The sequence below is a fragment of the Paenibacillus cellulosilyticus genome (genome assembly GCF_003182255.1).
Classification (GTDB): domain Bacteria; phylum Bacillota; class Bacilli; order Paenibacillales; family Paenibacillaceae; genus Paenibacillus_T; species Paenibacillus_T cellulosilyticus.
This window is the reverse complement of record NZ_QGTQ01000010.1, coordinates 57,672-114,239: the sequence shown is the minus strand read 5'-3', so window position 1 is coordinate 114,239 and position 56,568 is coordinate 57,672. Positions and strand designations below refer to the sequence as shown.

General features: G+C 47.2%; 66 protein-coding genes and 1 pseudogene (2 of these 67 running past the window's edge). 9 read left to right on the top strand and 58 right to left on the bottom strand.

Translation table 11 applies throughout. The features are described from left to right. The 20 genes from DFQ01_RS15005 to DFQ01_RS14915 all read right to left on the bottom strand — a co-directional run. A protein-coding gene (locus DFQ01_RS15005; RefSeq protein ID WP_146216879.1) for a hypothetical protein crosses the window boundary here: on the bottom strand, positions 1-851 show its 5' portion. It extends 25 nt beyond the left edge of the window; only the first 851 of its 876 coding nucleotides appear in the window; it begins with the start codon at positions 849-851; its stop codon lies off the left edge, out of view. Between the two features lie 9 nt (positions 852-860). Then, entirely contained in the window at positions 861-1,829 is a 969-nt protein-coding gene (locus tag DFQ01_RS15000) for a hypothetical protein (protein WP_110044711.1), read from the bottom strand. 5 nt (positions 1,830-1,834) lie between these two features. Next, the gene (locus DFQ01_RS14995) at positions 1,835-3,316 is read right to left on the bottom strand and encodes an ATPase, T2SS/T4P/T4SS family (RefSeq protein WP_110044710.1); all 1,482 of its coding nucleotides are present in this window, start codon (positions 3,314-3,316) and stop codon (positions 1,835-1,837) included. Next, positions 3,301-4,458, bottom strand: coding sequence for a CpaE/TadZ family protein (locus tag DFQ01_RS14990; protein WP_110044709.1), 1,158 nt, complete (start codon positions 4,456-4,458; stop codon positions 3,301-3,303). Before DFQ01_RS14990 ends, DFQ01_RS14995 begins: the two co-directional genes overlap by 16 nt. After that, on the bottom strand, positions 4,455-5,162 hold the full coding sequence (locus tag DFQ01_RS14985) for an SAF domain-containing protein (RefSeq protein WP_174812780.1): 708 nt from the start codon (positions 5,160-5,162) through the stop codon (positions 4,455-4,457). Before DFQ01_RS14985 ends, DFQ01_RS14990 begins: the two co-directional genes overlap by 4 nt. Then, a complete protein-coding gene (locus tag DFQ01_RS14980; RefSeq protein WP_146216878.1) occupies positions 5,159-5,566 on the bottom strand; it encodes a MerR family transcriptional regulator in 408 nt (135 codons plus the stop codon). Before DFQ01_RS14980 ends, DFQ01_RS14985 begins: the two co-directional genes overlap by 4 nt. 279 nt (positions 5,567-5,845) lie before the next feature. Beyond that, the gene (locus DFQ01_RS31110) at positions 5,846-6,010 is read right to left on the bottom strand and encodes a hypothetical protein (protein WP_174812781.1); all 165 of its coding nucleotides are present in this window, start codon (positions 6,008-6,010) and stop codon (positions 5,846-5,848) included. A 4-nt stretch (positions 6,011-6,014) separates the two neighbouring features. Then, positions 6,015-6,488, bottom strand: a complete 474-nt coding sequence (locus DFQ01_RS14975; RefSeq protein WP_110044706.1) for a hypothetical protein — start codon at positions 6,486-6,488, stop codon at positions 6,015-6,017. Between the two features lie 162 nt (positions 6,489-6,650). Beyond that, positions 6,651-8,753, bottom strand: a complete 2,103-nt coding sequence (locus DFQ01_RS14970) for an FtsK/SpoIIIE domain-containing protein (RefSeq protein ID WP_110044705.1) — start codon at positions 8,751-8,753, stop codon at positions 6,651-6,653. A gap of 13 nt (positions 8,754-8,766) precedes the next feature. Further along, complete coding sequence (locus tag DFQ01_RS14965; RefSeq protein WP_146216877.1) at positions 8,767-9,126, bottom strand: hypothetical protein; 360 nt, start codon at positions 9,124-9,126, stop codon at positions 8,767-8,769. A gap of 43 nt (positions 9,127-9,169) precedes the next feature. Next, a complete protein-coding gene (locus DFQ01_RS14960; protein WP_110044703.1) occupies positions 9,170-9,421 on the bottom strand; it encodes a hypothetical protein in 252 nt (83 codons plus the stop codon). A gap of 7 nt (positions 9,422-9,428) precedes the next feature. Then, positions 9,429-10,562, bottom strand: coding sequence for a M23 family metallopeptidase (locus DFQ01_RS14955; protein WP_110044702.1), 1,134 nt, complete (start codon positions 10,560-10,562; stop codon positions 9,429-9,431). After that, positions 10,563-12,419, bottom strand: coding sequence for a TraG/VirB4 family ATPase (locus tag DFQ01_RS14950; protein WP_110044701.1), 1,857 nt, complete (start codon positions 12,417-12,419; stop codon positions 10,563-10,565). After that, positions 12,416-14,284, bottom strand: a complete 1,869-nt coding sequence (locus DFQ01_RS14945; RefSeq protein WP_110044700.1) for a hypothetical protein — start codon at positions 14,282-14,284, stop codon at positions 12,416-12,418. Before DFQ01_RS14945 ends, DFQ01_RS14950 begins: the two co-directional genes overlap by 4 nt. A gap of 4 nt (positions 14,285-14,288) precedes the next feature. Continuing rightward, positions 14,289-16,592, bottom strand: coding sequence for a hypothetical protein (locus DFQ01_RS14940; RefSeq protein ID WP_110044699.1), 2,304 nt, complete (start codon positions 16,590-16,592; stop codon positions 14,289-14,291). Positions 16,593-16,594: 2 nt separating this feature from the next. Further along, the gene (locus DFQ01_RS14935; protein WP_110044698.1) at positions 16,595-16,930 is read right to left on the bottom strand and encodes a hypothetical protein; all 336 of its coding nucleotides are present in this window, start codon (positions 16,928-16,930) and stop codon (positions 16,595-16,597) included. Positions 16,931-16,963: 33 nt separating this feature from the next. Then, entirely contained in the window at positions 16,964-17,383 is a 420-nt protein-coding gene (locus tag DFQ01_RS14930) for a hypothetical protein (RefSeq protein WP_110044697.1), read from the bottom strand. Positions 17,384-17,476: 93 nt separating this feature from the next. Next, on the bottom strand, positions 17,477-18,316 hold the full coding sequence (locus DFQ01_RS14925) for a metal-dependent hydrolase (RefSeq protein ID WP_110044696.1): 840 nt from the start codon (positions 18,314-18,316) through the stop codon (positions 17,477-17,479). Positions 18,317-18,330: 14 nt separating this feature from the next. Beyond that, positions 18,331-19,044, bottom strand: a complete 714-nt coding sequence (locus tag DFQ01_RS14920; protein ID WP_110044695.1) for an EAL domain-containing protein — start codon at positions 19,042-19,044, stop codon at positions 18,331-18,333. Next, positions 19,041-20,039: an NAD(P)/FAD-dependent oxidoreductase gene (locus DFQ01_RS14915; protein ID WP_110044694.1), complete on the bottom strand. Its 999-nt coding sequence runs from the start codon at positions 20,037-20,039 to the stop codon at positions 19,041-19,043. Before DFQ01_RS14915 ends, DFQ01_RS14920 begins: the two co-directional genes overlap by 4 nt. A gap of 371 nt (positions 20,040-20,410) precedes the next feature. Here DFQ01_RS14915 and DFQ01_RS14910 point away from each other — a divergent pair, with 371 nt between their 5' ends. Both DFQ01_RS14910 and DFQ01_RS14905 read left to right on the top strand, forming a co-directional pair. Then, positions 20,411-20,971, top strand: coding sequence for a hypothetical protein (locus DFQ01_RS14910; RefSeq protein WP_110044693.1), 561 nt, complete (start codon positions 20,411-20,413; stop codon positions 20,969-20,971). A gap of 69 nt (positions 20,972-21,040) precedes the next feature. Next, positions 21,041-22,081 carry a hypothetical protein gene (locus tag DFQ01_RS14905; protein ID WP_110044692.1) on the top strand — a complete coding sequence of 347 codons (1,041 nt, stop codon included), beginning with the start codon at positions 21,041-21,043 and terminating at the stop codon, positions 22,079-22,081. Between the two features lie 43 nt (positions 22,082-22,124). Here DFQ01_RS14905 and DFQ01_RS14900 read toward each other — a convergent pair whose 3' ends face one another. From DFQ01_RS14900 to DFQ01_RS14790, 22 genes are all read right to left on the bottom strand, one after another. Further along, entirely contained in the window at positions 22,125-22,376 is a 252-nt protein-coding gene (locus tag DFQ01_RS14900) for a hypothetical protein (protein ID WP_110044691.1), read from the bottom strand. A 288-nt stretch (positions 22,377-22,664) separates the two neighbouring features. Further along, positions 22,665-23,084 (bottom strand): peptidase M56 BlaR1, encoded by a 420-nt coding sequence (locus DFQ01_RS14895; protein WP_110044690.1) that lies wholly within the window; start codon positions 23,082-23,084, stop codon positions 22,665-22,667. A gap of 18 nt (positions 23,085-23,102) precedes the next feature. Then, positions 23,103-23,546 (bottom strand): hypothetical protein, encoded by a 444-nt coding sequence (locus tag DFQ01_RS14890; protein ID WP_146216876.1) that lies wholly within the window; start codon positions 23,544-23,546, stop codon positions 23,103-23,105. 190 nt (positions 23,547-23,736) lie between these two features. Then, positions 23,737-24,435, bottom strand: a complete 699-nt coding sequence (locus tag DFQ01_RS14885) for a DNA-methyltransferase (RefSeq protein WP_110044688.1) — start codon at positions 24,433-24,435, stop codon at positions 23,737-23,739. A gap of 528 nt (positions 24,436-24,963) precedes the next feature. Next, entirely contained in the window at positions 24,964-26,436 is a 1,473-nt protein-coding gene (locus DFQ01_RS14880) for a hypothetical protein (RefSeq protein ID WP_110044687.1), read from the bottom strand. A gap of 29 nt (positions 26,437-26,465) precedes the next feature. Beyond that, positions 26,466-27,269, bottom strand: a complete 804-nt coding sequence (locus tag DFQ01_RS14875) for an ArpU family phage packaging/lysis transcriptional regulator (RefSeq protein WP_110044686.1) — start codon at positions 27,267-27,269, stop codon at positions 26,466-26,468. A 222-nt stretch (positions 27,270-27,491) separates the two neighbouring features. Then, a complete protein-coding gene (locus tag DFQ01_RS14870; protein WP_110044685.1) occupies positions 27,492-27,899 on the bottom strand; it encodes a hypothetical protein in 408 nt (135 codons plus the stop codon). Positions 27,900-27,941: 42 nt separating this feature from the next. Then, complete coding sequence (locus tag DFQ01_RS14865; protein ID WP_110044684.1) at positions 27,942-28,298, bottom strand: hypothetical protein; 357 nt, start codon at positions 28,296-28,298, stop codon at positions 27,942-27,944. A gap of 842 nt (positions 28,299-29,140) precedes the next feature. Continuing rightward, the gene (locus tag DFQ01_RS14855) at positions 29,141-29,704 is read right to left on the bottom strand and encodes a hypothetical protein (protein ID WP_146216875.1); all 564 of its coding nucleotides are present in this window, start codon (positions 29,702-29,704) and stop codon (positions 29,141-29,143) included. 195 nt (positions 29,705-29,899) lie between these two features. Continuing rightward, positions 29,900-30,172 (bottom strand): hypothetical protein, encoded by a 273-nt coding sequence (locus tag DFQ01_RS14850; protein WP_110044681.1) that lies wholly within the window; start codon positions 30,170-30,172, stop codon positions 29,900-29,902. A 328-nt stretch (positions 30,173-30,500) separates the two neighbouring features. After that, positions 30,501-30,716 (bottom strand): hypothetical protein, encoded by a 216-nt coding sequence (locus tag DFQ01_RS14840; protein ID WP_110044679.1) that lies wholly within the window; start codon positions 30,714-30,716, stop codon positions 30,501-30,503. 278 nt (positions 30,717-30,994) lie between these two features. Next, the gene (locus DFQ01_RS14835; RefSeq protein ID WP_110044678.1) at positions 30,995-31,183 is read right to left on the bottom strand and encodes a hypothetical protein; all 189 of its coding nucleotides are present in this window, start codon (positions 31,181-31,183) and stop codon (positions 30,995-30,997) included. A 53-nt stretch (positions 31,184-31,236) separates the two neighbouring features. Continuing rightward, complete coding sequence (locus DFQ01_RS14830) at positions 31,237-31,425, bottom strand: hypothetical protein (protein WP_245946691.1); 189 nt, start codon at positions 31,423-31,425, stop codon at positions 31,237-31,239. Positions 31,426-31,468: 43 nt separating this feature from the next. Continuing rightward, the gene (locus tag DFQ01_RS14825; protein WP_110044677.1) at positions 31,469-32,176 is read right to left on the bottom strand and encodes a hypothetical protein; all 708 of its coding nucleotides are present in this window, start codon (positions 32,174-32,176) and stop codon (positions 31,469-31,471) included. A gap of 24 nt (positions 32,177-32,200) precedes the next feature. Continuing rightward, on the bottom strand, positions 32,201-32,479 hold the full coding sequence (locus DFQ01_RS14820) for a hypothetical protein (RefSeq protein WP_110044676.1): 279 nt from the start codon (positions 32,477-32,479) through the stop codon (positions 32,201-32,203). A gap of 159 nt (positions 32,480-32,638) precedes the next feature. Continuing rightward, positions 32,639-32,800 carry a hypothetical protein gene (locus DFQ01_RS31105; RefSeq protein ID WP_174812782.1) on the bottom strand — a complete coding sequence of 54 codons (162 nt, stop codon included), beginning with the start codon at positions 32,798-32,800 and terminating at the stop codon, positions 32,639-32,641. Between the two features lie 5 nt (positions 32,801-32,805). Beyond that, positions 32,806-32,961, bottom strand: a complete 156-nt coding sequence (locus DFQ01_RS14815; protein WP_110044675.1) for a Spo0E family sporulation regulatory protein-aspartic acid phosphatase — start codon at positions 32,959-32,961, stop codon at positions 32,806-32,808. Continuing rightward, positions 32,958-33,281, bottom strand: a complete 324-nt coding sequence (locus tag DFQ01_RS14810) for a hypothetical protein (RefSeq protein ID WP_110044674.1) — start codon at positions 33,279-33,281, stop codon at positions 32,958-32,960. Before DFQ01_RS14810 ends, DFQ01_RS14815 begins: the two co-directional genes overlap by 4 nt. 13 nt (positions 33,282-33,294) lie before the next feature. Next, positions 33,295-33,636, bottom strand: coding sequence for a hypothetical protein (locus DFQ01_RS14805; protein ID WP_110044673.1), 342 nt, complete (start codon positions 33,634-33,636; stop codon positions 33,295-33,297). Between the two features lie 3 nt (positions 33,637-33,639). Further along, positions 33,640-34,731 (bottom strand): Alp7A family actin-like protein, encoded by a 1,092-nt coding sequence (locus tag DFQ01_RS14800; protein WP_146216874.1) that lies wholly within the window; start codon positions 34,729-34,731, stop codon positions 33,640-33,642. 393 nt (positions 34,732-35,124) lie between these two features. Further along, entirely contained in the window at positions 35,125-35,352 is a 228-nt protein-coding gene (locus DFQ01_RS14795; RefSeq protein WP_110044671.1) for a hypothetical protein, read from the bottom strand. Between the two features lie 73 nt (positions 35,353-35,425). Then, on the bottom strand, positions 35,426-35,650 hold the full coding sequence (locus DFQ01_RS14790; RefSeq protein ID WP_245946699.1) for a helix-turn-helix domain-containing protein: 225 nt from the start codon (positions 35,648-35,650) through the stop codon (positions 35,426-35,428). 172 nt (positions 35,651-35,822) lie between these two features. Here DFQ01_RS14790 and DFQ01_RS14785 point away from each other — a divergent pair, with 172 nt between their 5' ends. Both DFQ01_RS14785 and DFQ01_RS32190 read left to right on the top strand, forming a co-directional pair. Next, on the top strand, positions 35,823-36,191 hold the full coding sequence (locus DFQ01_RS14785; protein ID WP_110044669.1) for a helix-turn-helix domain-containing protein: 369 nt from the start codon (positions 35,823-35,825) through the stop codon (positions 36,189-36,191). Positions 36,192-36,397: 206 nt separating this feature from the next. Continuing rightward, a complete protein-coding gene (locus DFQ01_RS32190; RefSeq protein ID WP_110044668.1) occupies positions 36,398-36,625 on the top strand; it encodes a helix-turn-helix transcriptional regulator in 228 nt (75 codons plus the stop codon). A gap of 138 nt (positions 36,626-36,763) precedes the next feature. On the opposite strand, the gene DFQ01_RS32185 is transcribed toward DFQ01_RS32190, so the two are convergent. Next, the gene (locus DFQ01_RS32185) at positions 36,764-37,105 is read right to left on the bottom strand and encodes a LytTR family transcriptional regulator DNA-binding domain-containing protein (protein WP_110044667.1); all 342 of its coding nucleotides are present in this window, start codon (positions 37,103-37,105) and stop codon (positions 36,764-36,766) included. A gap of 112 nt (positions 37,106-37,217) precedes the next feature. Between DFQ01_RS32185 and DFQ01_RS32015 the strand changes: the two genes are divergently transcribed. Continuing rightward, positions 37,218-37,355, top strand: a complete 138-nt coding sequence (locus DFQ01_RS32015) for a putative holin-like toxin (RefSeq protein WP_342769993.1) — start codon at positions 37,218-37,220, stop codon at positions 37,353-37,355. Positions 37,356-37,552: 197 nt separating this feature from the next. Then, positions 37,553-39,136 carry a recombinase family protein gene (locus DFQ01_RS14770; protein ID WP_110044666.1) on the top strand — a complete coding sequence of 528 codons (1,584 nt, stop codon included), beginning with the start codon at positions 37,553-37,555 and terminating at the stop codon, positions 39,134-39,136. A gap of 48 nt (positions 39,137-39,184) precedes the next feature. Here DFQ01_RS14770 and DFQ01_RS14765 read toward each other — a convergent pair whose 3' ends face one another. The 12 genes and pseudogenes from DFQ01_RS14765 to moaA all read right to left on the bottom strand — a co-directional run bounded on the left by DFQ01_RS14765 (position 39,185) and on the right by moaA (position 50,603). Further along, positions 39,185-39,643, bottom strand: a complete 459-nt coding sequence (locus DFQ01_RS14765) for a Panacea domain-containing protein (RefSeq protein WP_110044665.1) — start codon at positions 39,641-39,643, stop codon at positions 39,185-39,187. 105 nt (positions 39,644-39,748) lie between these two features. Beyond that, a complete protein-coding gene (locus DFQ01_RS14760) occupies positions 39,749-40,531 on the bottom strand; it encodes a PD-(D/E)XK nuclease domain-containing protein (protein ID WP_110044664.1) in 783 nt (260 codons plus the stop codon). A gap of 40 nt (positions 40,532-40,571) precedes the next feature. Then, positions 40,572-41,780 (bottom strand): hypothetical protein, encoded by a 1,209-nt coding sequence (locus DFQ01_RS14755; protein WP_110044663.1) that lies wholly within the window; start codon positions 41,778-41,780, stop codon positions 40,572-40,574. Between the two features lie 782 nt (positions 41,781-42,562). Then, positions 42,563-42,763 (bottom strand): annotated as a pseudogene (locus DFQ01_RS14750) (manganese catalase family protein); the annotation flags it as partial. A 29-nt stretch (positions 42,764-42,792) separates the two neighbouring features. Continuing rightward, a complete protein-coding gene (locus DFQ01_RS14745) occupies positions 42,793-43,059 on the bottom strand; it encodes a spore coat protein CotJB (protein ID WP_110044661.1) in 267 nt (88 codons plus the stop codon). 7 nt (positions 43,060-43,066) lie between these two features. Beyond that, positions 43,067-43,222: a spore coat associated protein CotJA gene (locus tag DFQ01_RS32180; protein WP_245946697.1), complete on the bottom strand. Its 156-nt coding sequence runs from the start codon at positions 43,220-43,222 to the stop codon at positions 43,067-43,069. Positions 43,223-43,528: 306 nt separating this feature from the next. After that, entirely contained in the window at positions 43,529-44,866 is a 1,338-nt protein-coding gene (locus DFQ01_RS14735; protein ID WP_110044752.1) for a hemolysin family protein, read from the bottom strand. 70 nt (positions 44,867-44,936) lie between these two features. Continuing rightward, positions 44,937-46,076: a radical SAM/CxCxxxxC motif protein YfkAB gene (gene yfkAB, locus DFQ01_RS14730; protein WP_110044659.1), complete on the bottom strand. Its 1,140-nt coding sequence runs from the start codon at positions 46,074-46,076 to the stop codon at positions 44,937-44,939. 241 nt (positions 46,077-46,317) lie between these two features. Then, a complete protein-coding gene (locus DFQ01_RS14725; protein ID WP_110044658.1) occupies positions 46,318-47,418 on the bottom strand; it encodes an HD-GYP domain-containing protein in 1,101 nt (366 codons plus the stop codon). 124 nt (positions 47,419-47,542) lie between these two features. Beyond that, positions 47,543-49,000 carry a bifunctional metallophosphatase/5'-nucleotidase gene (locus DFQ01_RS14720; RefSeq protein ID WP_110044657.1) on the bottom strand — a complete coding sequence of 486 codons (1,458 nt, stop codon included), beginning with the start codon at positions 48,998-49,000 and terminating at the stop codon, positions 47,543-47,545. 40 nt (positions 49,001-49,040) lie between these two features. Beyond that, positions 49,041-49,550 (bottom strand): hypothetical protein, encoded by a 510-nt coding sequence (locus DFQ01_RS14715; protein ID WP_110044656.1) that lies wholly within the window; start codon positions 49,548-49,550, stop codon positions 49,041-49,043. Between the two features lie 51 nt (positions 49,551-49,601). After that, complete coding sequence (gene moaA, locus DFQ01_RS14710) at positions 49,602-50,603, bottom strand: GTP 3',8-cyclase MoaA (protein WP_110044655.1); 1,002 nt, start codon at positions 50,601-50,603, stop codon at positions 49,602-49,604. Positions 50,604-50,724: 121 nt separating this feature from the next. On the opposite strand from moaA, the gene DFQ01_RS14705 reads away from it, so the two are divergent. The 3 genes from DFQ01_RS14705 to DFQ01_RS14695 all read left to right on the top strand — a co-directional run bounded on the left by DFQ01_RS14705 (position 50,725) and on the right by DFQ01_RS14695 (position 53,794). Continuing rightward, on the top strand, positions 50,725-51,474 hold the full coding sequence (locus tag DFQ01_RS14705; protein WP_110044654.1) for a molybdenum cofactor biosynthesis protein: 750 nt from the start codon (positions 50,725-50,727) through the stop codon (positions 51,472-51,474). Next, the gene (locus DFQ01_RS14700) at positions 51,471-52,538 is read left to right on the top strand and encodes a ThiF family adenylyltransferase (protein WP_245946690.1); all 1,068 of its coding nucleotides are present in this window, start codon (positions 51,471-51,473) and stop codon (positions 52,536-52,538) included. The genes DFQ01_RS14705 and DFQ01_RS14700 overlap by 4 nt, the downstream gene beginning before the upstream one ends. Before the next feature lie 182 nt (positions 52,539-52,720). Continuing rightward, complete coding sequence (locus DFQ01_RS14695) at positions 52,721-53,794, top strand: HD-GYP domain-containing protein (protein ID WP_110044652.1); 1,074 nt, start codon at positions 52,721-52,723, stop codon at positions 53,792-53,794. Positions 53,795-53,859: 65 nt separating this feature from the next. Here DFQ01_RS14695 and DFQ01_RS14690 read toward each other — a convergent pair whose 3' ends face one another. From DFQ01_RS14690 to DFQ01_RS14680, 3 genes are all read right to left on the bottom strand, one after another. Further along, entirely contained in the window at positions 53,860-55,338 is a 1,479-nt protein-coding gene (locus DFQ01_RS14690) for an ABC transporter substrate-binding protein (RefSeq protein ID WP_245946689.1), read from the bottom strand. Between the two features lie 137 nt (positions 55,339-55,475). Then, on the bottom strand, positions 55,476-56,351 hold the full coding sequence (locus DFQ01_RS14685; RefSeq protein ID WP_110044651.1) for a carbohydrate ABC transporter permease: 876 nt from the start codon (positions 56,349-56,351) through the stop codon (positions 55,476-55,478). A 1-nt stretch (position 56,352) separates the two neighbouring features. Continuing rightward, positions 56,353-56,568 carry the 3' portion of a carbohydrate ABC transporter permease gene (locus DFQ01_RS14680; RefSeq protein ID WP_110044650.1) on the bottom strand. 714 nt of this gene lie beyond the right edge of the window, so the window shows 216 of its 930 coding nt (coding positions 715-930); its start codon lies off the right edge, out of view — the gene reads right to left on this strand; its stop codon occupies positions 56,353-56,355.

Here is a 56,568-nt window from a genome sequence, read left to right as displayed (position 1 = left end):
ATGCTCTTATATACGTTGGTAGACACATTCATAAAGTAGACAAGTGTCAATACCGACACGAACACTACCATAAAGCCGAAATAACCATTGAGCTTCAGCTTCCGCTTCCGGCGCTGCCGACGGAAGTCAAGGAAGGATTCATAGTTCTCATCGAGCAGATCTACCGCTACTTCCGGATTGGCGTGATCAATTCTTTCGAGCAAGCTTGCCAAGCTGCGTGACTCTTTGGTCCCTACTCGCTCACCGAACTGTTTGAAGGCCCGTCCGCTATCAATGGGGTATTCGAACAGGAGCTGGTCCAAATCTTTGCGCAGCGCCTTCATATACCGGCTATACTCCGACAATTTGCGATATACACTTTGGTAGTGAACAGCGCTCTCTGCATGGTAGTCGTTAGACAAGAGCAAATATAAATCAAACACTTCATCATTCTTCTTGGCCTGCCGATCCTTCTGAAAGGCATCGAGTAACAATCGAACCGGGAAATAGCGATGGCCGCTCCAGGACAGGACATAGCACACCGCTAGCAGAATCATGCCCTTAATGGGATAGGTATGCGTATGAACCAGCACCACGGCATGCAAGTAAATCACCCAGACAATAAACAGCCCATCCCGAAAGAAACGATATTGCCAAGCTGTTAGCGCAGCAGGCATGCCAGCTGTTCGAAAGGCACTATCCAGTCGTTCATCCTGATACAAGCGCTGCATGACCAGCATGTGCTCATCCAATGAATACTTGAGCCGCTTCAGCGGGCTTTGCGGTTTCTTTCTTAAATAGATCAATTCGTGAACCATGAACACGAACAAGATCGGTATAACAACAAAAATGAACACTTTCCATATCGTCACGACCATGCATCACACCTCAAGTTTCGGCTTCGATAGGATGAAGGAAGTGACTAGTCCTATGGCACAAGACAGAACACATAAGAGAAGTGCCTGGAACACTTTCGGCTGCTGGAATAGGAGCTGCCAAATCGCCCCCTCGAATAACCGATTCATGCCGTAAATCGCAAATGGCAGACCCGCTGTCGGAATGAATCCCATAATGACGGCTTCCGAATACTCGCTCTTCTCTTCTTCAATATGACGCAGCGATTCTGTCATATCCCCGTGCACCTTCTTAAGTGCTCGTTCAATGTCACGGTTCTCCTCTATGGCCTTAATAAACAACACCGACAGCTGTTTAGCCCACCCGTTCTGAACTTGAAATTCGAATAGGGCTACGGCCCTTCGAATCGATGTCTTCCCCTCTAACTGAAGCGTGTTGACCATAGCGCCGAACGCTCGTTTCATTGGACCATGTAACGCCTCCGTCACTGAGAATAACGCGCGGTACAGATCGCCTTCGTGGCCTGGCTGTCGGTAATGAAGCAGCAACGCCTCCACACCATCCATAAGGGCATAGCTGTTCTCGCGCCGTGCCAGGAATAGTTGGAGACGCTTAAATCCATAGGGAACGAGTCCGATGATCGCTGCATACAGGAGAACCTTCATATTCATGAACTGCTGAATGGATCGTACATCGAAATCAACACCGCCAAACCCACGCAACAACAACAAATAAGCACCAACGAATAAACTGGCACTCATGGCAATGAATTGTGTGATGCGCTGGGGAGTGAAGGTGCGCCCTGTTGCTCGAAGCAGCATTTCCAGATGGAGGTGCACACGGCTACTAGTTTCCTCATTATCGTTTAGCGGCTCCAAGTAATCCGGTGTATACCAGCGCCGCATGAGCGGTGTACTGATCACCTGAACGAGCTTATAGACACTCACCATGAACAGGAGGAGCAGTATCCCTTTTAGAATCATTTCCTTGTCCAATTGGTTCAGCTCCCTCCTGCGATCTGGCTGCTCAATGCATATTCAATATGTGAGCCGCGCATTGGCTTTTCTTGTTCCAGCCGCTGAAGTGTGGCGAGCGCCGCTTCCGCTTCCTCTGGCGCTCGCTCTTTCATTTTCTGCACAGTGGCCGGTGACACATCATATTTATATGTCCAATCCTTAAGCTCATTGTCCCAGCGCATAATATAGTGCGAGCTGACAGCCAGCGTCTGTGGGTCCAATCGAATCTCTGCAATGCCGAACAGCTGCTTCGCTCCGCCTGGCAGCTCACGCATGACCAATACATAATGAAGGATGTTCGCTACGCGTATCACTTCCTCGATATAAGAGCGATTCTTGTATCGCTGCAGAACAAGCCGTGCAAACTGACCTGGGATATTTTCGGTCTGCTCTGTATGGTACGTTGTCATTGCACCGCCTTCTCCGCGTTCGCAGGAGTTGCAGTACAATTCAATCTCTACGCTCCTGGACTCGCCGATCACACAGAAGTTGTAATCCGAGCGCAGTACCAAATCAAACACACTGTCGTAATCCGACTCCTGCATGACAACCATCTCAATCAATTGCGCATCGGGATACGTCTCACTCAGCTTCAACTCAAAGTGTCCACGCTCAATCGTTACAGCAACCTGTCCCTGGCGATATCGTTCATCAAACAACGCCTTTAATAGGGTGGACTTACCCGATCGCACCTTCCCGGCAAGCACGACATTCAGCATGGAACGGCCAATGGCTGTAACAATCGGCAGAGCTTCTACCGGCATGCTGCCGGTTCTGACGAAATCGGAAAGACGCGGCGTTCGCATCGTATAGTTACGGAATACAATCGTAGTCTGTTTGACACGCGGTGGGATCATAATAAGCACGCGCGTTCCGTCTTCCAGATCAATCTCAAGCTTTGGATTGAATTTGTTAATATGGGCAAACTCATCCTTCATCCTGATCTTATCGATAATGTTCTCGACTTTTTCTACCGACTCGAAGCGAAAGGAACGTAAGGCTGGCTCACCCGGTATATCGAAGAATATCCGTGTACCGATAATCCGCGCTGATTGTGATTGTGCGAATTTGGGATGCTTCCACCAGGTCGAAATAGGACCTAGACCAAATGTTTCCTGGAATACGGCTTCAACTACCGAATCGTAATAGCTCGGATAATCAACATCCATGAGCTGCGCTGAACGAAGAACCTCATCGATCTCGCCTTGAAAGAGACGAACGGCCTCCGGTTTCCCGACTACAGCCTCATGCTGCAGCTGCCGCCACTTATCTGTCTCTTTTTCGCTCTGTTTGTCATTTTTGTCCTTGAAGTAGGTAAGCACATGCTGACACGCTTTTTTGAACGTCTCTGTTACCGCATTCGTATGCCGTTTAGGTGAGGCTGCCGCTTGTTCTTGGTTCGCACCGGCATATTCCAACACATCAAATGGCCGTTCAAGCCAGGTGGCTGTCATTGTCGGTTCCATATCCACCAACCCTTTCTCGCCGCTTCTTCCCGCAGCGTTAAATCAAACCTTCTGAGCAATTCCTTTGCCAGCTTATTCATTTGTTCCTGATAACCAGAATGGTTGACCGTAGTTAGAAGCTTTCGCTCCCCTTCACACAGCCAGCCCTCGCTCTTCAAGTCAGGCAGGGCACCTAAGAGGGGAAGCTCCATCTGCCGGGCGAACATACCTGCCTCGCCAAAGCTGCTCCGATATCGGTTTAAGAGCAGTAAGAAGCCCGGCAGCTTGGTCCCCGGCAAATAAAACAGCTGTAACAGCTCCTTGTACTGCTTCCACATGGATAATGCGGCAGGCTGCTGCGTAGATAGCAAGATGCGAATGTCAGCATGAAGAATGGCCTGCAAGCACAAATTGTTATCTGGACTCGCCCCGGCATCAATAATGACGAAATCAAATTCCTGCCTAGCGCACTGTATGATATGGTGTGCTGCCTCCGTCTTGTACCGATATTTCTTGGCGAGGTCCGCATTCCCCGCCAAATAATGAAACCCACCGACCGGCTGCATAGCTGCAGCAAGATCAGCGGGCTTCAGCACGCGTGATTCTTGAATTTGGGTATAGAGCTGATTGAGCATTGCACCATTATACGGAACGAGCAGCCCAGGATTGGAAGCATTAAACCCTAATACAGCTACCCGCGCATGCTTGGCGCATAGGTCAGCAAGCGATAGCGCCGTAGAAGTGACTCCGGACTGTGCGAGTGCGCCGACGATTGTAATCACTTTCCCGCCAGATGTCCCGGCCTTACTTCCGATATAGCGCCGTTCAATCTCATCGATAATCTGCTCCACCGTTCGCTTAGGCGGCAATAAATCAACCCCATAGCGCTCACAGATGATGACAGCCTCAGACACTGGCCCGCTGTCTGCCTGGTAGCTAAGCAGGTACGCTAGTTTCTTCTCCGGGCCGACGATCTTCCTAACGTCCTCCACCTGATACAGTGGTACTTCACGATCCGACAGTAGAATAAGGTCGGCATGGCTTAATGGCAGTTGAGCAGATTGCAGCAGCGCGATATCCAGTACGGCGATATCTCTTGCTGCCGGTATTTGATTCAAACACCGAATGAGCTCTTCATCACGGCCAACTAATACAATGTTCATGTTCTGTACCCCACAATAAGTTGATAGTTGGCACTGATTAAACTTGAGAGCTGCGCGAGTTGATCTTCTGTTAATTCGAGCTCTAATTTCTGTCCTCGCACTGTAGCCATTGACCGGACATTCGGATTTCCATTTTCTTGCGCATTCTGGACTTCTTTCGAACCCGAGTCCTTGTAGTAAGCAACCACAATATCCTCAAGCACCTTCTTTGCAGAGGCTGGAAGTGCCACTCCATTTCCCGTCTCCGGATCTACCTTGCTCGCATCCTTTGCTGGAACAGCATAAATGGTCACTTGATCTAATCGCCGCAAACTACCGGGGACCGACAGTAGCCATTCTTGCGGCACTTCAACGACTGTTGATCCCGGCGTTCCAAGCAAAGCCATCTTATCTACCCGATTAAGCGTCAGCTGGTCACCGGCTTCAATCAGCTGCAACGCCTCTTGTCCAACAACCTCGTACGGGTCTTGTATGGCACCCGTAATGGCATAATCCTTTTTCAATCGCACGAGTGATACATCCGCTTCTTGAATCTCTTCATGCGGCAGTATTTGCCGATTCGCGATAACGACATACGTAGAATCCAGTTGTTTCGTCCAACGTGTGTCAAGCATGTACAAACAAACCACCGCGAATGTCATAAAGAATACATAGACCATGATTCGATTCGCCTTGTTCAAACTATTACTACCCTTCCACTTCATCTCTGTTGTACCTCCAATAACGACTCTGTTTGACCAAGTCGTTTTTTCAATTGCTCCCATTCCTTTAAGAGACTCGCATACGCTGCTTCCCGGCCGTCCCAATAGAGCGTCTTAGGAAACAATAGCAGCGCTTGTTCGAACGCCGAAACATCAATGACGGTCTCATTAGGGACTGCTCTTATGACAAGCATTTCACAGGCCTCTTCCAGTGGGACCTTATCTTTATCTTGAAGTAACTGAAGCTCCTTCAGCTTGCCAATATCGCCTGCCTGCAATCTCCTCCGACCGCCTACAGACTGTTCAAATGAATAGCCGGCAGCCTCTAGCTGATCACACCAGCGTCGAAGTGTGCTGACTGACATCTGAAGCGCGTCCGCCGCTTCTTTTAGCGATATATCCTGCACGGCAATCAACCTCCCTTCGTACAAGTGAACGCTCTGCACAAAACAGCCAGCACCCTGGACGCGCTCTTGGATTCGGTAATCGTCCCCGCATTTCATTTTCACCTCTTTCAAATGACAAAGCCGCCCCGTTAGTACCGGAGCGGCTTTGTGTTGTGCTTCTCTATTCATGATATAAGAATAACTCATTTTTATTAACGCGACGTGCTTAAAAAGTATGAAAAAGTATGATGATTTTAACTTGCATTAATTACGATCAAATGAAAAAGAACCCGACTTTACTTACTTGGGGTTCTTTTTCATTGATTGTTCAGGCTTCAATTGTTCTTTATGACGACGAAGATACTCACTCACATCCGAAGTGTCTATACCCGGCATCGTTTGCTCAACATAATGTCCGTTTGTAAGTCGACGTGCTGCATCATCCAGACTCGATTGTTGCTTCATGTCATCACCTCTGTTTCAAGTATACGTTAATGAGCGTATGGCCAGCAACATCGTTCAGGATCATACGATTACTATTACCTAGTCGCCTGGCACCAAATGTTGTTTCATAATAGGAGCCAATCCTCGTCTTCGTATCGAGTGCAATGAATCCGTCATAGCCAAGCTGTACGCTGCGTAAGCAAGCATAAGCTATCAGATGTTCCCCAACATACTCAAAAGTCTTATCATAGCGATTCTGTGGCGCGCTCTCAATCAAATGAACAAAAACATGATCGCCCCTGTCTTCCAATGCAATGGCACCTTGTATATCCACTTGTCCAGGTATACACATCTTGTACACCTCGATGCTTCGGGACTTAAAGTATACGTTCCAATTAAATGTTCTATCCCACCCTTGCATCAGGCTTTTAACATCCTCTGGCGTTAACTTCAGAAAATCAACATGGTATTTCTCACCGGATCGATTATGCAGCAGCAACTATTTCACCTCTATATTTCTAGTTCCCGTTTCTGGTTCCCACTTCTGGTCCGCTATTTAGGGAACCAAAAAAAGCCCGTCATTTCGGGCTTTCCTTCGATTGATTACCTATTAAAATCCCGGGAACCAGAAATGGGAACTAGAACGGGGAACCAGAATAATCTATTCTGCTTCAACCTCATCTTCTTCCGCCGATAGCTCGTCATCGAGGTATTGAGCTATCTCTTCATCAGACCATGCAATTACATAACCACCTTTTGTACTGGTTGGCGCATGCAAGAACCCCTCTTGCACAAGCAAGGTCATGAGCTGAAGAATCTTCTCTTTCCGGATCCCGAGCACGTCACGCAGTTCTGACGATCGCGTGGATCGTGTTCGGCACATATATTGCTTCATCCGTTTCAGCCACTCCTCTTGCTCTTGCTCAGCAGCCTTGGCGAAAGAAGATGCGACGAGGAGCATCCGCTTCCCTTTCTCGCTGTTGAACTCCCCTACAATCCGCTCCTCCACTAGCCGGTTAACGAGGTTGGAGGCTTCCATATACCCGATCCGCAATTTCTGCTGGACAAGAGATATATTAATGCCGCCAAACTCCCGAGCAAGATCAATGACGATTGCGTAATGATCTTGCTCTACAGTCGGCTTGTTAATACGCTCCTCTTCAATCTCCTCATCGGTCAATGGATCTTCAGAATCGACCATCCCCTCCTCCAGATCCCAAACCTCAGGAACTGCGCTTCCGATATCTTCCTTCAGCCAATAGGATCGAAGGTCATTGATAAGAGCCGTTGCTTCAAGATCATTCGCACTTGTCGCTGCAGATTGGAATCGAATTTGTGGCTTGCCATTCATGCGGCAAATCCCATCACCAAATCCAAGCAGTTGAGGTGATCCACCATCTAGTACTGTCTTATAGTCATGAGCACTTTCAAGGCGGAACGTTATTCGCGAAGGCAAATTCGCTTTGATGATCCCTGTGACCACATCCACACTCGGCCGCTGTGTGCCGAGGATCAAATGAATGCCGGCCGCACGGGCCATCTGCGCGATCCGCTGAATCGCCTCTTCCACTTCAGCACCATGTACGAGCATAAGATCCGCGTATTCATCGACAACCACCACCACATAGGGGAGTGGCTGCTTCTGCGTTTGGTTATAGGCCGCCAGATTTCGGACACCAACCGCAGAAAAACGCTCGTATCTCTTCTCCATCTCAACGATTACTTTATGCAGACTCATAACTGCCCGCCGCATATCGGTAATAGGCGGAGTGAGAAGGTGTGGAAATCCCTTATATACCAAAAGCTCTACCTGTTTAGGGTCAATCAGCAGCAGCTTCAATTGCTCTGGCGAGCGGCAGGACAGCAGTGAATTCAGAATCGTGTTTATCGAAACCGATTTCCCTGACCCCGTTGCCCCAGCGACCAACAAATGCGGCATTTTGACCAAATCAAAAACGACCGGCGACCCGAGGGCATCTTTCCCCAGAATAATAGGCAACTCCGCCTGGTCTGACAGTTGAATCAAATCATGAGCCAAGTCCCGCATGTAAACAAAAGCACGCTCCCGATGCGGCATGACGAAAGCCGCCGCGCTGCGGTGGAGCGGTGCTGAGGAGATATCAAACCCGTCGTGAAAGCCTAAGTGATTGGCGATGTCATCCTTTTTGCGCACAAGCGAGCTAAGCTGCACTTTCGAAGGCAGTCGAAACGATACGGTTTGAAGCGTCGGACCTGACTCGATGCTGAGCACCTCCAGCTCCCCCTCAACCGTGAACCCAACGAGCTGCAGCGCATCACTAATGAGCTGCGCAGCCTGATCGGGAAGTAACACAGATGGGGGCACTGGATTCGGATTGACTGGCAATCGATCAAAAGGAGCCGGTAATGCCCCTGATAGCAACGGCCTCGCTGGTTCACTCTTGAACGTCTTGGCTAACTCCGGCTGATACGTATCTGCAGCTGGTATATGAGCAACTCCGCTTAGCGGGGAAGCTGACGCCTTTCGTGTTAAGCAGCGTTTAATGGCATCACCGACCTTGTGGCGATGAAGCCAGCTTTTATGGGCAGCGAACGGAACCGCGCAAAACAGCAGCCACACCATGACGGCAATAGGCAGCGTCTTGTGTGCCAGCTGTTCAATTGTCGGCGGGACGCCATCCAGCATCTGAATCGCTAAGCAACATGCAGCAGCAATACCGGTGATTCGTGTCACATACTGATAGAAGCTCTCTTTGGGCTTGTCCGTCATCTTCACCTCGATCATGGAAGCCGCCTCCTTAGTACAGGCCGGTAAGACGCCGCAAATACCTGCTTATTAAGAGCAGAATAGGAAATACGATCATAAACCCATAATAATAGTCACCGTATCCCGCTAAGCCTAGCGCACTGATCGGTAACATGACGATCAACATAAGAAACAGCGAAACGAACTGCTTAATATCGATCTTGGATACTAGACCTATTGTAATCGTAAGACCGATGACGATGATAATAAGCAGTGTCAGTGCGGAATAAAGCCCATGTTGTTCAGGTACTTGCTCTGTTCGATGGAGTACAATGTGGAGTCCAGGAACGGATAAATATAAAGACAAGAGAATGTATATGAGGTAAACCAAGGTGTCAATGATGGTGAACATGTGTGGTTTCATCCTATTGATTAGCATGAACAAATGACCCCCCTTACGTTTCCTGTGCTTGTTTGACCAAATTCCGCAGTCCATCGAGCATGTCCGTTGCTAAATCTTGCACGACCGGCCACCAGGCACGGCCCTGTTGCCCAATGGTTTGAAATGCACTCGGCGCATTCTGGATTAACATAAACAGCAGAAATAAGCCCACCGAAGGCCAGACCCACCGGGGAATTGTAATACGGTCGGCAAAACGATGCATGACCACAAGCGCCAGTCCGATCAATACAACCAAAGTGTTCATTCGTCTATCACTCCTCTGCTTCAAGTAATGCTTTAAAAAACTTCGACACTCCAATCCACCAGCCGGTATCCGAAGCGTAATAGCCACTTGGATTGTCGCGTGCGACTAACCATTGCACAGGATCTCGACCTGCCGGGAGTCCTTGCGAGAGTTTAACAATCGTCTTGGCCGCAATGGCAGCCGCTTCCTCTGTCTGCAGCGTGGCACCTTTTCCGCTGCACCAACAGCCAAACACATTCCATGGATTACGAATAATCTCGCTCGCATGCGGGTGATTAGCCGGTACGAAGGATTGTTCCTGACCTGTTATGGCAAGCAGCAAATGCGGATCAATGTTCTGACTCCGTCCCGCGCGGTCAATCATACTCAGGATCTGCTCATTTGCCAGTGCAGAGTTCCTTGCTTTCAGAAAGGTGATCATGGCATCTAAATTAAGAGGGTGGTACGTAAAGGCTATAGGCACATTACCCATGACAGGGGGCGATACATAGATGAGCGGATTCACTTTTCGACCATCTAATTCGACTTGAAAATGCAAGTGAGGCCCCGTCGAGCGGCCCACCTTCCCAGCGCCGATAAATCCGATACGCTGCCCTTTCAGTACCTGATCACCTACTGATACGTCCATGACCGTGCTCAAATGACCGTATTTGGTGATGAGTCCTTCACCATGATCGATATAGATGGCCTGACCAAACCCACTGGCTGCCCCCGCGACAATGACCGTTCCTGCTGCCATGGCGTAGATCGGCTGGTTCTCCGTGTTCGCTGCTCCGTCTGCAATATCAATCCCGCCATGCGATTCTGTCCCTTCTCCAATATCCCGTTCACCGAAATAAGAAGATATCGTTGCGATTGACGGCACCGGCCATTGGTATAGCGTTCCGTCACTATCCAGTTGAGTCGCATAATAGCCAACTCCCGATGAATACTCTGTCCTCAGATTGTCCGGATCAGCGAAGATTAGAAACGGAAGAAAGCTTACGATAAGCAAGAGCCCACCAATTGCAGCAATGACAATCGCAATCAATACATAGGGGGAGGTGAGTAGACCAATTAGGGTCGATATTCGCTTTATTGTGCGGATGGTTGTGTTCACATCATGCAGCGCACTTTGTTCATTCTTCATCCGTTTCTCCATTTAGCCCGCCTCACGCATTTTCTTCAGGCCGCGTGTGGCATATAGCTTGCTTTCCTCCTCCGGTACATCCATGAACAGTTCGTCGTATTGTTTGTGATATTCCAGAATAAAGCGTCTGCTTCCCGCATTTTGCGCAATACGATCTTGAATCTCTTCTGGCATATCTGCCGATCGTGCCAATGTTCGAATGGCGGACTGCTCCAAGTAAAAGTAGACCCGTATATTCGTGTTCTCCCACATCCCGACTCCTTCCGCTGAATCGAGCATAATAGCAGGGGTATTGGAGCCAAGAATCATCATGCCATTCCATTTCCGAATGGCGGTATACCAATCAAACACAGCACGCTTCAATTCCGAATTTTGCAGCTGACGCTGACCTTCATCTACAAGAACAGCGCTGAAGTGTGCGCCCTCGTACTTCAGTCGTACAATATTGGCATTAACCGTGTCGAATGCCATCGACATCTTAAGCTGCGCCTGCCTCGCCGATTCATCCTGCTCATTGTCACCTGTCCTGCCACTGCCGACCTTGTAAACAACAAGCGGTGCCCGCTGAAATTCAAGCGGCTCCTCGTGTTTGAATAGATTGTCATAGATGCCAATACTGTAGATTTTAATTTTGTCCCACAAGCTTTTGGCATCAGCGTTGGCCTCCGCCTCGGACTGGATCGCTGCAAAGGCTGCATGAATCGTTGGCCTAGGCCCTGCATACGGACCATCCCAGGTTGCCTGGTTCTCACGATCAATGCCAGCAGAAGCAAACACCCGTTTAATGGCCTCTCCGGCTTCAAACACTTCTCCTTTCGTTAATCCATCCGCAAGCAACGATAACGTACGAATACCGTTTTGAAGCGCCTGCGTGTACCGTGTCCGATTGTATTCAATACAGTCTTGATCGATCTCCGCCAGCTTGGGCATAATCGTCAGCGGCTCAAAGTACCGTCCATTATCTGCCGTATGGTCGATATAGACACCTCCGACCTCTTCGCACAATTCACGCCACTCGCCGTCCAGGTCGAACACAAAGACATGAACACCCTCCTCCAGAAGGGAGACAACGAGTGCTTTCATGAAGAAGGATTTGCCTTCACCGGTTTTCCCGAACACCGTCAAATTCTGAGCGCGGGAATCATTCGGATCGCACAAATTAATGAAACAAAAAGAGCCGTCCTCGGTACGCCTACCGAAATACGGCCCTTGATCATCAGAGAACGATCCACGCGTCATCGGATAGGTTCGCGCAGCTGCGGAATCGGTTGTGACCCTTCCATAATGCTTCTTGCGGAAAAACTCACCATTGCTTGTATCCCTATCACTAACGGGGCTTGTCTGTCGCAAAGCTTCTTGCTGTTCGCTGACGAGCGTATCGAGCTCACCGGATACATTATCAAACCAACTATTTAGTTTAATCTCAGCCGCATCCAACTGATGTGCTTCTGGAGCCGCGATAGTCAGAAACGTCCATACTTCCAAGAGCTTCCGATTGCCTGTATACGCCGAATCTCTCAGCTCAATGATTGTATCTCGTGTTGCGACCTCTTCCTTACGGGCGGGATCACTAACCGTGGCTGCGTTGATGCTTTTATTGAGCCGGGCCAATTTGGTCTTCATCCCAAATGAAAACTTGACATCGCTCCCTGCATATCGAATCGTCTTGCGAAGCTCAGCCCCTTCCGTACGGACAATCGCTTCCAGATGATCCAAGTACCCAGCCAGAATAATCGGCGGATAATCTTTAATCATTAAGACACGGACCAAATGACCGTTTTTTTGATCCTTGCCTTCCGCAACCGGGTTCACAATGGTATGCTTCTTGTTCTTCTTAAAGCCCTTGATCAGTCTGCGTACCGCACTCACTTAGATCCCCCCATTGATAGGAATGTTGATCGAAATTCATCTTCAAGCGCTAATGGCCGTCCTTGGTACAATCGTTTCCGTGCTTGGGCATACCAAGGAAACCTTCTCTCGATCGGAAGGCCAAAGTACTCCTTAATCGTGCTGCTCCAATCCACGTCATCGTCACACATATTGAGCCATACGGCTGTAATTCCCTTGACCTGCAGCTGCTCCCATTGCATCCAGTGGTGATAATCCGTGTCTACAACCGCTACAGCACCCATTTGCGCCACGATCTGCTCCCGATCAGGGTAAGACCAGGGCATATCGATAAACACCGCATGACCCGCCTTCACACCATCGTCAACAAGTGATAAAACTTCATCAAGTGATAAGCTGCTCGTTTGTTTCCCAATGGTATATACCGTAACAAACGGCGTATTCCGAGATGTCCAACCCTCGAACGATCCGGACGAATGAGATTGCAACGGATTCATGACAGCTAGCGATCCTTTATCCGGCGTCAGATCAATAACCCATACGGACAAGGCTGGGCTGCTGCTAGCGACGGCAATATTGCAGGCCAGGAATGTTTTCCCGCTTGAAGTTGGCGAGGTTAACACGATGGGTCCCGCTGTGCAGATTTTAATCGGCTGAATCGGTGCTTCCGCATCGGCTGATTCCGCGTCGACTGAAGGTTCTGTATCCATCAGGAGCTGGCTTATCTCCTCTTCCATCTGATGTGTAGACACTTTCCTTCTCGGAAGCCTGGCTCTTCGTACAATGACTTGCAGTCCACGAATAGCGGCGCTGCCACTCGCCCGGATGCCCCTTATCCACCTCACAAACAGGCTTTCCTTTGACACCGTTACAGCCTCTTGCTCGTCTGCCTTCTGTTCACTTAATTTGGAGAGTGGAATTGCCGGTGCATCCTCCTCTTCTTCCTCTTCCCATGAACCATTCGCATGCTTCCATGACTGCCAAGAGGACCGATCCCACCAGCGGCCGGTGATCTCGTCTACTGCATAACCGGAGAGGAGCGTACAGGAATGTCCGCTATTCTCCAACACCGATAACACCCGATCTTTTCGCTCACGCAAGTCAGCCAATAGCCGGGAGCGCCGCAATTCCTCTTTGGTTGCGTCAACTGATTCTCCGCTCCGCTGCCGAATCGTTAGCTTGTATTCCGGAATGGATAAGCGAAGAATGTACTCGCTGCGCCTAGCTTGCATGGCCTGGAGCGTCTGACCTTCTTCGAATAGCGGTGATCGTGCTTGACGGAGCCAACGATTATATCGAGCGTCGCGAAGTTTGCGTATGCCCTCTGTTGCCACCGTACGCTGCTGCTTGATATTCCACACATCATGCCGATAATCCGGCATTTGTTCGGCTGTAAAATCTGCTTCAAACCCTTCCATCACACAGGTTCTCAGGAAGCTCTCAAACCCGGCAAGACGTTTGCGCTTCTCCATGACAATTGCAGTGCGCCATGGTGGTGCTTGAACACGAATGACCATCTGCCACACATTACGACTGCGATAGAGCCAGCTGTCCTCCGTCGCCCCCAACCATTGCATGAAATTCCCGCCATTATTGTCCTTCGGCAGCCTTATATATCGGAACCAGCGACGACGCTTGTACGGCCATTGCAAATAGCGGCCTAAGGAGGTTGCTACAAACGTTCCAACCAACCACAATAGCTTGAACCAGATGCTAATGGGCACGATAACGGAGAATAGAAAAGGCATGCCGCCTACCATAAGCGTCATGCCAATAATCCAACCAAAATCCTCTAACTTTAATCCCATAAATGCGATATCATCCCGAATATCGCCTAGAAAACTCGACCTTATCAGCTCTTCTTCCTCGACCTGCCAGTCCTTCAAACCACTATCCCTCCTTCCTCAGATGCTCGCGCCGCTTACGAATCATATCGCGCTGCAGGCTTTCGAAACTGCCCATATCAAGACCACGCATGGGCACACTGCCATAATCAACAGGTACGCCATCCTTGATCACTTTAATCAGACCATTATGGGTTCGCCAGTACGGGATACGTTCGCTTCTATACTGTTCAAACGTCTGCTTGAATCGATCCGCTTGATCACTATGAACCAATACATGATTGTCCTTGTATTGGACGGCTGCCATTAGTTCATCGAGCGATGCATCCTTCTGCCAATCATCCATCATGCGAGGCAAGAATTTAGACCCCGCAGGCATGTCCAACCGTACCGTTTGTACCAGTTGCTTCGTCATTGTGTTCAGAACGGGCATGATCCGATCAAGGTCCGACTCTGGCAGCCATAGACTTCCATCCCGCAGCTCCACACGCTCTGCCCACTCATGATGGCTGTGCTGCAGCTGCTCATGGATATGCTTGGCCTCTTCCGGCGGTACATGCGCTTTGATATAGGTCACTTGGGTCTGCATTAATTCCTTCATCGCTTCATGGCTTACATCCCCGACTGTGTTCACCGTCTGCTCCTTTAGATCAATAAACAAGCCCTCTTTCACTAACCCGTGCTGAACACTGTCCATATTGATAGCATGACTTTGCAGCTCTCGTATGATTTCATCGGTTGGTCCCTTCATTACCAATTGATCGGATTCGCTGTTCCACGCCACATGATCGCCATGCTGTGCCTGCAGGGCAGGCACTAGCGCCTGCATTTGCTCACGATCATCAGCTGACACCTGCAAGACAACCGCTTGCTTGTACCCCTTGTCCATTAGCTGCTTGCTCACCTTCGCTGGATCCTCCATAATCATTTGCTTATTGCCGATGGATAGAGGAGCCTCCTGCATCATGACAATATCACCTGGCTGCGTCAACCACTCATCCGGTTCATCCTGGTAGGTGACACCCTTCAAGACCTCAGATGCACCGCCAGATAACGAGGAAGCAATTAAATCAGGTACCATGCTGCCCGACTTCGCCATTTCCTGCATCTTGCGTCCAGCTTCGGACATTCGAGCACTTTTCTCTTTCCAGCTCAAGCTTCGCTCCTGAAGCCCTTCCATTCCGAGCCGCTTGCCGATCTGATTCATCGCCGCTGAACCCTTCTCCCCCCATTCGCCAAGTCCTTCAAGCGCTTCTCCGCCTGCTAGTGTCATCGGAGATTTTGCAGCAGATAGGAGTGGTTTGACCCAGAATAGAAAGAGAAACACAATAATGAGCAATATCGTAATAATGGAGAATACGATTGGCGGTACACCAAGGTCTGCCGCAAATCCCGCACCTGCTCCATAGTCAGATTGCCCCCGGACAGAAAGTGCCCAGTGCAGCGCCAAGACACAGCCTACAACAAGGGTACGGATATAGATATTCATGAATCCAATTAATGTCTCTGCTTTGCCATTATAGGCCGTTAGCATAATCCAAATGGGCACAAAGGATGCCAATAGAATGAGCACAAGTGTGGCCAGTAAAGCAATTAAAAAGAGTGGAAGCACCTCAAACAGCACTAACGCAAGTAACATCCAAATGCCACCTTGCGTTTCAACCGTAATATGCCCTAGCGTCTGCCCGGCATATTGAGGATCGGTTATGGCGTCAGAGCCAATGATGAGCGATTTTAAAATATCCTCCCCTGATAATCCATCGTATTGAATGCCGGAAGTCCCGATGATTCCTTCCATCATCTCTTGATGCAGCCAATTCGCTCCCACGTTGCAAAAATTGATCACGGTTAAACTCACAAGGCAGGATAGTAAGCATGCGATGAACACTTTGAGCAACTTATCCAGCGCTTTCTTACCTCTGATAATCTTGATAGCCAGCACACCGATTCCGATAATAATGGACACCAGTGAGATGATGGTCAGCATAGACCAGATTTTATAAACGAGCCCAATCTCAGCCACTCGCGGGGTGAAAAGATAACTCTTCGCGAATACCCCCATAAGCGGAGCTATTGCTTCATCTACAGCCATGACGATGAAGCCAATAACCGCATCATAAATGAGCTGTCCCGTCATTAAATCTTTCATGGTGGAAATCATGTTTTTAACGCTATCTAGTAAATCTGATACCCAATCCGGCATATACCAGGGTGTACTACTAGATGAATCAACCGATTCGGTAACGGTATCGGTAACCGCCACATCCGATTCCGCGTACACAGGTACCGCCCTAACGACAGACACACTGATCAGCAGTAGAAACACCATACCCATTATCCAACGCCGCATGCTCATTTCCACCCCCATTGCCGCATCAATGAAAAGAACTGTTCCAATAACACCAGCCATGTGCCGCCAATCAGGAAGAGAATGAGCACGATACCAATCGTCATTCTTTTCCAGAACAGTCCATCTGCCAATGCTGCTTTTCCGCGACGGACGGCATATAGCCGCAATATGATTTTGCTAATCCAATAAATAAGGGCAGCAATGGACACGAATGTCACTGCTGCTCCTCCGATCACCAATAACCAATCAACACTTTCAACGGTTCCCGTATCGATGGCATATACAGTCTTCATCTGTTCAATATATTCGTCCTTTGAGCTCGCTAGGAGACGAGACATCGTGACTGCCTCCTTTCAGATTCAGCGCCTCTGCTAGTTCGTAGTGGACGATGGGGTAGTCGAAGTAAGGTCCTGCTGACTCGTCCAATTATATACAAGCTCCAGGAAGTCCCAGAAAAGGCCGGACAGGAAAATGAACACAATAAAGATCGTTACGCCAATCTCAATCCAAAACTTCTTGTCACTGAGACTTTCCTTGCCTCTACGTACACGAATGAGATGAACAATAATACCGTAGACGCTGTATACAATCAGAAAGATAATGGAGAGCGAGATCGGGATCATGATGAGATAGAACATGAAATCCAACCCATTCAGGAGATCCCAGTTGAACGTCATCTTCGACTTGATTTTTGTAATCGGGTTTACATCCGCTGCAAACGCCGATGCCTGAAACACGGTAGATAGGAGCAGCATGACAAGCCAAGTGAATGATAGTTTCTTTAATTGCATGGTTATCTTCCTTCTTTTCCTAGGTTAATCCTAGGTTAGTCGTTGTTAGTCACATCATTTGATACAACTTCGCGCTATTACCCTAAGTTAATCCTAGGATAATAGGAGAAGATGTTGCAGTGAGGGGTAATGCAGCCCGTCGATATACAGCAGCCGTTCCTGTTGTGTAAATAACAAGCAGCCCGCACTGATTAACCAGCAGCTGCGTGTAATCATACGCTCCGCCCAACTACCATTGGCAAATAGGCGCAGAGCGACACGAAATCTTGGAATGAATAGCGAATGGATACCTTCAGCACCGAACACATCACCAAGCAAATGTGCCCACCAGCCAATTAAGAGCCCGTAGATCCCAGCCGTCACCACTTCCGGTTGGGCTTGCGCAAACGACCACACCCCCACGCTAAGCGCCGCTGCGAACTCTGGGGTATGAATGACCCCTCTGTGTTTGATGAGCGGCACCATAAGCAAGGAGAGCCCTGCAAACGCAGCAATCCAGTGCCAGTTGTACAAATAGTACGCCAAGAGCAGTAATACACCGGCCCCAATGAGTACCAGGCTTCGTAATCTAGACAGTGCCAAACATAACAGGCCCGTCCCGATCCATAACGGGGGCGACTGCCGCCACGCACTCGGAATATCGATCTCTGTCCATCTGGTCAGTAATAGAAGAGTAATCCCAATCACCAGTCCTATAAGCGTCAAGCTCCGTAACATCCTACGTTTCCTAGAAGAGAATTGAATGTAATTGCTAACCGTACCGGTCTTATGGTCGATATCCGGCAGTAGGCTGCCCGTTATAACGGCGGCTGCATAGATTGCGATCGGAATCCACCCGTCCAGATCCATCGTTCGAGGAACGACAAATAGCCCGGTAAGCAGCATGGCAGATCCAGCTGCTGCACCAAGCGCGATATGTCCTTTTTTGTTCAATATTCCGTCCTCCCTTACAAAGCATAAAGCGGAGGGACCGCCTGACCTGCGACACGTTTTAGTATACTTCGCCTACTCTGATGAATAATCTCCGCATTGTCCGGTCTACTGTAGAAATAGCCTTGACGATATCGGATGCCCAGCTCATCAAGCTCTTGATGCTGTTCCAGCGTCTCGACACCTTCCACAATGAGAACGACGCCAAGATCACTACATAGTTGGCGTAAATTCCGTATGACAATTCGCATACGTTCTCGGCTGTTTAGCCCCATGAAGGTCTGATCGAGCTTGATGTAGGTCGGATCAAATCCAACATGAATCAAACGGTCCAGATTTGCGAATTCACAGCCAAAATCGTCTACCGCAAAATGTACCCCTTGTGCTTTTAGCTTACGCAAGCAGTGGAGCTCTCGGCTGTTTAACCTTGTCTTCTCGGTCACTTCAAGAACGATATGTCGTGGATCAATCTCCTCCGGCAGTTTGATTTCTTGCAAGAGCGAATGCGGATGCACATTAAGGAACAATCGCTCCGTTCCTTGCAACAGTTTCTTTCCGCATGCAGCTGCTTCTGCCATCATTCTCGATTCTGCAGAAGCCACCTTTCGCTCTTTCTCCAGTTGACGAAATAGCTCACCTGGTAATTCACCACCATCGCCTCGTACAAACGATTCATAACCAATAAATGACTGGTTATCTACGTCCACTATCGGCTGATACACATATTTCACTCACTCATCCCCCAGAATAAAAACTTACGTCTGTGTTTTTCTTTCGAGTCATACATGACATGCCCGATCATTTCATCAATCGTTTGATTTGTATCGGACTGAGATTGGAACGGATCAGGATGGTACGGTAACGCGTGAACCGATCGCCCCTGCAGCAAGTCCTCGATCTCATCTTTACCGGCTTCTGTAGCGAGCGGCAGGCCAATTCTCCATCGATCTTGGCGTACCGTAAATCTTCGACACAGCTGCACAAGCTCATGCTGCCGCCACTCACTGGCTGACCCAATTAAGAGTGGGACTTGTGATCGGAAGAACCAAGAAGATTGGCTGCCTTCTAACGTGCCAACATCCATCACGATAGCTTCAAAATCGTCCATGACCGATTCCAACCATTCCATGTCTGCCGACGCCTTAAAGTACGTGATGCCTTCCAGATCGAACCGATGACGATGACTGCGCTGGCCCGTCCGAATATATTCAATGAGTTCAAAACAAGGGCGATGATTGGCTTCCCACAATGCGACTTTCTTGTAGCGTCTGGTCAAGTATTTGGCTATTGTGATCGCTGCATGTGTAACACCCGCCCCTGGATAAGCGCCAGCCACTGCAATGATTAGCGGACCCGTCGCTGCCCGATTGTACTTCTCACTGGCTGTTAAGAGCATGTCCGGCACTTGTTCAGTGTGTGGCATGGCCGTCTCTAATAGGGCCTGCTCCCATCGAGCACTTTGCCATACCATATCCGCTCCACGAGCACTCCAACTACGAACAATATGAGCATTATACTGGTCGGATACAATAATGACGCGGGATTGTATGCCCATGGCCATCACGATATCTAATAGCTCGTTACCTGCACGTTCATGCGTTACAATCACGTCCGGACGAAGTACGAGTAGAGATCGCTCTGCCTCATGGATATTATCTACCTGGATTAGCGTAAGGTTCGGTGGAGGTAGCTGGTTTGTGTTTAATTCTACAAGCATCCATTTCATATTTTCCTCCTTTCTGGGCATAGAAAAACCGCCTTCGTAAAGGCGGCTATCTATTTCCCTATTGGCTACATAAATAGAATACTACATTTTCTGCGCTGCGGAGTGCTCAATAAGTATGAAAAAGTATGATAAAAGTATGATTGTAGTAATAACCTGTTTTATTTGAGAGGGAAAAACTGTAGCACCGCACCGTTATCATTTATTGAATGTTGAAGAAACAGATGAGAATAAAGAACTATATACTTACCCATTGAATGTAAATATAATGTAAAGAAGATTTTGTAAAATTTGAATGTTATCTGTTATATGAATGAATAGCTGGCCAGCTTTCATATATTTTTCTAATAATATTTTGAAGGGTTGAGTTTATCTTGAAAAGAATAATATGTTCTTCTCTATTGGTTATGGCACTTTTAGTTCCTCAGGCGGCCTTTGCTGATTCCACACAAGAAACATCAGTTTTAGATCAAAACCAAGCATTGATGGATGCTTACCAACCTAAAATTGAATATGGTGAAGCACCTGAGATAATTGATTTCGGAGGCCCTTCCGATTCCTCAAAAATCTCCGCTGCCGATTCTTCAATAATGCCACTAGCCTCAGTTGGCTATGCGACTTATGCAACAGGAGAAACAAAGGTTACTCAAGTGCCACCGTTTGGAGTTGAAGTAAGTGGAACAACTAAAGGTAAAAAGTTAACTGCTATCACCTCTGCAACAGCCTCCATATGGAAAACAACAGATTTATCGGGTGAATTGCTGTACACAGGGAATGAGGCTAATTCATTAGGTTATGGAACGGCTAATTCTGAATTTGATTATTACTTTATAAACGTCTCGGGAATATCGTTCAAGGCAATTACTGTCCACTCTGTAGCATATGACTTCGCTCTCTATAGTGCGAAAACAGCCTATTCATTTCTGAGGAATTAATCGATATAATAACAGCACTAGAAATGGACCCTGATTTTTAGGGTCTTTTTACTTTAGGGAGAGAGTATTGTGATAAAAAGAAAATACTTTATTTATTTTTGTACAATAATTATCATATGCTGTTCGTTTTATATATTTTTCAATACGAGGGGAGTGCAGAATAATATTATGAGGGCGACAAGTTTGTTAAATCTCTCTGATGGTACAATACTGGAAGGAGATCATGAATTAATTAAATCGGCAGCTTCAGTTATAGAACAGTCTAGTACAATAAATTATTCTCATAAATTTTTAATCACGTCAGAAATTGAGCAGAAATTAAAGCTTTCTGAAGACGAATATTTCACATATTTTATGCACCCAAAAGAAGTAAGGAAAGTAGAACTCGATTTTGTAATTGATTCATTGGATAATGCAGGGGCTGTTACATTAGTTGCACTTCAGGGTGATAAACACGCCGATATAAGATTGAGCTCCGATAATGAATGGCATGCATCTCTACGTATACCCTATGAAAAGAATGCAACTTCTAAATATCATTTAACTGTTTCTTGGGATCCTGAGGGAGACAATAATTTATTGTTGTTACCAATTCAAAAGGGCGTAAATTATAACGGGTCATATCCCGCACTAGTCAGGATATTAATTTCAAATACACCGATTAACATAAATGATAATCAAATAGCTCAACAGAATAATATTGATAATAGCCTTCTAAATAATACATCTTATTTTCCAAATCCTACTTGGTATGATATTAACGATAATCTAGTTACTTATAAGTTTGCGAATAATCGATATATCCCCAATAGTAAACCTTACAAATTAGTATTAGATCCCACTCCATATGATACTAAAATGGATATGATCGTTGTAGATGACACGGGGAACGTAGTTTCTGTAACTAATTCTATTGAAATTCGTAAAAACGTAAAAACGAAGTTGAGTTTTAAGCCAGAGGTAGTTGATGAATATGTGGAAGACTCGTCGATTAGACGATTTATTATATTAATGAACAACTCTGGAACCGAACAAATAGCTGATCTTATGGCTTTAGTTAAAAAGGGAAAACCATTTCCGACTACGTTTACAAATGTAATTGAGTTCTAGTCTATTTCAACCAGTGATAAGCTCCCTTAAGTCAAAGTAAGCGTCAAACAGCCCTAACAAAGGGCTGTGATTCCATATAAGGATGTAGGAAGCTTACTAAGCAGAACTCTTCAGGCGGATCCGGAATGGGCTGCCATTGGGGCAGCCTGTCGGTCCCCCAAGCAAACCAACTCGCATCATCTGCAGGTGTCTTACCCTGAAGAATAAGATCGTATGCCTGTTCGCTTGCAGCTATGAATGCTTTCGGATCAGTCTTCATCCGCAGCGCCATATGATAGAATGTCGCCATATTCATATGTTCTTGCAGTCGCTCCTCGGTCAATGATGCTCGCTGATAATCGAGGATGTTCCATGCACCATGCCGTGAATAATACTGCTCTAGCCTCGGCTTCGCTTTCCGGCACGCACATTTAAACTTTTCTAAAGGTACATGTTTAAAGTGTGAGGTAAGGAAGGAAAGGAACGCCGGTTTAAATAGCCCAAAATCCCTGTGGTGCGCATTACTGCTAACATTGACACAAATAAAGCGCCCACCATTCTCACGTTTATATAACGTTGAGTAATGGCGGGCGCTTTATTGCTATTATTTAGAGTCTGTAACTTGTGGACTTTGAACAACGAATTTGCCAATTACCGTTTTACCATCTACATCGTAGAGTGGTATCTCTCGATCGCCCTTCTTACTTCGTTGTTGGGCTAAGGCTTCTTCTGGAGAACTTGGTAAAGGACCATTAAGATCATCGGATTTCACATAACCAAGGGTTCCATCCACACCATACGCTTTAACCAAGTCCGGCTCTTTCTCGACAGAAGTGGCGTCGAGACTGGATCCATAAGTTTGCCCGTTTTCATTCAAAGGATAGCTTATCTCTTTGTCTGAACTCGTGGATTGTGTACTACTATCGCTTGGGTTAGCCAATACACCACCGAGCGTAAGTGTACCTACTATAAATCCGACAACAAAAACACTACCAACAATTACTGGTTTCTTAGGGAATCCCACTTTACTCACCTCCTGCTTTTATGGTTGACTTTGATATGGTGTTACGAAAGTATTGTATAAATCATAGCCATTTCCATTATACGCTGCTGAGATGCCTTTACTGCTGTACGTGCCGCTTCCACAACCCGTAGAATAAGACTGCGTACTGACACCAATACCTGATGAAGCACTGTTGCTGTAATAAAGGTCCGTTTCATAGCACAGCACATCTGATTTATAAAGTCTTGCTTTTGCACCCATATACCCACTTGGAATGGATCCTGAAGCTTGGTTGTCAACGCGCGTCTGGCCATAGAGATATGTATCAGTGGATACCTTTGCAAAATTTGAATACGAGTATCCATTAATAGGGCCATAATAGCCAGTATTACTTGTTGCAGTTCCTGCCATTGCAATCGTACCCATTCCAAGTAGAACTCCTACTACAAATGTACCTGTGAGGAGCTTTAGTTGGTTCTTCATCTAAATTACCTCCTTTCCTCCATTAAAGTATGTTACCTATATGATTTTACCCAATACCAGTATTTTTGAAAACATTTGGAAGTTGTATTAGACCAATTTATTGCCAGAATAGGCTTATTGAAAACGTTTGAACAGAACAGCCCTACGAAACATCGTTTAAAGCCTTACAATTTATAATTATGGACTGTGGCTAGTCACCTAAGATAGCTGTGTCGGTTTTGTTTATACGATTTGAAGAGAACTCAAACCACTTCTCATCTAACTCAAAGGCAGTCCAGTTCCGATTTAATTCAATGGCTGCCACTGGGGCCACGCCACTACCACTGAAGAAATCAACCACATACTCGCCTGCCTCGGAACTCAGTTCAATTATTTGCTTCAACAGCTCAATTGGCTTTTCCGTAGGGTGAGCCGTTCGGTTTCCTGGAATGCGCGGAATGCGCCAAACATCCGAATGGCGTCGACTGCTCACTTTGCGAACTCGCTTCTCACCTTTTACCGCGAAAATAATCAATTCATGCTGATAACGATACTGCCACCCCATGCCCATAACAGCCTTGTCCCACACAATGCAGTTCTTAATTATAAAACCGGCTAGGCGCAGCCAGCGCACCATATCCGGATATGTACGCCAATCAATAAAAACATATGCATGCCGGCCAGGCTTGAGGATACGGTACGCCTGATAGATCCATTGCATACAAAACCGCTGATAGGCCTGCGGGCTTAACCGGTCGTTTGGAAATACATCAAAACGCGGCTTCTTGTCCTTCGTTTGGGTCGTACCGCCAAACTGCAAATTATACGGGGGATCGGCGATCAATAAGTCCACCGAATCGTTTTCTAAATACTGTTTGGCACCTTCAATACAGCTTGCATGATAGAGCATGGTTTATGCCTCCTTATATCGTGATGTCCACATCTTATAATACGCACAAAACGAACAAATGTTCCTATAAAATGACGAAAATCGTCGATAAAGATGATGATTATTCGTTTAAAGACAAAACCGTTTAAAGACAAAACGATTACGGCACGGCAGCTTACTGGAACCACGCGGCCTGCGGACGATTTCCACGAACAAAAACAGACAGAATTTGCTTTTTGCCGATTTTTGCAGAAATCTCCCGAATGAACCCGAACAAAATCAGAAGGATTTTGATACGTCCTGCTGCATACGCAAAAAGGGCAACACTCGGGCTTATTTGCTCTTTTCCGTTCTGTTTTTATTCGGTTGCGGGGATAAGACGACCACTTGCTCACAATTTTCTTCTATAATTCAGGAAATTGAAGGGGTGTTGGAAGATAAGCGATGATAGGGCTGGATATTCATGCAGACGAATAGGGATCGTTAATAAGAGTGGATGTAGCAAGGGGGGTATAAGAAGGAACGACAAACAGCCCTGACCATGTGGTATTAGCAGGAGGGCTGAAGCCTTTCGATATACGGTTGAAGGAAGGTCGCTAAGCAGAAACCGTCCGGCGGATCAGGGATTGGACTCCAGATCGGAAGGCTGTCCATCTCCCAGGCTAGCCATTGGGCGACTTCAGCCGCTGTCTTGCCTGCTGCCAAGTAATCATATGCCTGGTCGGCTGCAGCCATAAAGCTGCTCGGATCTAGTTTATTTCGATAGGCCCAAGCGTAAAAGACCGACATATCAATCTGTTCATGCAGCCGGTCCATCTTCACCGATGGCCGCTGATAATCTCGCACGTCCCATGCGCCAGGGCGCGAGTAATACAGTTCAAGATCCGGCTTCGCAGCTCGGCAGGCACGTTGCATGGTCGCTTTGGGAATCGACTTCAGCTCCTCTGTGAACGTCGGGATCGACCGTTTAGGCAAATAGCCCATAATGCCCGTTTCTTGCATAACAGCAAGTAGCACAGCCGATGCCTTATCTTGCAGCTCCGCACGAATCGTCGATAGCATATCCGGAACGGATGCCATCTTGTCCATCAAATCACGGATCCGCTGCACAACCAAACGGATATAGCCTTCGCTTTTATCCTTCAGCATTAGCGTCAGCTCCTGTAGGGAGCGGCCATCAGCATATGAGATAAACGCTTCGCAGCCTATCGCGCCCAAATACCCCTCTAGGCGCTTCAGCAGGCGGCGGTAGCCCTTCTTGGTCGGGAACAACGTCCTGTAGCTCTCGCCGGCCGTGTAAGTCGGGAGAAGTGCGGCATTCACCTGATAGACCGCTTTCGGACGGCCAAACATATTACGCTCGACGCGAGCAATGGCAAATAGCGGCTGTCCGTTCCATTTCGAATCGGCGAGTCGCTCTAGAATTTTACGTATATGGCCTGGCTCCTGACGATGCAGTAAGTCGGACAACCGGTCAAAGTTAATTTGGAGTAGCTTGCCGTTCTCATTACCTTGTTGGCCGCAGCCGTAGTAATACAGCTTCTGTACGGCGATCGATTCGTCCGTCAGGGCGCGGCTAAATACAAGCGTCGGGAGCAGTACGAAACGGCCAAGCTTCCCGTCTGGTTCAAGGTAATGGTTAAGCTCAATGGAAATCGTACCGTCCGGTTCATTATTCGAACTCAGGAGGCCGTGCAGTACAAATTTATCAAAGGCAGCGTAGAACTGATCCTTGTTAATTGGCGTCTCATAGAAGGAGGACAAGTGCTGGTACATTTGATGCCGATTCGTATATTTGATTTTCCCCTCTGCATTAACCCCAACCTGAAGAATCGTCGCCAATTGAATGTCGGCCTTGGTCAAATGCGCAAGCAGTCGACCTTGACCATTACGACGAACTCGGAACTTATTCCGATCCTCATACTGTGTTTCCATAGCGAATAGAGCTTGGAGATACCGGTAGCTGAATTTAACTGGTTTAATGTTGGCGTGATTAGGCTGCATAGTTGACTGCTTCAGCATACCTTACCTCCTCTCTCATGAAGTTCTCATCATATAAGGTGCAGCGAAGATGCGATACGTATAAAGGCCGTTGATTTGAGAAGATAGAACTTCTGTCGTCCTATTCCAATTTCATCGATAAGCCTGTCATCTTTAGGCTCACGTCTAACCAAATACTTCTGTTGAATAATCTCCATTTGTTCCAACGAGAGGGTATCTAATGCCCGGTTCATTGGATACATGCGACTGGCCAATTCGTCCAGTTCCCATTGCAGCATCTCTAGCCGGTTTTCTTGGCGAACAAAAGCTGCTTCAAGAGGTGATGCCGCAGCTCCGCCACGCGGCATTCCGCTGTATGATGCGGTCATGGATGGGTATTCCAACTTGGGAGATAACTTGAGCTGCTGCTCCAGGCTTGTCATTCGCAGCTGCCGACGATAGTGTTCTCGGAGCAGGCTGCAAACTACCGGTACATACTCCTCTTTCTGAGGGAGCGGTATTAATTCGAGCTGATCCTCTAAAGTTGGACGCTCCTGTTTGACCAGTTCATTCATCCCCATGGCTTGCAGCTGTGTGGCAATAATGTAAGACTCTTCGAGAAGCTCGTCCCTGGGATTCTTTTTGATTTCTTTCTGCAATTTGGCATACCTGACACACAGCCAATCTAAAGGAACCATGGTCACATTTGACTTTGTCACGGTTAACTTTCGCATCTTCGTGTCCTCCTTCCCAGCACTAATCACATCGGACCCTGCAAGTGGTTCTAAAGGAATTAGCAGCTGCTCAGCTGCTTCTCCAAACCATAGGTAATTATCTAAACCAGGATTACCATCTGCATAACGCTGGACAGCCATCGTTTCATTACCTGCCCTTCTCTAACCTGCCATCATCAGGCGAGGTAGGTTATCTCCTCGCTACACCCACTTGGCGGGTGTTTCGGCTATCTGAAACATAGAGACAAACCAAACAGAATAAGCCAGAACGGAATGCATAAGATCATTCCATTAGCGATACCAACCCCGATGTCATTTTCTCTAAAAAACATACATCCACCACCTCAGCCACGTGATTCATATTCAAACTTCGTTCGTGCTGGCTTGAGATATAACTTCCATGTCTGGACGGAAGCCCCTAGCATCTCCGTTATCCCATTCGACATATCCGCTGCTATCGATCTTGGTGATTACGTGAGAAGCCTTCCAATCGAAATTTGCCTTACTGCTACCCGATCCGCTACGGATTATCCGCACGGTATCGCCGACATCTGCACCGAGCTTAGCGATCTCCAACTGGCGCCGTTGCTCCCAATAATGCTGCTCATCGATCTTATTGGAAAGAATGGTCTGTTTGCCTTCCGGCGTTTCAATTTGAAAAAGGTCTGGCCCACCGCTACCCTGATGGTAAACGTCGTAATACACGCAACCACCAGGCAGTTCTTGCCCGAAGTATTTGTGCGTCGAATCAACAATCTTAACCGTTGTCATCGGTCGATTCCTCCTTATGTCCTCCCGCATTAAACTGCAAACCTAGTCCACCCATAAATCTCCTACAAAAGGGCATGTGCTTTCGATCCAGCCAGCCAAATCCTCTGCTGACTTAGCTGGCGGCCACTCGCCTAATCCGTCCTTTACGGACTGTACCAGCGCTTCATATCGTGTCTTGTAATCGATTGGCTGTCTTTGATCTTCTTCCACAGGAAGATTTATTGTTGCCCAATGGGTTACCCAACCGATTAAAGCGTCATTAATCATCCAACTGTATTCTCCGGTGCCAATTACTTTGGCATGCTGGGCGATCAATACGCGATGTCCATCGGTTACTAAGTGGTTTCGATGACTCTCGATTGCACGGCTCATAGGATCGTATTTAATCCATTCAAGCATTGTTTTTGTACCCTCCCTGTTTATCCGTAATTAACAAGTTGTATTGTCTACGCAGTAAGTGACGTCTGCAATTAGTTCCTCATGTATTTCCTTATTTACCTTAGATGAACAACGGCCGGTTGTACGCGCCCAAATTTTTAACATTACTAGACGGATATCCAGTCAATAGACCTTTCGTAGACATAAACTCTAATATCATGCTTTTGGAGGTTATCCGTTGAAAAAGAAAGTAAGGAAAGTGAAAACATCCAGTCAGTTGTACAGTAAAAAAATTAAAAGTACATTTAATGAACTTGAGTATCTAGAACCCCGTCCAAATAATACGAGCTCCAGTGTCTTTCCAACCATGCCATCAAAGAAAAAATGATGGTATGCAGCACTCGCTACTTTAAGGGTACTTTTTCTTATACACGACCGGCCTTATTGCGGAATAATATAATATCGGGTAATCTACCACTACCCGCACCCGTGTAACTGGTCCTTACGCGGGTGTCTTTATGTCCTTCCGTATTCAATATGTTGTATCGTTTCGTTGTACAGTGAGGCAACCCATGCTTCTCACTTCAAACTGTTCCAAACGGTCAGTGTATTTATCGCTTGCGCGGTAAGTAAAAATCTGTCCATTGTTCGCATAAACTTCCACTCTATCGACACTTATTACAACGACTTTCAAAACCTGAGTAATAGTCATAAAACCAAGAGTCATAACAGTTACATGAAGTCTTGCTAAGGTACGCTTCAAATCTTGGTTCTCGAGTAACGGATTCCATTCAACTGTATACGCCAAACGTTCACATCCTTTCGTTACTCCTGAGCGATATATCGATTACGAACATTCGTATTTATTCAGAGACATCCATATCAGCGTCGTCTTTATATCGACTTGCGTAGAAAGCATCGGTGCTAATCCCGTACTCGTCACGGAAATACTTCTCGGAATAATTCAGCGCATCATTTTCCATTTGAGCGAGCAACCTTGCGTTATGTTCCTCGGCTATCTTAGACGTTTGCGTTACTAGGCCATCAAGCTCTTTATCGAGCGCTTCAAAGTCAACACGTATTAACTCATGTTCGTTCTGGCACTCTGGACAAGCAGCCTTATAAACCAATATTTCGTCACTTTCTACTAACCACGTATTAGGATTTTCACAATCAAAATCCCGCGTGTTGCAATAGAAGCATATTGGACAACCAGCTGATTCCATCCAGCTCTCACCCAGAAAATACGGTTTGTCTCCGTCCCCTGTAACTTTTATACTCTCATACAATGTTAGCCCTTTAAACGTAAATTCAGGATTAGGGCCACAATCACATTGGGCTTCCTCTTTGGGTTTTGTAAAAACGACTTCCCCGCAGTCGCATTGATATTCGGAATACAGAGTAATCTTTTGTTCAGTCATTTTCACCGAATACACACTCCTATTCGTTAAAATCGAAGCTAACCGCTCAAACACTACGTAAAGGATGCCAAGAACCTTGAAGACCGAAATATTGGCGGAGTAAACTATCAAGAAACCCAACAAAGTGTTCCTCATAATATTGAAGCTTCATCTAACACCAAAAAAAGGCTTATCATTTGCCAGTTAGTTTCGAATATGTGCTTATGTAGGCTCAGGATCTTCTCGCAAATCATATGTTTTGATCTCTTCAATTTCTGTTGGATTATAAGAAACGAGTACCGATCCAGCTTCCATGGAGATACAATCTTCTTTAATACCGAGAGTTTTGTTGAAAAAGTCTCTGAGCTCCTGGTAGTACAACTCTTCTGTCATCACTACCCGCAAATACTTATTTGCCATAAGCGATTGAGCCAAGCAGCTTTTTATCTTAAAGTTTTCACCGAAATTTCCTACAGGCTCGGCTATAATTTGCACGTTCATCATCTCCCTAGTACGCAAAATTTAATAAGTATCCAATATCGAGAACACTTCCTTAAGGCTTCCACAGTATTGAATGTCCAAGCACATCATGAGCGCATACTTGCCGATGCTATATTTATTTTCAGTAACTCGCTTAACCACATATCTTAAATCGCAATAGTCCCAAGACACCGATTGATCAATTTTTAAATTCTCTATCGTCTCTTCCAATTTCGGCTCTCGTACCATTTTTTTCAGACACATCCTAATCATGAGTTTTATCGTCGTACTGCTTATTGCTTCCTAGCAGATGCCCAGTTAAATTGCTATTCACTATGTTGTGTCAGGCTATCCGTGTACATCTGTACGGAAGAAAGCATTTGTAATCATCCCAATGCCCACTAAACCACCATTCACCTCTTAATTCATTTCGTTGCTTCCAATCCCAAATATCAGTAACAAACGGATCGATCCGAACCTCAAGACCATTCATAATAGCAATACATTCTTCCTGATTTTCATCAAAACCAATTACCTTCACTTGGATGTGTTCACCCATTTGTTTGATCTCCCTATGATCACTGGCTATTTATTGATATAATTTTTCCCTACTGCGTCAGCGTTTCTCCAACCCAGCCACATTTACAAAAGAAGTTCCAGCATGTCGTATCCAAATATCCCTCATCCTTTAGCACCTTACCCGTTCGCGCGGAACGAATTCTACCGACAGCTATTTGCTCGTGTATTTTCAAGTTCTCGTTACCACATGCAGGGCATTTTTCGGGTTCCATTTTATGTTCACCGCCTATTATTTCTTATTCATTTCTAGGTACGCTGTCATTTTGTCCAGTCTTCCGCTGCTCCTGTGCATAGCATGTGAAACTCCAGTTCTGTTATGATGTGGACTGTGCAACCTGCACGCTCTAACTTTCCTGTGGCCACTTCAGCCATTCCGGAACTATTCGCTTTGACTAACGCTGCTAACTTTCCGTCCATCATGCCTTTTAAGTAAATGTCGCTGCTCATGTTATCCTCCTGTCATTACATAATCTAATCATTAAGTTGTATCATCGTACTGCTTATTGCTTCCTGGCAGATGCCCAATGAAAGGTCACTGTCAGATGCGACAAATTCATAGCAGCAATTTTGTTCAGAAGATCATCACTGCCTTTTTCCGACCTTACCAATTCGCTCTCCTTTCCATCGTCTTTCACCAACATCGCAACGAGTTTGCTCCCATCATAATTTTCATAAACTTCAATTTTCATGTCTTCACTCCTCACATTTTCAAATTTGGTGTAGGCCTATGTTCTAGGAACCCTCTGACTGGTTATCTACCTGTTCTTTCTTCACAGGTAGATGGAAGAGAACTTCTATGCCCTTACCTACTAGGCTCGCCATGCGATAATAGTTTGAATAACGTTTTAGCGGGCTATTAAAGTCCTGTATTTTCCAATCTGTTCCGATCTGAATTAGTGCGAGCACTTCAAGAGCAATATCTTCAGTGACATGCGAATTACGGGACATAGAGAATAAATATTTTGAATAATCTACTTGCACGGAAATTTTGACAATCGCATCTACTCCGTAGAGGTCTCGAACAAGTCGCCTAATCCGGTACATAGCAACTGCAACCCGGCTATAGTTCTTTGTCGACCGAGACAAGGGAATCAGCGGCCGTTTTTTCTTCGTTGTAAATATCGACAGGTCATGTGCAGGCCTGCCCTGAGCTTTAGCCGATCCCGACCATACATGGTATTCTTCAAGTCTATGACTCTTATCTTCTTCATAATAATTGTGACGGATATCCCATCCTTCGACTTCGGAAAGCATATCCTTTAGTGCGAGTTGAGCCAGTCGAGGGGGATAATGCCACCCGTGAATATCTACATTCAGCTCAACATCGAGATTAAACTCTTCCTTAATGATTTCACGTAATCTGACCATCGCCCCAGCTACCGTGTAAGTAGAAGGGGTAGAAGGCGTGGCAGGCTTCTTACGCGATCTAGTTTTGACCATACTTCACACTCTCCTATTCCATGATCAGAACTGCCATTCCAACTGCCCGCCGATTACTTCCTCAACTAGCCGATAGTCATCAGGCAGCTGCTGCAGCAATTCTCGTTCCATGATGCTTCCAGCTGAGCTATGCCAGGTGTAGCCTTGAACGCATTTAGGTGTAACCACATAGGCTCTCATTCCTTCGCCTTGTATCCCAACAAACCGGTTATCCTCGGTTAACGCCAGCACCTCAATATTCAGAGAGCAATTCTCAATGGCCCGTTGAATCATTTCTAACTTGGCTTCATAATCAATCAGCAATCATCCCTCCTATCGATCATTCCGTACTATTCATTCTCCACCTTTAGAAACTGTCATCAGAGCTTAGTCGGCTTTCTCTTCGCTCAGCTAAGTCAAGCCTGTCATCATCAGGCGAGGTAGGCTAATTCCCCGCGACGCCCGTTATCGGGCGTTTCGACATTACATATCCATGACTCCACAATGATTCATATCCAGATCCTCATTAGTTGCAGGTCGTATAACAAACGCCGTACCCGATAAATGAATGATTAATTGCTCTCCATCATTAAGTTCCATAATTTCCCGTTCATATGGGAAAGGTCTGTTTTTACTGTTCTCCATTTCATTCACTCCACTCTACTTCTCATTGTTTGCAAGGTTTGTAGTAACAACTGATCCAGCTCCTGACTTACTTTGACAACAGAGGGATGTACCAAATCCCAGTTAAATGACTCTGCGAGCTTGATCATCTCTGCTCGTTTCAGCTCAATCTCTGTGCTCATCCCGGCACCCTATGCTCAGCTGCCGTTCGATTATTAAATACCGACAACACATAGTGCTCATTGACCGTTGCATATGATGAACAGTAGATTCGCCCCTCCGAATCCGTCCGCTGTCCCAGATCGTAATTCTGCTTGCTATTCCATATCTCATAGTGATAAGCCGGCATCAAGCACTTTCCGAATAGGAGCAAGTGAGTGTGTCGAATAAGGATCCGCTCCTCCGATTCAGCAATAATATCGGTAAGTACTAGTTCACTCGCTGGTGCTCCCCCACGCTGAAGACGCCTTAGTTCCTCGACTGCTTCCGCCTGGCTCCTCATGCATCTCTTCCCCCTATTCGTCAAAGTCATAGCTAAGATCCTCATCACTCAAGATGTGTTTAACTTCTGATGAAGATAACAGCTCCATGGCCGGCTGTTGTTGATCGTCGCATGCATCACGATTAAACGGTGCCCCGTGACTAACCATTTGCTTAATGGCCAGCAGCTCAGTCATGATGGCGTGAAGAGCTTGTCCGTCTCCCCCGCTTGGTGCCCCCTGGCTCCGAAGCTCCTTCTCCACCTGTCTGGCTACCCAATCCGATAGCTTGCGCTGAATCGATAGCTGTTCTATATAGGCATAGACCTCATCACTGAATTTAGTAGCCGATAAACCGAACTGCTCACGTCTGTCCATTTGTTACTCTCCTGCACCAGCAGGCTTTGTCGTTTTTGCAATTTCGTTCTTAGCAATAATCTCGCAAGCATAAATGTTAAGCTTGCGTGATTCTTCCGGAAAGATATGATAAGTGGTCGCTACATCTTCACCTAAGGCTTCCTTCAAATAGCTCATCATGTAGAACTTCAAGACATGGCAGACACCGCCAATATGTACGTAATAAACGGTCTGCCCATAACTGAAGTAAAATGCTTGCAGTGCTTTCTGCATCGCATATTCGGAGAATGTTTGCAGCATAGGCTCGATGATCGCCGTCAGGTCTTTTTCCTTACGCGTAATGGGATCGATGTAGACGAATTTGCGCTCTTTAACGTGCTCATAGATGAAGGTCTCAAGTGTTCGCACATCACTGAACACATCCATGAGCTTATCCTTCCGGAACGACTCCAGAACCGTCAGGAAGCTCTGATCCGTCACACTGGCAAAATCGTTGGCAGTCTGCGCTCGGCCTAGATCCGGTTGCAGCTTGCATAGATCCTGACTTTGCCCACCGATATCATCAATAACAACATAGGCCGTTTTGAACTTCTTCGCTTCTTCTTTCAAGTTCTGCTCAAGGTCGTACTTAAGCGCATAGCGTGCAGTCTCGCCTTCCACCCTGCATCTAACCTGGTGAACATTAATCGTAATGGTTCGCACATAACCGGCTGTAATCAACTCGAAGGTTTGTGTCTGAAATTGCTTCTCCATCTGCGCGATTTTCTCTTTGAAGCTGCTAGCTTTCTTCAAGAGCCATACCGGTACGAGCGTTCCCATATAGCCGAGTTCAATGGTTTCATTGCTCTGCTCAGGCCGCTTATGCGCATGATAGAATGCAATTCCACCCATCCAAAGTGCTCTAACCGTCACAGATTCCGTCTTGTCGTGCAGCTTGAAAATGTGCTCATTGCCCAGCAGATCGGCTTTAGCTTTCTCCCCGACCTTGAAATAACGCTTCTTCTCTCCATCCATAAAGCTGATGACAATCTGCTCATGAAGCATTTCCTGTGAAACATCATGAGCGAATAGCCCCTTAAACTCAGATTCTTTCAATTCAGCGATTGATGAAGGCATCTCGAAATACATCCCATCAATCATGAATTGGGAAATAGAGTTGCCGAAGTCAGCAACACAGCGTGAAATATTCAATTGTAATCACTCCATATTCGGGATTTTAGTTCTTAACGGGTTCTCGGAAATAGGTGAGGGGTTGTCAGTTCGATGGGGAATCGTGTAAAATTAGAAGTGTCTAGGTTCGATTTTACTTTTTATATCCCCATTGAAGGCGACCCCTCGCATTATCCGGTTGCCTTCTCTTTTTTTTCTGTGTATTTGACCGTATTTGCTGGTGAAGATCCGTTCGCTTAAGTGAAATCCTTGTTTCAATAATCTGCTGCATGATTTGATTCTTGTTCATGGTATACATCTCTCTCAATTGATACATAATGTATCTTGAAGGTGCGTCATTTATTGCAAGACCTCACTATCGCAATGACCAATCCCAGCTAACCTGGCGAATTGCAGTTTGTGGATTCTCATGCCTGTTGCATAGAAGTTATTAATAATTGCTTGATTCTGCTCAGGTGTGTTGTCGCGAAAATAGAAGTCATCGATCTTGATTGTTGTATTGCCGATCATGTACTCCTCGACAATGTTGCCCCGCTGGATCTCTTTGCGGCTACTGCGCTTCTTCATCGCTTCATCACTCCCCCTAGAGAGTGTATGATCGTTAGGCGATAGGACGGGCATTATTTTTCATCTCGCTTTCTTACGTTGTTAATATTGGCGTAACGTCAATATTTTTATCAAAAAAAAGGTCGATTGGCACTCCTAATGCTACTGCAAGGCCCGGCAACTTATCTGAAGGTATTTTTCGTTCACCACTTTCGTACTTACTTAAAGCTGAGGGTGTTACACCAATTTGATTAGCAATAAAGTTACCTTTCAGCCCCTTTTCAACACGAATTTTCCTTATTACTTGACCTAAGTTCACATTTATCAAATTCCCACCTCCAAGAATTATGTTTCCGTTTTGCCAACTTTCATATCATGATTATATGTTTCCATAACGTCAATGTCAACGAATACATTGGCGTATTGTCAATTATATTTTCCGTTACGCCAAACATGTCTATAATTATTTATTAAGTGAGGTGGGTAGAATAATGGAATCTAAAAACATTGAAATGGGACGAAGGCTTAAAGAATCGAGGGAGAAGAAGGGATATAAGCAGAATCGAATCGCTAAATTGCTGGGAATTCATAATAGTACTCTAGCTAAATACGAATCTGGAGAGAGAGAACCTGATCTAAACACAATCACATCTTTATCAGAGATGTATGAAGTACCAGTAAATTATCTAATTAGTGGTGAAGTCGAACCTACAGATTCACCCTTATTAAATATAGATCCCGAACGTCTTAAAGTTTTCGAAGCTCTAGGTAAATTAAATGACGAGCAAGTTGCACATATATTGAAAACTATCGAATTAATCACTTCTAACGATCAAGCTCTTCAAAGAAAATACAAATAAATCGAAACCTTGATTTTTTTCGTATTCTTTTATAAGCAGTTTGATCTGATCCTCAGAAGCATGTTTGATAAAATTCATTACCTGGTCCCTCATATGAATCACCTTTCTCATGTCGTTCATGATCGAGTTCGTATAATTAATTATAAACACGAACATATGTTCGTTTCAAGAAAGAATTAACAATTGTAATTTCTGCGAGGTGACAAATGGATCTCCGGTTTGGGAGATGCCGTTTGCCCGAGCACCTAAACCGACTTAAGATGAGCCAGTCAGAATTTGCCATAAGGCTCGGTGTCTCTAAGTCCATGGTCTCTCAGTATATGACCGGCGAAAAAAAATTTTCGTTGTTAAAAGCGAAAATTGCTGCCGATATTCTTGGAATTCATATTGAAGACTTGTATGAGTGGGTGCTCTTCAAAAATGGCAAACGGTAGCGAGCTCTATGCTCCTCCCTCCGGAAAAAGTTTACTATTAGTAAACTTTAATTGTGGACTATCTTACCACATTATCCGACAATATGTTTGTCGAAATTTGTAATTAAAGATCTACCATTCATGTTACATGAACGGTTCTCATTTATCAGTATAGCGAGCCGAGATTCTTGCAGCATGGCGCCTTGACACTTCGTACACGAATCGTATTCCCTTTCTATTCACGAACTCCAGTTCATGTCTACTTTTGTCGAACATTGTCGCATTGGGTATATTCGCCAATGCCCAACGGTCTATTTTCTCGAATCCATCTCTATTCAAGAGACCATTGAACCCATCTATCGTATCTAACAACTTATAAGTGCCTGAATATGTAACGAACCTTATCTCGCGATCTACAGATATGATCGTTAATACCTCGGAGGCCCGCAGCCACTTCAGGTCACCGGTTTCTATATTGCTCGTCGGGAATGCTCTCGTCATGTTGTCGTCACCTCTTGTTGTTTACTTGCCCCACAATGCTTATTTCTATGCAAATAAAAACGCCCTCTCTCCGGTGAGGAGACAGAGCGTTCATTGTCAGTTATAATGATGCATGTACAGCTCGACTTGTGGCGGCAGCTCCCTCCGGAAAGGAGGGATGCCTATGGATACTTTCCAAACGATCATGTCAATGCTTGCGTTCGGAAGCTTTCTTCTGGCGCTCTTGACCTACATCGATAAACGAAAGTAACCCGCCACAGGTTGCTGGCCTAACGGGTTACTTCCCCTCTGCATAGAATCAGGAGGGAGTCCGCCACAAATGCTGTGCTGAGAGGGTGTGGCTAGCACCCTCTTGTTTCTAGTTTAAGCATAACATAGCCCAATTAGACGTGCAATTGTATTACGTATCCTTAGACTACGTTAGATAATAATCACGAGGTGAGATTGATGTACGGCAAATTACCAGTTGGCAAATACTGCGCATACCTCCGTAAGTCTCGTGCCGATCTCGAAGCTGAGGGACGCGGAGAAGAAGATACATATGCCAAGCACGAGCGGATCTTATTCGATCTTGCCAGACGGCTGGAGATTACAATCACCGAAATTTATCGCGAGAAGGCTGGTACATCGGGCGAACGGATCTCCGAGCGGCCAGAGATGATCCGGCTGCTCAGCGATGTCGAAGATGGCGTGTGGAACGGAGTTCTGGCTGTTGAAGTAGAACGTTTGGCACGCGGTGACACGATGGATCAAGGGATCGTCGCACAAGCATTCAAATATTCCAAAACACTGATTGTCACTCCGATGAGAACATACGACCCACTCGATCCAAATGACGAAGAATATTTTGAATTCAACCTGTTCATGGCACGACGCGAATTCAAGACCATTACAAGACGACTGCAGGACGGTCGTGTAGGATCAGTCAAAGAAGGCAAGTATGTCGGCAATGTTGCCCCTTACGGGTACAAGAGAGTCAAGCTTCCGGGCAAAGGCTGGTCCCTGGAGATTCATCCCGATCAGTCGCCCATCGTGCAGCTAATCTTCTCCCTCTATACCGATCCTGATCCGGACAGAAGAATGGGAACGTCCCGCATTGCGAATTATCTTAATGAGGACATTAAAGCCCCTACGCTTCGCAACGTCAGATGGACCGTCGCTACTGTTAACGGAATTATTCGCAATCCGGTTTATATGGGCAAGGTCAAGTGGAAGAGCCGCCCCCTTGTCAAAAGCAGGCACGGCAAAAGTAGACCGCGCATGGAGCTAGATAAGATTATTCTAGAAGATGGTCTGCATGATTCGATCATCGACGAAGTGACCTGGAAGCGAGCGCAGGAGATTATGGCCAGCAACAGTCACCCCCCTGCTCCCAAAGGGAAAATCAGCAATCCGCTAGCCGGTCTTGTTCGATGTGGAATATGTGGAGGAGCCGTTGTGCTGCGTCCCTACGTTAACAATCCCGACGCGCTTATGTGCTCGACAGCTCGCTGCAAGAACATAAGCTCCTATCTATATTTGGTGGAAGAGAAATTACTACTTGCTTTGAGACAATGGCTGGACGCATACAAGGCCCATATGGAAACAGAAACCACTCAGACAAGTAAAACAATAGACATACGAGTCAACGCTCTTCAGGAGGCTGCTAAGGGCTTACAGCGTAAGCTGAAGGAGTTACGGGAACAACTAAGCAACCTAGATGATCTGCTTGAGCAGAAAGTGTACACTGTAGAGAAGTATGTATCACGCTCTTCAGCACTTACAGATCGGATACAAGAAGCTGAAGCTGCCTTAATGCAGGTGCAATCGGAGATTGAGCTAGAGGTAAAGCGCAGTCAGGCTAAGGCACAGACCATTCCGCAGCTTGAGCATGTGCTAGAGGTCTATCCGACAATCCAGGAGCCTGCCCAGAAGAACGAGCTTATGAAGTCCATTCTTGAGAACGTGATCTATACGAAGGAGAAGGGCGGTCGTTGGAGCGGCGCGCAAGACCAATTTACACTCCAGCTACAGCCACGGATTCCAAAGTAAAAAGCTAACCGTCTGAACAGGCGGTTAGCTTTTTATTCCGGTGTTACCCTATGCTCCACGAAGTACAGCCGTATAATATTCTCTCATCCGGTCAGGATCAATAATACAATTCTTCGCGGTGTTTAGCCAAGGGGCTTCTTGGTGAGTCAAATCCTCCAGTCGCTTCGCACTTAAATCCCCATAAGAATCCCACACCTCTTGTAATGTCTCCAGCTCGCTTAACGAGAACACGCCAGCCGGAGAGAAGTTCTCGATCTCCTCGTCAGGCTCGATCGGGTCCCAGCTACGACCTGATTGTGACCGATAATGCTTGTATAAAACTCGATTAACTGGACCATGATCCCAAGCTTCAAGATCATTATTGAACATTGGGCTACATGTAAAGACCAAGTGCCAGGCTTGCGCGTAGTAGCAGAGCTTCTGTAATTTGAGATTCGTCATGTAGTCACCGGCGTCGTAATCTGTCCTCCATCGGAAATAGTTAGCCACATCATAAATCGATGCCATTACGATCCTCCTCAATTACGAACGTACGGTCTCATATTTTGTGTATAGTATTGCATTGCATATCAATCTGGGTTTGTATACGCAAAAATTTTTTACTATAGCCCATTACATTTGTATTGGTTGAATCACGATGGTCTCAGCAAACCGATCATTAATAACTTGCGTGTACTTTCTGCAGAATGCATCAACATTTGTGATAATCTTATTTTTATCGTATATGAAAAAGTAAGTAAACTTCTTCTTATAGTGCATAATATCGGAACCAATCTCTTCCGTTAATTTTCGTTCTGTCATAGAGGATCGTGAACATTTCACCTCGATTACGGTATCATACTCGTCAATATCGATATCGTAACGAACTCCTTTATAGCCACCATCATTAGGTACTTCCACCCTTGCCGCTGGGAACAAAGGCCGGATCAAAGCGTACAGCATGCGCTGAACGTCATATTCATTGTTAAGCTGGATTTTCCCGACATCTGCATCATTAAATGTCGATTTTTTATGGACAGGTTTTTGATACATTTCCTCGACATGCTTATAGAAATTATGAAGAAGTGTTTTAATAATTAGATGGAAATGCGATTCATCTATCTTATCGACATTCTTCTTCATTGGGGAAATTGGATCATACTGGCCTTTATCGATATCTTGAAGCAAACTCTCCAAGAACTCAATCGCTTTCAGATTTTCTTTCACACTAACCCCTGATTTCATGATTAAGGCCTGTGCCAATCGTTTCGTAGAAAATGATCGTTCGAGAATTAAACTAGTTGTACTTTGCCAAGATTTATAACGTTCGTCCGAACCTAAGAATCTGCATTCATCGATTTGTGCCTGCAGCTGAGCTTTGATTGTTTCTTTGTCTACAATTACTGTCGGCAACATATTATATCTCCATCCTTCTCTTGTCACAAAGCTTATTCCACTACAGCTTGCCCCAGCGGAGATAAAACAGGAAGAGAGGTTCTAATATATAAATCTGCTCATCTTTATACTCAAACACTTGGTACATTTGCTCACTGGTATTAATGATGTTTTGTATTTGTTGAATCGTATTTACGATCTTCTTGCGTTCTGGCTTGTCCTCTGCCTTTTCTATTAAGGAGTCAATCCGTTGCTTCATCTCATCAGTCGATAATCGAACAGTCGGAGGATCTACTGCAATTGCCTTGACAACCAGTTCATAAATATCCGCCGTTATACCATTGTGTATGGTCGTGTATGACTTACGGGTTTTTCCTCTGGTGTATGGTCCGGCTTTAATTTTACGAGCTACCTCTTGATACGTTAAATGATTCAACGAGGTCCGCTTGTAGGTTTTATTTAATATTTCAACATTAAGGGTCTCTAAATCAATGTTCGGATCATCTTCACGTAGTAATCCTAAATTTAAACAATTGGATTGCATGAGCTGTGGGGAAGACAAACTTTCTTGCGCCATACTCGTAACTAAAGAATCATTAATCGTTACACCTAGCTCCTCAAATCCAGTAATCGCTATTTCTTTCAGCTCATCGGGTGTCCATGGCTCAATATTAACGAGATTCAATCGTCCACTCAAATCTCCATTCTTCCGGATCGCATCATCAGAACGATGTGGCAACGAAATGACAATAGCCTTAAATGAGTAACGGATTGCATCCTTTAATTGATAGGCGATCTCGTATTGCATATTCTCTGTTGCATAATGAAAATCGTCGATGACTAGTACAAGATCATTATTTTTAAAAAAATTTATGACTTCATCTTTGTTAGAACCGTATGACTCCGATCTAGACGCAGTTCTTGCTTCCTTTGTACCAGCAAGACCTTCTCCTTCAAGTGATTCTTGGTGAACAAATGCTGTCCCCAGCGGAAGTCGAACTTTTTTAGCTAACGTTATCCAAAAGTCTTCTGCATCTTTAAAATCATTTCCTGTTAATGATACAACTTTAGGTAGTCCAATCACTTTCTCGCATAATACAGTTTTTCCTGTTTTCGAGGGTCCAACTATTGAAGTTAAGAAACCAGCCGTATTTAGGCAATATCTTAATCGGGATTCGTACGTTTCCTCGTACTCTTCAGACTCGCGAGATACATAAGTATATTTAGGAAATGCGCCTGGTATAAATACCTCATTTACTTTCGGTCTCATATACTCACCTCTTTATATTCTGACTACATATCCTCATTATAGCCCTAAATATGAAAGTGTATAGGCGATTATGGTACCTTTCTCTAGAATTCGACTTAATTATGACCTTAAACAAAATTAAAGGCTTCCCATGTTCCCCCTTCTAAGAACCAGTTGTTCACGTCTGCTCACTCCGTTCTGAAATCTCGGTCGCCTCTCATTTGCAAAACCTCCAATCTCTTCTTACATTAGCGAACATCACGGCCAGCAATAGCCACCCACCTACTCCAAAGGCAAAATCAGCAATCCGCGAATCAACGCACTTCGGAAGGCTGCTAAGGGCTTACAGCGTAAGCTGAAGGAGTTACGGGAACAACTAAGCAACTTAGATGATCTGCTTGAGCAGAAATTGTACACCCTAGAGAAGTATGTTTCACGCTCATAAGCACTTACTGATCGGATACAAGAAGCCGAAGCTGCCTTACTGCAGGTGCAATCGGAGATTGATTTGGAGGAAAGGCGCAGCCAGGCTAAAGGCAGACAATTCCGCAGCTTGAGCATGTGCTGGAGGTCTACCCGACAATCGAGGAGCCCGCCCAGAAGAACGAGCTTATGAAATCAGTCCTTGAGAACGTGATTTATACGAAGGAGAAAGGCGGTCGTTGGAGCGGCGCTCATGACCAATTCATACTCCAGCTTCAGCCAAGAATACCGAAGTAACAAGGCTAATCACCAAGCGATTAGTCTTTATTATTATCCAGCAGTGAGTGGAATATCATCTGAAATCATTACATATAACTATGATGTACCAATTCCTCCGTCCCGATGTCCGTAAGCAAGCCGATGACCTTATCAGGAATCGAATAACGTTGGTTCAAGTAGCGCAGCGCCGCAGCAAGCTCACCGTCAGCACCGCCGTATTGCTCCAGCAAAAACTTAGCCATCATCGGATCGCATTTGCTGACTCGTACCGGGTACTGCAGCTTTTTATCATAAACCCACATCGTGTACCAAGCCCCCCTTCACTCGAATCCTAAACCTGCCACGGCCAAGGCGATTCTATCCACTGCCAAGGAAACCGGGAGTAGCTGTGCCCGAATTGCAGCAACGGACCGTACTGCATCTCGAATTGATAAGCAACCTGCTGCCGCTGCTGGGCAAGCTGATTGAATTGCTGAAGCGCATGCAAATCGTTCGGATGTGTATCCAGGTAGAGCGTCAGCTCAACCAGTGCAAAATCAAGCTGCTGAAGCCCTTCCAGCTTCGCATAATACTGTGCATCCAGCTGCTTCTCGCTCATGTAGGGATCACCTTCCTTTCCCGCACTTCGATTCGTACGGACTATACAAGGCCGGCCACAGCGTACCTTTCCTTAATGCCTCCTGAAGTGAGAATTGGGGTAGGTTCATCGGTTGAAACGTAATGTATTGATTGGGCGGCACAACATACGTTTTGACAAGAATAGGCGGGCAAGGATCAAACGGCCCTCGAAACGGTCTCCACTCCCGATAGCCCGCCTGCGCAACGTTAGTCGCATATGCAGCGGCTGTGTTCGCATTCACGTTCGCTGCATTCACGGCATTGGGGTTCACATTAGCATTCAAGCTTACGACCTCCTCCTTATAGCCTTTAGACCACAGCTGCTCTTGTTCATCGTATGTAATGACTGGGCCGTCCAATGTCATATTGATTGCAATAGCGCGCGATCAGGACATAAAAAAAACAGTGCGGGAATCGCTCCCACACTGCTTCTCATACGAGATGCCACTTTATTCTTTCGTCAATTCAATCGTTTCCGTCTCGTCCTCGTCTTCACTTTTCCTGTATATCGATACACGGAGAACACGCAGCGGCTCACACTCAGCTACCTCAAACCAGTATCCGTCGTAATCAACCCGCTTGCCAACTACTGGCGCGCCTTCCAGCTTCGTGAACAGCCAACCGCCAATTGAATCGACATCTTCGTCCATAATGTCCAGGTTAAACATGTCGTTCACATCTTCAATCAGCATCCGTCCTTCAACAGATGTGACATCGCCCTTCACAATGACGCTTGGCTGCTCCGTATCGAATTCATCGTGAATTTCACCGACGATTTCTTCAAGAATAAGCTCCGTTGTCAGCATGCCCGCCGTACCGCCATATTCGTCAACGACAATTGCCAGCTGCGAGTGCTTGCGCTGCATCAGCTTCAGCACGTCGCTAATTTCCATCGACTCCGGTACGCTTAAGATCGGCCGGATGAAACGGCGAATATCATATCCCTTGCCTTTGTCTGCGGTAAGCAGATCGGTAATATGTACGAAGCCGATAATTTGATCCTTATCCTCGATCCCAACAGGATAGCGGGTGTGCTTCGTTTTATAGACCAATTTGATCACTTCGTCATAGGATTGATCCGTGAAGACACAGTCCATATCGGTACGAGGAAGCATAATCTCACGCGCAAGACGGTCGGAAAATTCAAAGATATTATCGAACAGCGTCATCTCATCTTTATCGATCACACCACTCTGTGCACTCTGATCCATCAGAATGCGAATCTCTTCCTCTGTATGTACGCCTTCCCCTTCGCTCGCAGGTTGAACGCCTACCAGTCTAAGCAGTCGGTTCGCTGCACCATTGAGCAGCCAGATGGCTGGCAGGAATATTTTATGGAACATCATCAGCGGCCAAGACAACCATAATGACACGCTTTCCGATTTCTGAATTGCAAGCGACTTAGGCGCAAGTTCGCCGAGCACAATGTGCAGGAAGGTAATCACGACGAAGCCAATCGCTACAGATAACGTTGAGATGATCGTCTCATCCGTTACGCCCAGCTTGTAGAAAAGAGGCTCAACGATTAACTCTGATATGGCTGGCTCACCAACCCAACCGAGTCCGAGCGAAGCTAGCGTTATACCGAGCTGCGTGGCAGACAAGTATGCATCCAGCTTCCGGTTAACCTTTATCGCATAACGCGCACGTACATTGCCTTCGTTAGCAAGCTGCGTCAGCCGAGACTGACGCACCTTCACAAGCGCAAATTCAGCAGCAACGAAAAAAGCGTTCAACAGTACGAGCACCAGTACAATCACGACATTCGTAATGATCGATCCAGGCATAAATTCCGTATGGTTCAAACCGGCACTTCTCCTTTACCGCCATGGTCTCACCCGAGACTGGCGCTAACATTTAATCCATTATGGCTGAACGCTGGAGGAAATCGTCCTCGCGGTAGTACATATCCTTCACAAGCAAGTTCGGTCCGCAGCAGCCTGCGGCCGGACAGTGGCAATCGATCGATTTCGCAAGAGCTCCATCCAGCCAACGGCTAAACACATCATCTAATCGGTCATCTGTAATATTCCCGAAAGCCGGCACATCGGAGAAGTCCGTTACGAATACGTCGCCAGTAAATAAGTTTACGTTCAACCGATTACGGCCATCCGGATCGTTGCGTACGGTCACGTTCGGTTCAGATGCGAGCCGTGCAAGCAGTTGACGCTCCTCTGGACTCGTGCTGCAGCGGAAGAACGGCAGTGTGCCGAACAGCATCCATACCGACTTATCGCGTGTATTCAGCAGCTTCTCGATCGCCGCAAGCATCTCCTCACGCGAAAGCATTGGCAGGTTTTTCGCGAAGGAGCTCGGGTACATCGGGTGTACCTCATGCCGCTTGCAGCCCATCTCGATAATGAGCTGATGAATCTCGTCGATTTTTTGATGCGTGCGGAAGTTAATCATGGATTCAGCGGATACAAGCACGCCTGCTTCGCTCAATCGTCTTGCATTATCAATCATCCGCTCGTACATACGAGCTGCCGTATCTCTAGATACCGCATGGTTCGATCTTGCAAAGCCGACCTGATGGAAATCATCAGCCGACGTATAGTTAAACGAAATGTGCATGACGTCCAGATAAGGAGCCAGCTGCTCGTAACGCTTGTAGTCAAGCGTCACGTTGGAATTGATCTGCGAGCGAATGCCACGGCTTCTTGCATAGCGCAGCAGCGGCACCATATAATCACGGACGGTCGCAGCCGAGAACGATGGCTCGCCGCCAGTAATACTGATCGTCTCCAGATGCTCGACTTCATCCAGTCTGCGTAGCATCAGGTCAAGCGGCATCTTCGCCGGCTCTGCCATGACAAGCGTATCGCCAACCGCACAATGTTCGCAGCGCATATTACATAGGTTGGAAACCGTCATCTCAACACTCGTCAGCATATGGCGTCCATGCTGCTGGAGCGACCGAATCGGGTCCCATGGATCGTACGCAGGAGACAACTCCTGTCTGCTGTGCATGTTGTTTAAAGCTAGTATATGATTCATTCTCAACACCTATTTTCACCGATATGAATTAATGCATTATCTTTCATTGTAATATTCGAAGCCTGTAGACGCAAATGAGAATACCTGTATCGAAGCAACATTAGACGACTCCCATGCTTAGCGGATTGTTCTACCGAAGCCTTTACTATCTGCTCCATGCCGTGTTAGCGGGTCCAGAAACAGCAACAAATCCCGCCGACAACGGCGGGATTTGTTCGTAGCCTTGCATCGATGAGTGGACCTACACCGCTTCTATAATCTCATTATTAACGCCAACAATCATGGTGGACAGCTGCTTGGACAGGTCTACCTCGTATGGAGAAGGCACGACTGAGCCGCCTTCCTCCAGCACGCGGATGATCGGGCGGTGCGGGCATGCGGAATTGATATCAACAACGACGCCTGACTCGCCACTATTCATCTGTACCGTTAGACCAATCGGGTATATCGCAACCTTATCACGGAACTGCTGCACCATACGCTGCTCGTACAACGTTCCGCTGCCGGCATACATGAGCTCGATCGCTTGATGCGGCAGCATCGCCGCTCGGTAGATGCGTTTGGTCGTCATCGCATCATACGAATCGACAAGGCCGATCCACTTGGCATAATCGTGAATCTCATTCCCGCTTATTCCTCTCGGATACCCGCTTCCATCGAGACGCTCATGATGCTGGAAAGCGCAATGGGCAACGAGCAGCGGCATGTTCGGCTCATCCTTCAGCATCCGATAACCGATCTCTGCATGCAGCTTCATCAGCTCATATTCATCGTTGCTCAGCTTCCCTGGCTTCTTCAATACATCTGCTGGAATTTTTGATTTACCGATATCATGCAGGGCAGCCCCCATCCCGAGCACCCTTAATTCGTCGCGGCTGTACCCTTCTGCAATGCCAAGCAGCGTCGTGTACACACATACATTGAGCGAATGCTGATACAAATAATGGTCGACCGAATTCAAGTTCATTAACATGATCATCGCATCTTCATGTGCGGTCAAATCGTCGATGACCATGTTCATCATATTGTAATACGATTTCGAAATATACGGATACGTTACGCCGCGCCTTCCGTTCGGGCGATCCATCATTTGGCGGAAAGATTGTCGGATCTCCTTCAGCGCATTACGCATCGTATCTTCACTTACGATATCAGGTATGACTGTATCCTCAAGGCGAGGGTCTTTAATATAGATGTACGAGATTCCGCAATCCGTTAACCTTCTGATCATGCGAGCGTCTAACTCTACATTTTCAGCAAGGAGAACAAGCCCTTCCTCGGAAAATATTTTTTTGGCTAACCGCATTCCTGGTCGAGCCGTCGATATGGGCATTAAACGCATTTCCTAATCCCGCCCCGCAACTGGTGTTAATTCGAATATTCTATCGTGTTTATCGGTTGGGAGCACGCCGTTGTGAATCACAATCACAAACTTTTTCATCAAAAATCGACTTTTTCTTCGCTGTTTATGTTGCTGCTCTTCCCCGAATGACAAATCGTGCTAAAGATGCGTTCTGAATGGATGCTGTATCCTGCAGCTCTACCGCCAGAATGTCTCGAATAAACTCTGGCAGGAAATATTCAATATCCGTTCCCTGCTTCAGGGATAAATAGCCGACGCCAAACGTAAACATGTCCAGTGTGCCAACCGAATACTCACGGTCGTCGACCAGCGGATCACCGTCAACGTAAACCGCGGACAGTTGAAGCTGTCCGTGACGATCATATTCCGCTTCAATCGTCATACCGTCTACAGCAAGCTTGCCAAGCACACTTCCCCGAAATCCGAACCCTCGGATCGGCATCGTAATATAGTCATCTCGCAGCGACTGCTGCAGCGCTTCTCGAATATGTCTGCCTAGCAGCCTCATGCGGCACGGATTGATCGGGGATGGGCAAATCGCATGCAGATCCCCTGCTGTCACGTCTCCAATAGGCAGTCCCGCAAGCAGCTGGCCATTGTTCGCAATGCCGATATCTGCCTTCGTCCATCGGCGGATACCTGCCGCAAGCAAATTCGTAAGCGGAGACTCTTGATCTTCGCGCGAAGCCAACGGCGCGTCGAGACGAGCCATTACACGCCCCAGCCGCTCGGCCGCATGCTCCCGATACCGCGCGATCGTATCCACTGCATCTGGATGCTCGTCATAGGCGGCGACTGGCACACAGGATGCACGGAACAATGGCTTCGAAGCAGCAGAATCCCATCCGATCTCAACCCGGCCAACCCATTCTCCATATTTGCCAGCCGCACAGATCGTTGTCGAGCCGATCACAAGCGGTTCCTCAAGCAAATGATGCGTATGTCCGCCGAGAATGAGGTCGATCCCTTCAAGCTGCTCGGCAATTCTACGGTCGAATGGCAGGCCCAGATGAGACAGCACAACGAGCACATCGACATGCGATCTTAGTTGGGCTGCTTCGATTCGAATCGCTTCGATTGGATCGGTCACTTCCCATCCGAGCAGCGTGTAGAATTCCGAGAATTTCGCCGTAACACCGATCAGACCGATTCTCAATTTTCCTTTGTTAATGACGGTCGAAGGCGCCAGCCATTCCGGCCGTTCATGATCCGAGCTGCGGAACATGTTCGCTACGAGCACAGGAAATCTCGCACGATCGCGATAGGCATCCTCCAGCATACGCGGCTCCAGCGTCAGCCCCTCATTGTTGCCAAGCGTTGCCGCTTCGCAGTCTGCGATGTGAAGCAGCTCGATATTGACAAGCCCGTCGCTGCCTTCCGTCTCCACCCGCATCCGGTCCATGTGATCTCCGATATCAACGGCCAGCACCCGGTCGCTTCCATACGTCCGCCGTTCCTCTGCAATTACGGTTGCAATCTTGGCCGCATGCTCAAGACGGCTATGAATATCGTTGCTATGCATCAGAACCGCTTCTATTGTCCAATCATGCGTCTCGTTCATGCGATTACCTCCTTGCCAAGCGGGCACATTAGCTGCCCAGTCATTTCTTCATCTTCAGCTCATCAGCCGACCATTGCTGCTTAAAGCCATAAGCGGCTTCATCACTAGGCAGCTCCTCTGTACTGATGACGACCCGCACCACATTTTTCACATTCAAGCACTTGCTCGTGCCATTCGGTACATAGAAACGGATCGGTCCAGCTTGTGTCAGCGGACTGCCATCCTCCTCAGCGAACAGCACAGCAGCATCTCGCAGCTGCTCCCACGGAATTATCGCTTCGAACGAATCCGCAGCATACAGCTTCAAATGTGTAGGCGGCGACAGCTTGCACTGCGTCGTATACGAGAGCAGAAACAACCACTCCTCGAACCACTTCTGCCAGTCAAAGGCAAGCCCGGAGGCGCCCGGTACACGCGTCTCGATCGCGAATACATCCCCCGCCAGCTCCGACATGACTGCCGCTGTCCATTGCTCTACACCAAACTGCTCGTGTTCAATCTCGATGCCCGCTTCCTTCCCTACATTATTGTACGCTTTCGGCACCATCATGTCAGGGTCTCCTTTCGAGATAAAATAGGATCAGCATATGAATTTGTTCATTTAACCGCCGATTTGTGACATTCGTCGTTCGGTCGGAACGTGGGATAGCGTTCCCCCAGCCAGCGTAGCAGCCATCTCATGGCTTTCCGGCTTCAAATCGAGCGCCTTGCGCAGCAATGCCTCCATCGCGTCTTCACTGCCAAGCGCCTGCCGCACATTCAACTCCTCCATCCAATAGAGGCACGGCTTCAAATAACCATCGGCTGTTAGTCTTAGCCGATTGCAACGTTTGCAGAACTCATCGCTGATCGGATGGATCAAGCCGAATGAACCACGACCACCGATAATCTCATAATTGTCAGAAGGTCCGCTGCCCGATACATCATCTCTTGAGCGGTAGCTCATTCCACGTTCGTCAGCAATCTCAAGCACACGTGTCAGCGGCAAATATTGTTTGCGCCAATTGTCGTCGGCATGACCGATTGGCATATATTCGATAAAGCGAACATGCAGCGGCTGCTCGTAAGCCATCTGCAAGAAATCGCCAATCTCATCTTCGTTCACTCCGCGCAGCAGTACACAATTGAGCTTAATCGGATCGAATCCGACTCTGCCCGCTGCTTCGATCCCTTCCAGCACGCGCCTTAGTTCTCCACGCCGAGCGATAAACTTGAACCTGGCCGAGCTAAGCGTATCCAGACTTATATTGACACGATTCAGACCTGCATCTCGCAGCGCCTCGGCTTGCGGAGCAAGTAGAATGCCATTGGTCGTCATCGATATATCAGATATGCCGGGTATCGAAGCCAGCATTCGGATCAGCTGATCGAGGTTTTTGCGGACAAGCGGCTCGCCGCCTGTTATTCGCAGCTTTGTCACACCGAAGCGTGCCGCTGATTGAACGACCTCTGTAATCTGTTCGAACGACAGCAGGTTGGAAGTATCGGTAAATTCGACTCCCTCTTCAGGCATACAGTAGACGCAGCGCAAATTGCACCGGTCGGTTACGGATATTCGCAAATAATTGTGCTCCCGCCCAAATCGATCCATTAGTGGACCCATCACAGCCACCACCTTAGCCCGCATTTCACAAACATTTCACTACCTATTAGCATAACATCTCTATGCCGATTATGATATACTTTAACCATCTTTATACCATCGCTATGAGAGGTTTTCTAACATGGAACATAAATGGACGATTCGTTTATTTGCCGGTTTAAATGAACGGCTGGGCGCTTCTTCAATTGAATTGCTGCTTCCAAATCGTACGCTCTCCGTTTCTGAGTTAAAAGCACTCCTGAGCGAACAGTATGCATCTCATCGTGATTTGATCCACCTCTGCTTCGTTGCGTGCAACCAAGCCTATGCGCAGGATGATGCGGTGATTGAGCATTCGGACGAACTCGCGCTGCTGCCGCCTGTATCTGGTGGAGAAGAATCCGCTGCTGAGCAAGACTCGTCGGCCGCATCGGCAGACGCGCCGCTCTACTGGCTAACAGATCAGCCTATTTCCGTCGAGGAAGTCACGAGACGTGTCATTATACCGAACCATGGCGCTTCCATTGCATTCGTCGGCACAACCCGGGAATGGACCCAAGGGCAGCGTACTGTCAAGCTGGAATACGAAGCCTATGCACCAATGGCCATCCGGACGATGGAGCAAATTGGGGAAGAAATTGCCGCTCGTTGGAACGGCGCAGGCTGCGCTATCGCCCATCGGACAGGTATTGTTGATATTGCGGACATTAGTGTCGTAATCGCCGTTTCGGCTCCGCACCGTGACGCGTGTTATGAAGCTAGCCGCTATGCAATTGAACGTTTGAAACAGATCGTACCCATTTGGAAGAAGGAAATATGGGATGATGGCTCCGAGTGGAAAGGTCACCAAACAGGACCTTGGAACCCGCTGGCCGGAACGGAGCAGGCATGATGGATAAGGAGGCTACTTCAGACTCTCCAGCAGCTTCTCGTTACGCCCGCCAAATGCGTTATGCCCCTATAGGCACAACGGGCCAGCAAGCGTTAGGCGAGCGCTCAGCTGTCGTTGTTGGCGTAGGAGCGCTGGGCTCGGTCATAGCGCAGCATCTAGTGCGCAGCGGCATCGGTCGAATCCGGTTAATTGACCGGGATATCGTCGAATTCAGCAACCTCCATCGTCAGGTACTCTTTACCGAGGACGATGCGAGGCGCATGATGCCGAAGGCCGAGGCTGCAGCCATCCGCCTACGTGCAGCGAATGCTGCGCCATTCATCGAACCAATCGCAACCGAGTTAAACGCATATCATGCAGAGCAGCTGCTGGCGGATGCGGATATTATTGTAGACGGTACCGACAACTTCACTGCACGCTATCTTATTAATGAGGTAAGCGTGAAGCATCAAATCCCCTGGATCTACGGCGGGGCTGTCGGCGGATCCGGTATGTGCACTTCTATTATACCAGGTGAAACGCCATGCTTCCGTTGTTTATTCCCAGCACCACCTGCGGCAGGAACAGTGGATACTTGCGAAACAGCTGGCGTTATTTCACCGATTATCGATATTATTGGTTCACTGCAGGCTGCTGAGGCGATGAAGCTCTTAACAGGCAACAAAGCTGCGATGAATCGCGGACTTATTCAGTTCGATGTCTGGCGAAGCCAATGGATGAATATCCAGACGACGCAATCTAAACGTGCAGATTGCCCTGTATGTGCAAGGCGGCAGTTCGAGTGGTTAGATAGCGATACTGCCGCTCATGAAGCTGCTGCGGCCCTTTGCGGCCGTCGCACCGTTCAGATTACACCTCCACGCCCATTGCAGATTCCTCTAACGCAGCTGGCGGATCGGTTATCTCACGCAGTACAGCTCGAATTAACGCCATTTTTACTGCGACTAACGTTAGTGGATCGTGACTATACGCTCATCGTTTTTCCAGATGGACGTGCACTTGTACAGGGGACAGACGACCTATCCGTTGCAAAACAAATTTACAATGATTTGATAGGAACATAACGAAATTACCATTAAAATCGACGAAAAGAGTGGAATTCCCGCTCTTTTTTTAGTTTATTGTTAAGAAAATATTAATATATTGTTAGCAAATTTTGCCTTGGTCGACATTCAACTTATTGCCATCAGTAGCAACAATTGATACTATATGACTAGCACATTAAATCTAGTTCAGGGGTGTCATCATGCGGGTACACGTCACCGACTTGAGAGATGGGGACCTTCTTACATCGGATACATTTAACAACTACGGTCTCCATGTTCTGTCTAAAGATACGCATTTAAGCAACAAAGAGATCTCGATGTTGTTTCAGCATCAAATCGACTACGTCGATATTGAAGTACGCGCTTCTGAACGTCCTGTCCTGTCGGCTGCAGGCCATTCTCGTACCATTGAAACGAGTGTAAGCCCAAAATGGATGCCTACCGTTAAACCTATTTACGAAGATACAGTTAAAGGCTTCAAATCGCTGTTCGAGCAAGCAATCAATGAGGGAACAATCGAGGAGAAGGCTGTAAAGGCGACATTTCAACCTCTCGTAGACAACTTTAAGATGGAACGAGATGTTGTCTCCATGCTGCTCCTCTTGAATACGAGGGATGACTATACATACCAGCATTCCGTACAAGTAGGCATGTTGTCCTTCTACCTCGCCTCCTGGCTCGGTTACAGCCAAGAGGAAGCCGTCGATATCGGACAAGCGGGCTTCCTACACGATATCGGCAAATGCCGAATCGACGGCTCGATTCTGAACAAGCCAGGCCGACTGACGGAAGAAGAATTCGATGAAATTAAGCGCCATCCACAATACGGCCATGATATCATCAAGAATTCGATGTCTAATGAAATGGCAGCCTTGGTTGCAGCGCAGCACCATGAACGAAACGACGGCAGTGGTTATCCGCTTGGCTTGAAGGATGAAGAGATTCATCCTGTTGCCAAAATCGTCGCCGTGGTTGACGTATACAGCGCGATGATCTCCATGCGTGTATACCGTGAGAAGCGCGACCTGCTTCATGTCCTTCGCGAGATTTACCGCATGAGCTTCAAGGAGCTTGATGCAAACACCGCGCATACATTCATCAAGCATATGATCCCGAACTTCATCGGCAAGCGTGCCATTCTCGATAACGGTCAGTCTGGCATTATCGTTATGACACATCCGACCGAGTTCTTCCGTCCGCTCATTCAGATCGATGAGCAATTCGTCGATTTGACGGTTGAACGCGGCATTGAAGTGCAAGAAATTTTACTCTAGAACGACTAAAGAGACACCCCATTCAGAATGGGGTGCCTCTTTTTGTTTTATCGCGATATAACCGATTATTTCACTTCGATTTTGCTGAAATATTTGTCCTGCATCACCTTCGCCGCTTCGTCCAGCTTCGCCTTCAGATCGACGCCCTTCTTCGAGAATACTTGCTGAACGACGTTCGTCATCTCGGCATAGTATTCCTGCGTATTGTACTGCGCCTCCGGCTGACCATCAAGCAGCGCATTCGACTCCGGTGCATATTTGTACACGTTATCGTACTTATCGAAGATCGCTTGAACCTTTTGCCCATAATCGGAATCTTCACGGAAGTAGTTCATTTGAGGCGGAATGAAATATTTGTTCTCTGCTTTACGCGCTTGAATATCCTTCTCGACCGACGCGAGCCAGTCATCGGAGAAGTAGTCGAACGTAATGTAACGGAACGCTGCTTCTTGCTCTGCTTTGCTTGCATTCGGGTTAATGACGAGGTAGTCGCCGCCAAGAACGCCGTAGTGCTTGCCGCCCGCTTCAAATGCAGGCATAGGATACGTAAGAACATCCTCTGGCTTCATGCCGCCTTGGTTCAGCGCCTGCTCAAGCGGACCTTCTGCGCCAGCGATTACCATCGCCGTTCTGCCTTGCGAGAACGCACCTACCGCATCGCCCCAGCCGAGCGCCCAGTCCTTCGGAATGGCATTCGCATCCCAGCGCAGGTTCTCATACAGCTGCAGCGCTTTAACGCCTGCATCCGAGTTGAATGCCGCTGTCACTTTGCCGCCGTCCGTATTAATAATTTGACCGCCGGCTTCGAACAAGAAGTTCGTCCAGTTCCAGCCTGCTTCGTTGCCTTTGCCCATTGGCGCAATGCCCGCGATACCTTTCGCCGGGTCAGCAACAGCCTTCGCCGTGTTGATCATGTCATTCCAAGTCCAGTCGTACGATGGGATGGCCACGCCTTTCTCATCCAGCATCTTTTTGTTCACGACCGTACTCGTCGAGTAGCCCTTCTGAACAACGCCGTACACTTTGCCGTCTACGATAAACTGATTTTGCAGCGTTGGGTTAATTTGATCTTTATTCTCGTAGTTGTTCCACAGATCGGTGATGTCAGCCGCCCAGCCGCGCTCGATCAGAAACTTCGCTTCCGTCGCGAATGTATTAAAGATCGTTGGCGCTTCGTTCGACGCCATCTTGATGCCAATCTCGTCTACGTTATAATGCCAGTCGCTTTTCTCAATCGTAACGTTCGGGTATTTCTCCGTGAAGCGGCGGATCTTGTCATCCTCCAGCTTGCGGTTTTCTACCTGATCCGGCGTTGGGTAATAGATGCTGATTGTCGCCTTCTCATTCAAGAACGGATCTTGCGCTGCCGGCTCGTCAGCTGTTGTCGCAGTGTCCGTCTTCGTGCCTGCGTTGTCTGTCGTATCGGTGGTGCTCGTGTCTTCCTTCGTCGTCTCCTTGTCTGAACCGCCGCCACCGCATGCTGCGAGCATGGAGGCAGACAAAGCTAGACATGCCATGACTGTCATGAGCTTACGCTTATGCATGGATACTCCCCTTTTCTAGACGCTTAAGTTTTCCTTACGCATTCATCATATCGCTCGAAACCGCTTTAAACGATGTGTGTCGTTATGGCGATTGTGTGTGGTTCTACGTTCCTAGTCGATGCCCGATGTGTGCAATATTACCCTTTGACCCCGCCAAGATTAAGACCGCGCATAATAAAGCGCTGGAAGACAAGGAACACCACGATCGGCGGAAGCATGACCATGAACAGAATCGCGAAGCGAATATTCAATCCCAGACCACGCGCGCTTATGACATACTTGTAGATCGCCGTAGAGAGCGGATATTTGCTGTCATTGTGCATGACGAGCGATGGCCAGAACCAGTCATTCCATGCTGTGGAGAAGACGAATATGGCAAGCGTCGCAATGATCGGAACGGACAACGGCAGCGCTAATCCTGCGAAGCAGCGCCACTCGGACGCGCCATCCATTCGAGCCGCCTCGAACATCTCTTGGTGAAGGCCGTCGAAGAAATTTTTAAGCAGCAGCAGGTTGAATGCACTTGCACCGGCCGGCAGCCAGAATGCCGCGAAGGTGTTGATTAAACCGAGATCCTTCAGGTTCAAGAAGTTCGGAATCAGATAGGTCGTCGGCGGAATGAACAAGGTGATGAGGAAGAACATGCTGATCATTCCCGCCTTCGGCACATGCAGCTTAGACAAACTGAACGCCGCAAGACCAAGCACCCCGACTGTAACAATCATGTTGCCGACAAAAATAATCATCGTGTTGCGCAGGAAGATCGGCAGATCGATATAATTCCAGCCCTGCTTTAAGTTGCTCCAATGCCACCCTTCCTCCGGCAGGAAAGTCGGCGGGAAGCTGTTGACTTCCGTGTTCGTCTTGAACGCATTGAACATCGCAACAAGAACCGGGTAGAGCATGGAGCAGGCCATTACGATAACAACCAGGAGCATAAGGGCATATACCGTTCGATTGAGCGGCTTCTTCAGATCGTATCGGGACAATATGCCGCGTTCTTCATGTTTCATTCTAGTTGTCCCCCCTATGCTGAAGCCGGAATTGAATGATAGCCAGTACGCTCAATACGATAAACATGAGCACGCCCATCGCGGAGGCTACCCCGAGATCAAGCCGCGTCGTCGCGTATTTGACAATAAGCAGCGCATACGTCAGCGTCGCATTGTTCGGACCGCCGTCCAGCATCGCCAATTGCGATTGGAAGCCTTGCGACGTGCCGATTAGCTG

What these genes read in the sequence shown, in the direction of transcription:
- DFQ01_RS14995 (WP_110044710.1), bottom strand. Translation starts at nt 3,316, where the DNA reads ATGGAACCGACAATGACAGCCACCTGGCTTGAACGGCCATTTGATGTG.
- DFQ01_RS14990 (WP_110044709.1), bottom strand. Translation starts at nt 4,458, where the DNA reads ATGAACATTGTATTAGTTGGCCGTGATGAAGAGCTCATTCGGTGTTTG.
- DFQ01_RS14985 (WP_174812780.1), bottom strand. Translation starts at nt 5,162, where the DNA reads ATGAAGTGGAAGGGTAGTAATAGTTTGAACAAGGCGAATCGAATCATG.
- DFQ01_RS31110 (WP_174812781.1), bottom strand. Translation starts at nt 6,010, where the DNA reads ATGAAGCAACAATCGAGTCTGGATGATGCAGCACGTCGACTTACAAAC.
- DFQ01_RS14970 (WP_110044705.1), bottom strand. Translation starts at nt 8,753, where the DNA reads ATGATCGAGGTGAAGATGACGGACAAGCCCAAAGAGAGCTTCTATCAG.
- DFQ01_RS14965 (WP_146216877.1), bottom strand. Translation starts at nt 9,126, where the DNA reads ATGTTCACCATCATTGACACCTTGGTTTACCTCATATACATTCTCTTG.
- DFQ01_RS14960 (WP_110044703.1), bottom strand. Translation starts at nt 9,421, where the DNA reads ATGAACACTTTGGTTGTATTGATCGGACTGGCGCTTGTGGTCATGCAT.
- DFQ01_RS14955 (WP_110044702.1), bottom strand. Translation starts at nt 10,562, where the DNA reads ATGGAGAAACGGATGAAGAATGAACAAAGTGCGCTGCATGATGTGAAC.
- DFQ01_RS14940 (WP_110044699.1), bottom strand. Translation starts at nt 16,592, where the DNA reads ATGCGGCGTTGGATAATGGGTATGGTGTTTCTACTGCTGATCAGTGTG.
- DFQ01_RS14935 (WP_110044698.1), bottom strand. Translation starts at nt 16,930, where the DNA reads ATGTCTCGTCTCCTAGCGAGCTCAAAGGACGAATATATTGAACAGATG.
- DFQ01_RS14930 (WP_110044697.1), bottom strand. Translation starts at nt 17,383, where the DNA reads ATGCAATTAAAGAAACTATCATTCACTTGGCTTGTCATGCTGCTCCTA.
- DFQ01_RS14915 (WP_110044694.1), bottom strand. Translation starts at nt 20,039, where the DNA reads ATGAAATGGATGCTTGTAGAATTAAACACAAACCAGCTACCTCCACCG.
- DFQ01_RS14900 (WP_110044691.1), bottom strand. Translation starts at nt 22,376, where the DNA reads ATGAATATGGCGACATTCTATCATATGGCGCTGCGGATGAAGACTGAT.
- DFQ01_RS14890 (WP_146216876.1), bottom strand. Translation starts at nt 23,546, where the DNA reads ATGAAGAACCAACTAAAGCTCCTCACAGGTACATTTGTAGTAGGAGTT.
- DFQ01_RS14885 (WP_110044688.1), bottom strand. Translation starts at nt 24,435, where the DNA reads ATGCTCTATCATGCAAGCTGTATTGAAGGTGCCAAACAGTATTTAGAA.
- DFQ01_RS14880 (WP_110044687.1), bottom strand. Translation starts at nt 26,436, where the DNA reads ATGCTGAAGCAGTCAACTATGCAGCCTAATCACGCCAACATTAAACCA.
- DFQ01_RS14875 (WP_110044686.1), bottom strand. Translation starts at nt 27,269, where the DNA reads ATGGCTGTCCAGCGTTATGCAGATGGTAATCCTGGTTTAGATAATTAC.
- DFQ01_RS14870 (WP_110044685.1), bottom strand. Translation starts at nt 27,899, where the DNA reads ATGACAACGGTTAAGATTGTTGATTCGACGCACAAATACTTCGGGCAA.
- DFQ01_RS14865 (WP_110044684.1), bottom strand. Translation starts at nt 28,298, where the DNA reads ATGCTTGAATGGATTAAATACGATCCTATGAGCCGTGCAATCGAGAGT.
- DFQ01_RS14840 (WP_110044679.1), bottom strand. Translation starts at nt 30,716, where the DNA reads ATGGGTGAACACATCCAAGTGAAGGTAATTGGTTTTGATGAAAATCAG.
- DFQ01_RS14835 (WP_110044678.1), bottom strand. Translation starts at nt 31,183, where the DNA reads ATGAGCAGCGACATTTACTTAAAAGGCATGATGGACGGAAAGTTAGCA.
- DFQ01_RS14830 (WP_245946691.1), bottom strand. Translation starts at nt 31,425, where the DNA reads ATGAAAATTGAAGTTTATGAAAATTATGATGGGAGCAAACTCGTTGCG.
- DFQ01_RS14825 (WP_110044677.1), bottom strand. Translation starts at nt 32,176, where the DNA reads ATGGTCAAAACTAGATCGCGTAAGAAGCCTGCCACGCCTTCTACCCCT.
- DFQ01_RS31105 (WP_174812782.1), bottom strand. Translation starts at nt 32,800, where the DNA reads ATGGAGAACAGTAAAAACAGACCTTTCCCATATGAACGGGAAATTATG.
- DFQ01_RS14815 (WP_110044675.1), bottom strand. Translation starts at nt 32,961, where the DNA reads ATGAGCACAGAGATTGAGCTGAAACGAGCAGAGATGATCAAGCTCGCA.
- DFQ01_RS14810 (WP_110044674.1), bottom strand. Translation starts at nt 33,281, where the DNA reads ATGAGGAGCCAGGCGGAAGCAGTCGAGGAACTAAGGCGTCTTCAGCGT.
- DFQ01_RS14805 (WP_110044673.1), bottom strand. Translation starts at nt 33,636, where the DNA reads ATGGACAGACGTGAGCAGTTCGGTTTATCGGCTACTAAATTCAGTGAT.
- DFQ01_RS14800 (WP_146216874.1), bottom strand. Translation starts at nt 34,731, where the DNA reads ATGCCTTCATCAATCGCTGAATTGAAAGAATCTGAGTTTAAGGGGCTA.
- DFQ01_RS14795 (WP_110044671.1), bottom strand. Translation starts at nt 35,352, where the DNA reads ATGAAGAAGCGCAGTAGCCGCAAAGAGATCCAGCGGGGCAACATTGTC.
- DFQ01_RS14785 (WP_110044669.1), top strand. Translation starts at nt 35,823, where the DNA reads ATGGAATCTAAAAACATTGAAATGGGACGAAGGCTTAAAGAATCGAGG.
- DFQ01_RS32190 (WP_110044668.1), top strand. Translation starts at nt 36,398, where the DNA reads ATGGATCTCCGGTTTGGGAGATGCCGTTTGCCCGAGCACCTAAACCGA.
- DFQ01_RS32185 (WP_110044667.1), bottom strand. Translation starts at nt 37,105, where the DNA reads ATGACGAGAGCATTCCCGACGAGCAATATAGAAACCGGTGACCTGAAG.
- DFQ01_RS32015 (WP_342769993.1), top strand. Translation starts at nt 37,218, where the DNA reads ATGTACAGCTCGACTTGTGGCGGCAGCTCCCTCCGGAAAGGAGGGATG.
- DFQ01_RS14770 (WP_110044666.1), top strand. Translation starts at nt 37,553, where the DNA reads ATGTACGGCAAATTACCAGTTGGCAAATACTGCGCATACCTCCGTAAG.
- DFQ01_RS14765 (WP_110044665.1), bottom strand. Translation starts at nt 39,643, where the DNA reads ATGGCATCGATTTATGATGTGGCTAACTATTTCCGATGGAGGACAGAT.
- DFQ01_RS14760 (WP_110044664.1), bottom strand. Translation starts at nt 40,531, where the DNA reads ATGTTGCCGACAGTAATTGTAGACAAAGAAACAATCAAAGCTCAGCTG.
- DFQ01_RS14755 (WP_110044663.1), bottom strand. Translation starts at nt 41,780, where the DNA reads ATGAGACCGAAAGTAAATGAGGTATTTATACCAGGCGCATTTCCTAAA.
- DFQ01_RS14745 (WP_110044661.1), bottom strand. Translation starts at nt 43,059, where the DNA reads ATGAGCGAGAAGCAGCTGGATGCACAGTATTATGCGAAGCTGGAAGGG.
- DFQ01_RS14735 (WP_110044752.1), bottom strand. Translation starts at nt 44,866, where the DNA reads ATGCCTGGATCGATCATTACGAATGTCGTGATTGTACTGGTGCTCGTA.
- yfkAB (WP_110044659.1), bottom strand. Translation starts at nt 46,076, where the DNA reads ATGAATCATATACTAGCTTTAAACAACATGCACAGCAGACAGGAGTTG.
- DFQ01_RS14725 (WP_110044658.1), bottom strand. Translation starts at nt 47,418, where the DNA reads ATGCGTTTAATGCCCATATCGACGGCTCGACCAGGAATGCGGTTAGCC.
- DFQ01_RS14720 (WP_110044657.1), bottom strand. Translation starts at nt 49,000, where the DNA reads ATGAACGAGACGCATGATTGGACAATAGAAGCGGTTCTGATGCATAGC.
- DFQ01_RS14715 (WP_110044656.1), bottom strand. Translation starts at nt 49,550, where the DNA reads ATGATGGTGCCGAAAGCGTACAATAATGTAGGGAAGGAAGCGGGCATC.
- moaA (WP_110044655.1), bottom strand. Translation starts at nt 50,603, where the DNA reads ATGGGTCCACTAATGGATCGATTTGGGCGGGAGCACAATTATTTGCGA.
- DFQ01_RS14705 (WP_110044654.1), top strand. Translation starts at nt 50,725, where the DNA reads ATGGAACATAAATGGACGATTCGTTTATTTGCCGGTTTAAATGAACGG.
- DFQ01_RS14700 (WP_245946690.1), top strand. Translation starts at nt 51,471, where the DNA reads ATGATGGATAAGGAGGCTACTTCAGACTCTCCAGCAGCTTCTCGTTAC.
- DFQ01_RS14695 (WP_110044652.1), top strand. Translation starts at nt 52,721, where the DNA reads ATGCGGGTACACGTCACCGACTTGAGAGATGGGGACCTTCTTACATCG.
- DFQ01_RS14690 (WP_245946689.1), bottom strand. Translation starts at nt 55,338, where the DNA reads ATGCATAAGCGTAAGCTCATGACAGTCATGGCATGTCTAGCTTTGTCT.
- DFQ01_RS14685 (WP_110044651.1), bottom strand. Translation starts at nt 56,351, where the DNA reads ATGAAACATGAAGAACGCGGCATATTGTCCCGATACGATCTGAAGAAG.